General features: G+C 38.6%; 68 protein-coding genes and 1 pseudogene (1 of these 69 running past the window's edge). 16 read left to right on the top strand and 53 right to left on the bottom strand.

Annotated features, from left to right (window positions below):
• From HMPREF9009_RS25980 to HMPREF9009_RS12380, 16 genes and pseudogenes are all read right to left on the bottom strand, one after another.
• Positions 1-368 (bottom strand): annotated as a pseudogene (locus tag HMPREF9009_RS25980) (hypothetical protein); the annotation flags it as partial.
• A 4-nt stretch (positions 369-372) separates the two neighbouring features.
• The gene (locus tag HMPREF9009_RS12315; RefSeq protein WP_049702363.1) at positions 373-1,413 is read right to left on the bottom strand and encodes a hypothetical protein; all 1,041 of its coding nucleotides are present in this window, start codon (positions 1,411-1,413) and stop codon (positions 373-375) included.
• 498 nt (positions 1,414-1,911) lie between these two features.
• Positions 1,912-2,301 carry a hypothetical protein gene (locus tag HMPREF9009_RS25790; RefSeq protein ID WP_153882611.1) on the bottom strand — a complete coding sequence of 130 codons (390 nt, stop codon included), beginning with the start codon at positions 2,299-2,301 and terminating at the stop codon, positions 1,912-1,914.
• Positions 2,302-2,313: 12 nt separating this feature from the next.
• Positions 2,314-3,687: a hypothetical protein gene (locus HMPREF9009_RS12325; RefSeq protein WP_049702365.1), complete on the bottom strand. Its 1,374-nt coding sequence runs from the start codon at positions 3,685-3,687 to the stop codon at positions 2,314-2,316.
• Between the two features lies 1 nt (position 3,688).
• Entirely contained in the window at positions 3,689-4,822 is a 1,134-nt protein-coding gene (locus HMPREF9009_RS12330) for a hypothetical protein (protein WP_049702366.1), read from the bottom strand.
• Positions 4,823-5,085: 263 nt separating this feature from the next.
• Positions 5,086-7,248: a hypothetical protein gene (locus HMPREF9009_RS12335; RefSeq protein ID WP_049702367.1), complete on the bottom strand. Its 2,163-nt coding sequence runs from the start codon at positions 7,246-7,248 to the stop codon at positions 5,086-5,088.
• Between the two features lie 8 nt (positions 7,249-7,256).
• Complete coding sequence (locus HMPREF9009_RS12340; RefSeq protein ID WP_049702368.1) at positions 7,257-11,069, bottom strand: phage tail tape measure protein; 3,813 nt, start codon at positions 11,067-11,069, stop codon at positions 7,257-7,259.
• A gap of 6 nt (positions 11,070-11,075) precedes the next feature.
• Complete coding sequence (locus tag HMPREF9009_RS12345; RefSeq protein ID WP_049702369.1) at positions 11,076-11,684, bottom strand: hypothetical protein; 609 nt, start codon at positions 11,682-11,684, stop codon at positions 11,076-11,078.
• Entirely contained in the window at positions 11,684-12,154 is a 471-nt protein-coding gene (locus HMPREF9009_RS12350; protein ID WP_049702370.1) for a hypothetical protein, read from the bottom strand. Before HMPREF9009_RS12350 ends, HMPREF9009_RS12345 begins: the two co-directional genes overlap by 1 nt.
• A 207-nt stretch (positions 12,155-12,361) precedes the next feature.
• Positions 12,362-12,502 (bottom strand): hypothetical protein, encoded by a 141-nt coding sequence (locus tag HMPREF9009_RS25985; protein WP_182425263.1) that lies wholly within the window; start codon positions 12,500-12,502, stop codon positions 12,362-12,364.
• A gap of 4 nt (positions 12,503-12,506) precedes the next feature.
• Positions 12,507-12,746, bottom strand: a complete 240-nt coding sequence (locus HMPREF9009_RS12355; protein WP_049702371.1) for a hypothetical protein — start codon at positions 12,744-12,746, stop codon at positions 12,507-12,509.
• Positions 12,743-13,096 carry a hypothetical protein gene (locus HMPREF9009_RS12360; protein ID WP_049702372.1) on the bottom strand — a complete coding sequence of 118 codons (354 nt, stop codon included), beginning with the start codon at positions 13,094-13,096 and terminating at the stop codon, positions 12,743-12,745. Before HMPREF9009_RS12360 ends, HMPREF9009_RS12355 begins: the two co-directional genes overlap by 4 nt.
• Entirely contained in the window at positions 13,093-13,338 is a 246-nt protein-coding gene (locus tag HMPREF9009_RS12365; protein WP_049702373.1) for a hypothetical protein, read from the bottom strand. Before HMPREF9009_RS12365 ends, HMPREF9009_RS12360 begins: the two co-directional genes overlap by 4 nt.
• A gap of 350 nt (positions 13,339-13,688) precedes the next feature.
• On the bottom strand, positions 13,689-14,642 hold the full coding sequence (locus HMPREF9009_RS12370; RefSeq protein WP_049702374.1) for an exonuclease domain-containing protein: 954 nt from the start codon (positions 14,640-14,642) through the stop codon (positions 13,689-13,691).
• 15 nt (positions 14,643-14,657) lie between these two features.
• The gene (locus HMPREF9009_RS12375; protein WP_049702375.1) at positions 14,658-15,179 is read right to left on the bottom strand and encodes a hypothetical protein; all 522 of its coding nucleotides are present in this window, start codon (positions 15,177-15,179) and stop codon (positions 14,658-14,660) included.
• A 73-nt stretch (positions 15,180-15,252) separates the two neighbouring features.
• The gene (locus HMPREF9009_RS12380; RefSeq protein ID WP_049702376.1) at positions 15,253-16,659 is read right to left on the bottom strand and encodes a KAP family P-loop NTPase fold protein; all 1,407 of its coding nucleotides are present in this window, start codon (positions 16,657-16,659) and stop codon (positions 15,253-15,255) included.
• Positions 16,660-16,754: 95 nt separating this feature from the next.
• Here HMPREF9009_RS12380 and HMPREF9009_RS12385 point away from each other — a divergent pair, with 95 nt between their 5' ends.
• Positions 16,755-17,303, top strand: a complete 549-nt coding sequence (locus tag HMPREF9009_RS12385; protein ID WP_049702377.1) for a hypothetical protein — start codon at positions 16,755-16,757, stop codon at positions 17,301-17,303.
• A 357-nt stretch (positions 17,304-17,660) separates the two neighbouring features.
• Here HMPREF9009_RS12385 and HMPREF9009_RS12390 read toward each other — a convergent pair whose 3' ends face one another.
• The 11 genes from HMPREF9009_RS12390 to HMPREF9009_RS12435 form a co-directional block, all read right to left on the bottom strand.
• Positions 17,661-18,128 (bottom strand): hypothetical protein, encoded by a 468-nt coding sequence (locus tag HMPREF9009_RS12390; RefSeq protein ID WP_049702378.1) that lies wholly within the window; start codon positions 18,126-18,128, stop codon positions 17,661-17,663.
• Positions 18,129-18,209: 81 nt separating this feature from the next.
• Positions 18,210-18,545 (bottom strand): hypothetical protein, encoded by a 336-nt coding sequence (locus tag HMPREF9009_RS12395; RefSeq protein WP_049702379.1) that lies wholly within the window; start codon positions 18,543-18,545, stop codon positions 18,210-18,212.
• Positions 18,546-18,660: 115 nt separating this feature from the next.
• Complete coding sequence (locus HMPREF9009_RS12400; RefSeq protein WP_049702380.1) at positions 18,661-19,527, bottom strand: hypothetical protein; 867 nt, start codon at positions 19,525-19,527, stop codon at positions 18,661-18,663.
• A 4-nt stretch (positions 19,528-19,531) separates the two neighbouring features.
• Positions 19,532-20,455, bottom strand: coding sequence for a DUF6712 family protein (locus tag HMPREF9009_RS12405; protein WP_049702381.1), 924 nt, complete (start codon positions 20,453-20,455; stop codon positions 19,532-19,534).
• 1 nt (position 20,456) lies between these two features.
• Positions 20,457-21,878: a hypothetical protein gene (locus HMPREF9009_RS12410; RefSeq protein ID WP_049702382.1), complete on the bottom strand. Its 1,422-nt coding sequence runs from the start codon at positions 21,876-21,878 to the stop codon at positions 20,457-20,459.
• Positions 21,878-22,090: a hypothetical protein gene (locus HMPREF9009_RS12415; RefSeq protein ID WP_049702383.1), complete on the bottom strand. Its 213-nt coding sequence runs from the start codon at positions 22,088-22,090 to the stop codon at positions 21,878-21,880. The genes HMPREF9009_RS12410 and HMPREF9009_RS12415 overlap by 1 nt, the downstream gene beginning before the upstream one ends.
• A 13-nt stretch (positions 22,091-22,103) precedes the next feature.
• Positions 22,104-22,643, bottom strand: a complete 540-nt coding sequence (locus tag HMPREF9009_RS12420) for a hypothetical protein (RefSeq protein WP_049702384.1) — start codon at positions 22,641-22,643, stop codon at positions 22,104-22,106.
• Positions 22,640-22,987 (bottom strand): hypothetical protein, encoded by a 348-nt coding sequence (locus HMPREF9009_RS12425; protein ID WP_049702385.1) that lies wholly within the window; start codon positions 22,985-22,987, stop codon positions 22,640-22,642. Before HMPREF9009_RS12425 ends, HMPREF9009_RS12420 begins: the two co-directional genes overlap by 4 nt.
• A 315-nt stretch (positions 22,988-23,302) precedes the next feature.
• The gene (locus HMPREF9009_RS25800; RefSeq protein ID WP_118219903.1) at positions 23,303-23,491 is read right to left on the bottom strand and encodes a hypothetical protein; all 189 of its coding nucleotides are present in this window, start codon (positions 23,489-23,491) and stop codon (positions 23,303-23,305) included.
• Positions 23,492-23,515: 24 nt separating this feature from the next.
• Positions 23,516-23,803 (bottom strand): hypothetical protein, encoded by a 288-nt coding sequence (locus HMPREF9009_RS12430; protein ID WP_049702386.1) that lies wholly within the window; start codon positions 23,801-23,803, stop codon positions 23,516-23,518.
• On the bottom strand, positions 23,800-23,997 hold the full coding sequence (locus HMPREF9009_RS12435) for a hypothetical protein (protein ID WP_049702387.1): 198 nt from the start codon (positions 23,995-23,997) through the stop codon (positions 23,800-23,802). The genes HMPREF9009_RS12430 and HMPREF9009_RS12435 overlap by 4 nt, the downstream gene beginning before the upstream one ends.
• Before the next feature lie 610 nt (positions 23,998-24,607).
• On the opposite strand from HMPREF9009_RS12435, the gene HMPREF9009_RS12440 reads away from it, so the two are divergent.
• On the top strand, positions 24,608-24,901 hold the full coding sequence (locus HMPREF9009_RS12440) for a type II toxin-antitoxin system HigB family toxin (RefSeq protein ID WP_049703307.1): 294 nt from the start codon (positions 24,608-24,610) through the stop codon (positions 24,899-24,901).
• A gap of 50 nt (positions 24,902-24,951) precedes the next feature.
• On the top strand, positions 24,952-25,359 hold the full coding sequence (locus tag HMPREF9009_RS12445) for a helix-turn-helix domain-containing protein (RefSeq protein WP_049702388.1): 408 nt from the start codon (positions 24,952-24,954) through the stop codon (positions 25,357-25,359).
• Positions 25,360-25,406: 47 nt separating this feature from the next.
• Here the strand turns inward: HMPREF9009_RS12445 and HMPREF9009_RS12450 are convergent, their stop codons facing one another.
• The 20 genes from HMPREF9009_RS12450 to HMPREF9009_RS26195 all read right to left on the bottom strand — a co-directional run bounded on the left by HMPREF9009_RS12450 (position 25,407) and on the right by HMPREF9009_RS26195 (position 40,750).
• Entirely contained in the window at positions 25,407-27,128 is a 1,722-nt protein-coding gene (locus tag HMPREF9009_RS12450) for a hypothetical protein (RefSeq protein ID WP_049702389.1), read from the bottom strand.
• Positions 27,125-27,727 carry a hypothetical protein gene (locus HMPREF9009_RS12455; protein ID WP_049702390.1) on the bottom strand — a complete coding sequence of 201 codons (603 nt, stop codon included), beginning with the start codon at positions 27,725-27,727 and terminating at the stop codon, positions 27,125-27,127. The genes HMPREF9009_RS12450 and HMPREF9009_RS12455 overlap by 4 nt, the downstream gene beginning before the upstream one ends.
• On the bottom strand, positions 27,727-28,017 hold the full coding sequence (locus tag HMPREF9009_RS12460) for a hypothetical protein (RefSeq protein ID WP_225474027.1): 291 nt from the start codon (positions 28,015-28,017) through the stop codon (positions 27,727-27,729). Before HMPREF9009_RS12460 ends, HMPREF9009_RS12455 begins: the two co-directional genes overlap by 1 nt.
• Positions 28,014-28,505 (bottom strand): phospholipase D-like domain-containing protein, encoded by a 492-nt coding sequence (locus tag HMPREF9009_RS12465; RefSeq protein ID WP_225474029.1) that lies wholly within the window; start codon positions 28,503-28,505, stop codon positions 28,014-28,016. The genes HMPREF9009_RS12460 and HMPREF9009_RS12465 overlap by 4 nt, the downstream gene beginning before the upstream one ends.
• Entirely contained in the window at positions 28,486-29,439 is a 954-nt protein-coding gene (locus tag HMPREF9009_RS12470; RefSeq protein WP_049702392.1) for a hypothetical protein, read from the bottom strand. The genes HMPREF9009_RS12465 and HMPREF9009_RS12470 overlap by 20 nt, the downstream gene beginning before the upstream one ends.
• Before the next feature lie 2 nt (positions 29,440-29,441).
• A complete protein-coding gene (locus HMPREF9009_RS12475; RefSeq protein ID WP_049702393.1) occupies positions 29,442-30,143 on the bottom strand; it encodes a hypothetical protein in 702 nt (233 codons plus the stop codon).
• 66 nt (positions 30,144-30,209) lie between these two features.
• A complete protein-coding gene (locus HMPREF9009_RS12480; protein ID WP_049702394.1) occupies positions 30,210-31,478 on the bottom strand; it encodes a hypothetical protein in 1,269 nt (422 codons plus the stop codon).
• Positions 31,479-31,511: 33 nt separating this feature from the next.
• Positions 31,512-32,492, bottom strand: coding sequence for a hypothetical protein (locus HMPREF9009_RS12485; protein WP_049702395.1), 981 nt, complete (start codon positions 32,490-32,492; stop codon positions 31,512-31,514).
• Between the two features lie 54 nt (positions 32,493-32,546).
• A complete protein-coding gene (locus tag HMPREF9009_RS12490; protein WP_049702396.1) occupies positions 32,547-33,005 on the bottom strand; it encodes a hypothetical protein in 459 nt (152 codons plus the stop codon).
• 79 nt (positions 33,006-33,084) lie between these two features.
• Complete coding sequence (locus tag HMPREF9009_RS12495) at positions 33,085-33,564, bottom strand: hypothetical protein (RefSeq protein ID WP_049703309.1); 480 nt, start codon at positions 33,562-33,564, stop codon at positions 33,085-33,087.
• Between the two features lie 579 nt (positions 33,565-34,143).
• Entirely contained in the window at positions 34,144-34,476 is a 333-nt protein-coding gene (locus HMPREF9009_RS12500) for a hypothetical protein (RefSeq protein WP_049702397.1), read from the bottom strand.
• A 61-nt stretch (positions 34,477-34,537) separates the two neighbouring features.
• The gene (locus HMPREF9009_RS12505) at positions 34,538-34,867 is read right to left on the bottom strand and encodes a hypothetical protein (RefSeq protein WP_049702398.1); all 330 of its coding nucleotides are present in this window, start codon (positions 34,865-34,867) and stop codon (positions 34,538-34,540) included.
• A 12-nt stretch (positions 34,868-34,879) separates the two neighbouring features.
• Positions 34,880-35,158, bottom strand: a complete 279-nt coding sequence (locus HMPREF9009_RS12510) for a hypothetical protein (protein ID WP_049702399.1) — start codon at positions 35,156-35,158, stop codon at positions 34,880-34,882.
• A 21-nt stretch (positions 35,159-35,179) separates the two neighbouring features.
• Complete coding sequence (locus tag HMPREF9009_RS12515) at positions 35,180-35,701, bottom strand: DNA N-6-adenine-methyltransferase (protein ID WP_162487428.1); 522 nt, start codon at positions 35,699-35,701, stop codon at positions 35,180-35,182.
• A 249-nt stretch (positions 35,702-35,950) separates the two neighbouring features.
• Complete coding sequence (locus HMPREF9009_RS12525; RefSeq protein ID WP_049702401.1) at positions 35,951-39,013, bottom strand: CHC2 zinc finger domain-containing protein; 3,063 nt, start codon at positions 39,011-39,013, stop codon at positions 35,951-35,953.
• A gap of 2 nt (positions 39,014-39,015) precedes the next feature.
• Positions 39,016-39,207: a hypothetical protein gene (locus tag HMPREF9009_RS12530; RefSeq protein WP_049702402.1), complete on the bottom strand. Its 192-nt coding sequence runs from the start codon at positions 39,205-39,207 to the stop codon at positions 39,016-39,018.
• A gap of 4 nt (positions 39,208-39,211) precedes the next feature.
• Positions 39,212-39,475 (bottom strand): hypothetical protein, encoded by a 264-nt coding sequence (locus tag HMPREF9009_RS12535; RefSeq protein WP_049702403.1) that lies wholly within the window; start codon positions 39,473-39,475, stop codon positions 39,212-39,214.
• Positions 39,476-39,484: 9 nt separating this feature from the next.
• Entirely contained in the window at positions 39,485-39,808 is a 324-nt protein-coding gene (locus HMPREF9009_RS12540) for a hypothetical protein (RefSeq protein ID WP_049702404.1), read from the bottom strand.
• Between the two features lie 295 nt (positions 39,809-40,103).
• Entirely contained in the window at positions 40,104-40,490 is a 387-nt protein-coding gene (locus HMPREF9009_RS12545) for a helix-turn-helix transcriptional regulator (RefSeq protein WP_049702405.1), read from the bottom strand.
• A gap of 2 nt (positions 40,491-40,492) precedes the next feature.
• Positions 40,493-40,750, bottom strand: coding sequence for a hypothetical protein (locus HMPREF9009_RS26195; RefSeq protein ID WP_049702406.1), 258 nt, complete (start codon positions 40,748-40,750; stop codon positions 40,493-40,495).
• Between the two features lie 128 nt (positions 40,751-40,878).
• Here HMPREF9009_RS26195 and HMPREF9009_RS12555 point away from each other — a divergent pair, with 128 nt between their 5' ends.
• The 8 genes from HMPREF9009_RS12555 (at position 40,879) to HMPREF9009_RS12590 (ending at position 46,357) form a co-directional block, all read left to right on the top strand.
• On the top strand, positions 40,879-41,295 hold the full coding sequence (locus tag HMPREF9009_RS12555) for a hypothetical protein (RefSeq protein WP_049702407.1): 417 nt from the start codon (positions 40,879-40,881) through the stop codon (positions 41,293-41,295).
• Between the two features lie 312 nt (positions 41,296-41,607).
• The gene (locus tag HMPREF9009_RS12560) at positions 41,608-42,780 is read left to right on the top strand and encodes a site-specific integrase (RefSeq protein WP_049702408.1); all 1,173 of its coding nucleotides are present in this window, start codon (positions 41,608-41,610) and stop codon (positions 42,778-42,780) included.
• 261 nt (positions 42,781-43,041) lie between these two features.
• Positions 43,042-43,626 (top strand): Crp/Fnr family transcriptional regulator, encoded by a 585-nt coding sequence (locus HMPREF9009_RS12565; protein WP_049702409.1) that lies wholly within the window; start codon positions 43,042-43,044, stop codon positions 43,624-43,626.
• Positions 43,627-43,721: 95 nt separating this feature from the next.
• Complete coding sequence (locus tag HMPREF9009_RS12570) at positions 43,722-44,144, top strand: DUF4377 domain-containing protein (protein ID WP_049703311.1); 423 nt, start codon at positions 43,722-43,724, stop codon at positions 44,142-44,144.
• A 76-nt stretch (positions 44,145-44,220) separates the two neighbouring features.
• Complete coding sequence (locus HMPREF9009_RS12575) at positions 44,221-44,943, top strand: SDR family oxidoreductase (RefSeq protein ID WP_049702410.1); 723 nt, start codon at positions 44,221-44,223, stop codon at positions 44,941-44,943.
• Positions 44,944-45,287: 344 nt separating this feature from the next.
• Positions 45,288-45,527 carry a hypothetical protein gene (locus HMPREF9009_RS26200; protein WP_083444191.1) on the top strand — a complete coding sequence of 80 codons (240 nt, stop codon included), beginning with the start codon at positions 45,288-45,290 and terminating at the stop codon, positions 45,525-45,527.
• On the top strand, positions 45,481-45,900 hold the full coding sequence (locus HMPREF9009_RS12585; RefSeq protein WP_049702412.1) for an RteC domain-containing protein: 420 nt from the start codon (positions 45,481-45,483) through the stop codon (positions 45,898-45,900). The genes HMPREF9009_RS26200 and HMPREF9009_RS12585 overlap by 47 nt, the downstream gene beginning before the upstream one ends.
• A 130-nt stretch (positions 45,901-46,030) precedes the next feature.
• Positions 46,031-46,357: a helix-turn-helix domain-containing protein gene (locus HMPREF9009_RS12590; RefSeq protein WP_049702413.1), complete on the top strand. Its 327-nt coding sequence runs from the start codon at positions 46,031-46,033 to the stop codon at positions 46,355-46,357.
• A gap of 49 nt (positions 46,358-46,406) precedes the next feature.
• On the opposite strand, the gene HMPREF9009_RS12595 is transcribed toward HMPREF9009_RS12590, so the two are convergent.
• From HMPREF9009_RS12595 to HMPREF9009_RS12620, 6 genes are all read right to left on the bottom strand, one after another.
• Positions 46,407-47,132: a hypothetical protein gene (locus HMPREF9009_RS12595; RefSeq protein ID WP_049702414.1), complete on the bottom strand. Its 726-nt coding sequence runs from the start codon at positions 47,130-47,132 to the stop codon at positions 46,407-46,409.
• Between the two features lie 4 nt (positions 47,133-47,136).
• Entirely contained in the window at positions 47,137-48,057 is a 921-nt protein-coding gene (locus HMPREF9009_RS12600; RefSeq protein ID WP_049702415.1) for a relaxase/mobilization nuclease domain-containing protein, read from the bottom strand.
• Positions 48,023-48,406, bottom strand: coding sequence for a MobC family plasmid mobilization relaxosome protein (locus HMPREF9009_RS12605; RefSeq protein WP_049702416.1), 384 nt, complete (start codon positions 48,404-48,406; stop codon positions 48,023-48,025). Before HMPREF9009_RS12605 ends, HMPREF9009_RS12600 begins: the two co-directional genes overlap by 35 nt.
• 157 nt (positions 48,407-48,563) lie before the next feature.
• Entirely contained in the window at positions 48,564-49,604 is a 1,041-nt protein-coding gene (locus tag HMPREF9009_RS12610) for a toprim domain-containing protein (protein WP_049703312.1), read from the bottom strand.
• 133 nt (positions 49,605-49,737) lie between these two features.
• Positions 49,738-51,093: a DUF3987 domain-containing protein gene (locus HMPREF9009_RS12615; protein ID WP_049702417.1), complete on the bottom strand. Its 1,356-nt coding sequence runs from the start codon at positions 51,091-51,093 to the stop codon at positions 49,738-49,740.
• A 106-nt stretch (positions 51,094-51,199) separates the two neighbouring features.
• Positions 51,200-51,442, bottom strand: a complete 243-nt coding sequence (locus tag HMPREF9009_RS12620; RefSeq protein ID WP_049702418.1) for a hypothetical protein — start codon at positions 51,440-51,442, stop codon at positions 51,200-51,202.
• 139 nt (positions 51,443-51,581) lie between these two features.
• Here HMPREF9009_RS12620 and HMPREF9009_RS12625 point away from each other — a divergent pair, with 139 nt between their 5' ends.
• The 5 genes from HMPREF9009_RS12625 to HMPREF9009_RS12645 form a co-directional block, all read left to right on the top strand.
• A complete protein-coding gene (locus tag HMPREF9009_RS12625; RefSeq protein WP_049702419.1) occupies positions 51,582-52,244 on the top strand; it encodes a helix-turn-helix domain-containing protein in 663 nt (220 codons plus the stop codon).
• Between the two features lie 9 nt (positions 52,245-52,253).
• The gene (locus tag HMPREF9009_RS12630; protein WP_049702420.1) at positions 52,254-52,994 is read left to right on the top strand and encodes a Fic family protein; all 741 of its coding nucleotides are present in this window, start codon (positions 52,254-52,256) and stop codon (positions 52,992-52,994) included.
• A gap of 2 nt (positions 52,995-52,996) precedes the next feature.
• Complete coding sequence (locus tag HMPREF9009_RS12635) at positions 52,997-53,758, top strand: Fic family protein (protein WP_049702421.1); 762 nt, start codon at positions 52,997-52,999, stop codon at positions 53,756-53,758.
• 502 nt (positions 53,759-54,260) lie between these two features.
• A complete protein-coding gene (locus HMPREF9009_RS12640) occupies positions 54,261-54,734 on the top strand; it encodes a hypothetical protein (RefSeq protein WP_049702422.1) in 474 nt (157 codons plus the stop codon).
• A 157-nt stretch (positions 54,735-54,891) separates the two neighbouring features.
• On the top strand, positions 54,892-55,757 hold the 5' portion of the coding sequence (locus HMPREF9009_RS12645) for a DMT family transporter (RefSeq protein WP_049702423.1). The gene runs 31 nt beyond the window's last position; only the first 866 of its 897 coding nucleotides appear in the window; the start codon lies at positions 54,892-54,894; its stop codon lies beyond the right edge, outside the window.

Consider the following 55,757-nt stretch of genomic DNA (forward strand, 5'->3'; position numbering starts at 1 on the left):
TAGGTATTAGGGGTATCACTCATAGGATTGCCGTTCGCATTAGCGGAGTACTTCACATGAAAATACTGCGATGTACCGGGAATACCTTGCGAACCGGTCGGCCCCGTTTCGCCTTTGTCACCTTTAGCCCCAGTTGCCCCATCTATTGCACCAATGCGAACTGTAGTCCACGAAACGGGAGACGTAGCCGGAGGGATAACAATACCCGTGCGCATCCACAAATATTCGTTTGTACCACAGGCGGGCGGAGTTTTACTCCACCCACTTGTAGGCGCAACCGTGCCAGATGTAGACTTTGCGAACTCCTGCGCGGGATATTGCCCGTCCTTCGTTACGCTAATCGTTATTTGTCCTCTTGCTACTATCATACTATTATTTTAGTGATAATTCAACTACAAACGTCGCTTTTACATCGACTTCGGCAGCAGTGACGGTAATGGTTTTTCCAGTCTTTACACCGGAAGTTCCCCAAGCCGTATCTTGTGTACCATCCTTATTGTACTTCTTCCAAGAAAATACAAATTTGGTATCAGCAGCACTATCGGTGAATGCTTCCCCATTTTGCCATACCTTGGCATTGATAGTCGTACTTCCTTGGCCATTTACTAACTTATCCCCCGTTGTGGAAGATACTTCCACTATATACGGATCGGAAAGATCGGAGAACGAAATAATATCGCTCACTGTTGTGTTGTAGGTTCCGGATGCTGTATCGGTATCCTTGATTGCACATTTGAAAGATTCGAAATTAAGTACGGCACTGGCAGGAATAGATATTTCATTTGTCGTTGTCCCCGTGATGCCATAAGAATTTGAAGCCGCCAAAGATTCCCATGTGCCGTCCGATTTCAATTTGTGCCACTGATAAGCAACCTTATCGGCGTCAATACTACTACCACGCCACATATCACAATGGGCTGTCAATGATTCGGATTGACCATTCTTAAAAACATTTCCTTTAGGGGCATACGCTATAGCAATGATAAGTTGACCGGCATTTTCTGTTTTGGTATAGTTGATGACAGATTTTACAGGAGTTTCCAAACCTGTGCCTGGATCAACATAAATACCGGAACATTCAACCTTCATCTGCGATACAGATGTCATATTGTTCTTAAGCGTCAACGCATACGGCGCAGTAGCGGCAACAGTACCACCGAATGCAGTGATTGCACCTCCATTCACTGTATAGGTAGGAGCAGCTTTTAAACGACTGATTACGTTTGTTGTCGTTCCGGATACATACATTTCAGGGGTAATGACAAGGAAAGGAGAAGCCGTATAGTTCGGTACATAGGTGCTGTTTTCCTTGTTAAAGATTTGCGTCAAAGGCTGATTAGAGCCTAGATACATGTTCATTGACTTCGCATCGTTCAAGTCGACGATGGTAATTTGTCCTCTTGCAATTGGCATAATTCTAGTTAATTAAGTTGTTAATACTATTATCTAAATAAGAAACGCCTACAAAGGGTAGTTGAAAATTGTCACATTTAAAACTTTATTATTCAAGATGTAGAGCGTTCTATTATTATTACTACATTTGTTTCGTCACATTTAAAATTTCAATTATTATGTCAGCATTTTCTAATATTGCATCAAATATATTCATGCCCATCGATGATGCTTTCGGTATATACAATAGAGAAATCGTTCATGAACTATTAGTTAACATCCAGAATGACTTTGCATTGTCATTGGAGAAATCAGTAGATATGTCAACTCTATGTATGATAGAATATCGTCCAGGAGACCCTCAATGCAATAAAATTCCTAACGGACACTTGATATTTTTAAGTACGCAAGGCGATGAATGGTGGAGATGGGCATATCAATTCTCACATGAATATTGTCATAGCCTAATCAACGGAGCGTCTACAGGAGAAATATCAGGTTTAATCTGGTTTGAGGAAACTATGTGCCATCTAGCTTCGATTTACCAATTAAAAAACTTGATTGAATTTTGTAGTATGTCTCCCGACTATCTTCTAAACAGTTACAAGGAGGTTGCTTGTCACTGCCTAATGGCGAATTTCGGACAGCCTCAATATAACTGTCGGGAATATCTATTATCAGTGGCGGACCAACTTGCAGAACCCGACTACCATCGGGAAATTTACTCAAATCTATCTGCGACAATGTCATCTTTGTTTTTGGAGAACAAACATCTTTGGAAGATAATTCTTCATTTTGGTGATATGCGCAAGTGGAACTCTCTCCATGAACTGTTTGAGCATCTACAGTCAAAGGCGAGTCAGGATTACGCACACACTTTGCAAAAGCTATACAATCTTTTATTTTCATAATTTAGAAGTTTTACAAATTCACAATACAATTAAATGTAGCACGTCCCCAAACATCATCCGGGGTAAGTGTCAACACATGCCCGTGCCCGACATGCGCCTCATTAAATATCTTATCGGTATCATCGTTATTACTTTCTTTCTCCCACGAGAACCGGGAATCCGGAACACTATCTGTAATATCAGTATCTCCCTTTATCACATAAGCGGTTAATGTAGTAGACACAGAGCCGTTCTGAAAAATATTCCCATTGCTACTCATTATATTAACTACTACCGCATCTTTACCCGCCGCCGACTTTTCAAGCCAGTCTGTAGCACCTTCCTCCGGTTCTTGCGTTGTAGGCTTATCTGAAATACATAACCATGACGATCCGTTGTGAGTTACTTCGTCATAGTAATAATAAGCTCCGGCTTTCCACTCTCCCTTAAAACAGGGGACGCGGCTTTCTGTTACTCCATCATCGGAAATCTGTTTGATAACTCCGGTCATATATACATTACGGAGATAGGCTGAATGTCCGGTCATATCAATATCAAACAGTTTTAAGTTAGACAGGTCGCCCAACTGCATAGCGATCATTTCCTTAGTAATCTCCCAATTATTAACACCTGTCAGATAGCGGACATAGCTTTGCGTCGAATAACTCGATCTTTGTCGCTCTTCGTTCGTGAAGTTTCCATACGCGACGAAGTGCATGGTCTTTTGTGGTGGAAGTATAGTTCCGCTACGAAGTATGTATTTAAAAGTCTTTTCATCAATTTTTTCAGAAATTCGGAAATAAGAGGTATGAAAACCAGTGACCGAATCATTGAATATTCCTTTGCAGATGTCATCAATCTCTATTTCTGCAAGTTCTCCGGGCTCTAATTTCAAATAGATAATTCTCTCCAGTGGATCTACTTCCTCTATGATGCCCCCGCCAGGTGCATTCCAAGTTTCTCCACTAACTACCGAGATACGATTATATCTAAATTCATCTGATTCCAAGAATCCGCGTATGTGTACAGAGTTAAACTCTGCATCTCCGATAGCCGATATTAACCATCCCAACATTTTGCAGGCATAGTCTGAAGAAGAAATATCTCCTGAAGTAGAAATGTTTCCAGTGAAAGAGGCGGTATTGGCAAGAAGTTCATTTAGCACCTTTATATTATCAGCTTTTACTCCTTTCTCAACTTCAAGTCCTCCTAGCAACTGCAATAAGAAGAGGGTGCTGTCTGGTTGCTTACGACGCAAAAAAGTATCTCCTTCAGCAAAATCTTTCAGTTTTTCATTTAGGAAAGATAGTACTGTTGCGACATGTTGGTTGGAGACACTGTTCTTCAAAATAGCTTTGTCAATGTAGTCTATCAGTTGATCTATGAGATCCTGTTGTGTTGACATATCAATTGAATTGTTTAGTGAATTGTTCGGTATGTATTCGCGGTGATCCTAAATCATCATCAGTGAATGAACCGGTATAACGCTGTTCTGAATCCGCAAAACGTAGAGATAACTTTATACTCTCCGGAACGGTTGCACGGGATGCTCTGGTAAGATTTTCCGCTGTTATATTTACTCTGATATTTCGTCCATCCAGTCCAAGGAGTTTTATGTCGTCAGAAGATAACAGATCAATCAAATGTATCAGTTCGTCATTTGTGCGATATCCGGATTCTACAGTCATAGATTCGCGTCCGGATAACCTTTCCCAGGATTCAACATAATCATCTATGACTTCATCATACTTATTGAATGCATTTTCTTTTTCTGCTTCACGCTTAATACTTCCAATGCCGGTAATTTCGATCAGCTCATAAGAACCGTATGAATTAAGAAATTGTAAGAGATACCTTTCTCTACTTATTGTTCCGGGAGTAATTACGATCGTGCAGGATTTAGTTTCTCCTACATAGATATCAAATATGGAGGCAAGAATATGGTGAGTATCGAAAAGTTGCTTCCGAAGACGATATAAGTTGAGTGCAACCGGTTGTCCGGCTACTCCGACTAGGGCGGTCTCCATTCCGTTTGCAATTACTCTTAGTATACCACCATCAGGATAGATGAAGGAGAGCGGAAGTAGTTCCGTTTCCCGGATTGTAATAAGTCTTTCGGAAGTACGGGTTGTTTGGAAGAAATTACCGTCCGGATTCATCAATTTCCAGATAAACACATTCTTATTTTCATCATTGAGATGACGTAACATTCTTTTGCTTACTCCGCCAATAAATACTTTCAGTGAGATCGTTAGATTATTTTTTTCACTATTGGAAACATTGATAGTAACATTACGAGAACAACCTTCTGCCTGTAGCAGAACTTCTTCCGATTCATTATATAATTGGGCCGGTTGTACTATATCAGCAAGTATGTCCTGAATAAAAACAAAGAAGTTGCCTTCTCCGCTGCCGGTGAATATTGTTTGTTCTCCTACTAAAATGGTATAAGTTGCCAGAGAACTGCTGTTGATCGACAACTTGATTGGATTGCCGGTCAATGCCATATTGGCGGGCGATATGTTTGCAGTCAGACTCATTTTACTAGATAATTAGGTGAGATAATTTGTTCTTGTACCAGATAATTACAGGTACAATAGTCATGCAGGAATTCTTCTCTATCAGCGGTGGGGTGAGAGAGAAAAAGAAAGAGGTCATCAAACGTAATAGATGCATTTTTCATATATTTCTGATAAGTGATGAGCATCTTTTCAATATCATTTGATTGAATAGTTGATATTACTGTTTCTGATGTATTCATATTGCAAAATTGTATGTTATATTGCGGGATATAAAGGACATTTTATAATAACTCTGCACGCACTGATTGGTCATATTGCAGGTCATAATGTACTCCTCCTCTCGAATTACTAATCTCATAATGGAGGTGTCCATCAGGCGTTGTACCGAGGTAATACCTAATCCGGTAATATAGATCGAAACTATAATTGACTTTCCTTATAAAATACTCCTTTTTATTATTGTAATCTTCTTCAGTAGGTACTGAAAGAGGGACTTTAATATCCACTGTATCAGTAGAAACATTCTTATATTGTAGGTCATATAAGCTATTCCCATCTCTATTCGCTTCGTCTCTCCAGGCATCTTTTTGTGGTTTTACGGTAGCTTCTACGACTGAATTCTTGTTATCAAATAACGCCCACTTATATTTTTGATCGACGATGGGGACGGTTTGTTCTTCTTCCAGATTATATGGTTTGAGTAATTTGGTTGTACGCAATTTGACTGTTGCCGGGAATGAAGAACTTTTGGGTAACGTATAACGTATGGTATCAGGCAACATTCGTTGACCATCAAGTAAAATAGGAGAGGAGAAATCTGGATTCATACATTGTTGAGCCGATAGATGCATATCCGTTTCTATGAGATGATTGGCGTGGCGAAGAATAGCGTCATATTCCTTCCAGAAATGATTGAACAGTCCATATTTGCCAACAAATAAAAGAGAAATTTCGCAGGCTTTTCCATTTTGTTTGTTTAATACCGGTTCTCCGAAAATATCCAGACAAATTTGTGAACCATAAGTAACTCGATCTCTTGTATCGAAGAAAGAAAAGCAAAATGCCAAAGGGGTTTGGTAGTTTAAGTTTTCTGATAATTCAACATCGGAACTAGAAATTGTGGTGTATCGATGTACTTTACCGAAGAGATAGTAAGGAACTCGTATATATTTATATACGTCTCCTTTAAAACGTTCCGTTGCGGAAGGCAAAAATTCATCAATAGAGGTAATCTCTTTATATGCCATATCAGCTCCACGATCCCAGGGGAAGAAATCCGTTGACACTAATTCTGAACGTCCGGTTATGTTATCTGTTTTATAATATAATCCGCTCTCTGTAGAATAGGTTAGGTATCCATTTGCTTTAGTCGTGACAATATAGTGATATGGCTTTAAGAATTTATCCAGTGAATCAGCGGCAGGAGCTGCCGTCCATTTTGGATCTTCCCCCCGTACGTTTGTTGCAGCTGATAATTTTAATTGCTGTGGGGCTTCAAAATTGATAGTTGGTTTGGACGCTTTTTGTAGCGTCCAATCAGAAGTAGTTTTGGAATTAAGGATATCACGAATGAATTTAAGTCTGACCTTACGGGTATTTCCATCTACAAAGTAAAGTAATCCAAAACGGCACCATAAGGCTTGCATGAATTCATTGATTGTGCAGTCAGGCATGAGATCAGCATATTTTAGTTCTCCTTTTACACAGCAATCGGCTGCATTATTAAGAACAACCAATTGACCGAGCTGGTGGTGGTTAGTAAATGGGTTCTCCGTGACAGTATATCCGTAGGTTGAGAATATAGCTTCTAATATATAGCTGACTTTTATAAATGGAACTATTCCATATCCTTCAGGAAGCGATACTTCCACGGGTTCTCCATTGATGAAAAAAGTTTCCGTCCGTGCTTTCCACCAATATCCATCACGATAATTATTTATATATTCTGCATAATCCGTAACTGTATCATTATCTTTCTTACGATTGCAAGATACAGCCACAGGAAACAGACAGAAAGGAGAATCATTCTTTTGACTATTCTCTATAATATAAGGTATTAATTCTGATACTCCTCCAAGGCGAAGAACAGGAAGGTTGATGGACTGCAAAGAAACATCTTCCCATATACTATATAATTCAGATTCTCCAAAGCCTACATTAAAAGTTATTCCGTCATTCTCTGAAGCTTTTGTCGTATTCATTTTACCCACTCGATGGTAAACTCCGTCACTGATGGTCACGCGTTCATCAGCAATAGGGGCGCTGTCAATATCAGTTCTGTTAATGTAATTGTTGAGACGTAGATTATTTCTGGTACCAGGTATGGTAGCGGCAATAGATTGTGATCCCCGTTCGTTGTAGATAGGAGAGCTGTCTTCTATTTCTGTACTGAAGTCTTTCGGCAGATCAAAAGTACCGGATGTATTTGATATTCTTAGTGCCATAATAATTCTTATTTGGTTGATCGGGTAAATGGTTTCTTGGATTTTTCATCTAGTTCTTCAGCATTTCGTATATCTCGTAGGGATACGTATGCTTTTAGATTTTTGAGGGTATTAATCAGCATTCCGATTTCTTTTATGAGTTTATCTAGTTCGGTTGCTGATGTATCAGTTTCATGGATTTCCTGGTTATTTCGGACAGGAGTATCTATTGCTGCGTAATTACCCGAAGCTCGTTGGGGCACATGACCTTTACGGGCATCTTCAATCGCATTTAGTACCAAAGGATAATTTATATGTTTTTGTAACCGGGATAAGTCCTCGGCGTTAATGATTAATTCTGCACCATTCTCTGAAACTAGAGAAGTGTGTCGGACGATTCCGGTTTGTGCAGCCCCAATATAAGGTATGTCCTGATAGTTCTTGCCGTCATCTTTCCCGATGACATCATACCGGCCGGATGCCCATTGGGATACGCTGACGGTTGCTCGTTTGGGAGCGTCGGTCGAAGACGTGTCGGAGTCGGAAGATCCGGACGAGTGTTTGCCGCTAACCATTCCTTTCAGAGCACTTTTTGCAGTTGCAATTGCAGCCATTATGATTCCCCCAAGGATGGCTCCTGTTCCAATGCCTAAGAAACCTTTACTTCCTATTTCATTGGCTGTTGCTTTTGCAACATTTTCAGTTCCTACTGCTGTTAGTTCAATTATTTTTGCATTTATCATTTGGGCAAGAACATCGAATATAATATCGATCATGACATCTGCGAAACCTTGCATTGCATTTTCTTGTCCTGCGATGATGTTGCCTAACGCAGAGCCAAGTTCAGAACCATATTGTTGAAATGTGCGTAGTCGTTCCTTATATTGTTGTCGTTCTTTTTGGGTTTGTGCTGCCGTCTTTTTTTGTTCAGCATCTTTTGCTTTGGCATGGGCGGCCTGTTCTTCCTTCATGCATTTTATTTTGAAATCAAGAAGTTGTTTCTCAACTTGTTTTCGTTGTTCGGCGTTTAAACCGGCAATGGAAAGCATTCGTTCAAGATGCATGATGGTAAGTTGTTCCATAGCATCATTATAGGCTGTTTCGGAGCTTAGATTCTCATCTTTGCCGGAGGCATACAGTTCTTTTAAATCCTGTTGTTGCTTTTCATATTGAGTTGTCTCTTGATTAATTAATTCATTAATAAGCTCCTGATTGTGTTCTTTTTGTTGTTTAATTTTCAGGTCATTGATTTGATTTTGGATATTAATGCCTTCTTTTGACTTCTCACCGACAATTTTCAAAGAACGCTCCAAGTATTCCATTTGGAGACATTCCATTTCTTCGCTCAACTGCTTTTCTGTTTGGAGAGTGTCATCCCCCCCTTCCAGATACATTTCTTTCAGGAAGGCTTGTTTTTGGTTATATAGTTTTTTTTCTTTCTCAAGCCTCTTTTTTATTTTTTCTTCATCACTATCACCATTGCCATCACCATTACCATCATTATCATTGTTACTGTTTTGATATTTAGAATTCACTTTGGCAATTTCCTCTGTATATCCTCGCATCATATCCTCATACAGTTTGACATTCTCATCCAACTGGCTTTTCTTGGAAGCCCAAGCACGATATGCTGTGGGAGAAACTCCATTAGAGGCTGCTATTTCCTCCAAAGATTTGTTTGAATTTATGGGATCATTAATATCCCATTCAATACTCTTAAATTTCATGGCTTCTGAACTACTTTGCTTACTGAACCATTCTGTACGTTCGTTTAGAGCTTCTTGTAATTTAGCGTTTGCAGCTTGTTGTTTAGCTGTGATAAGTAATTTTTCTACATATCCATCCAGAGCACCGGTATTGTTATTGATTAACTCTCCTTCTTTAGTTAATGAGGCATGGTAATCGGGTACTATTTTTTGAATTTCTTCTAATGCCCATTGTCTTTCACCATAGCTTTTTTTTGAATCAAAAAGAATTTCCTTTAAAGATTTAAGATGATTTGTTTCTTCGGATGTGTTTTTAGATGCCTCTAGACTAATCTTATTAGCGGCTTCTTGTGCAGTGGAGAGGGTTTTACGGGCTGTAACGACATGGTATATCCCAACTGCCAAACCAGCTAATAAAGCTATAGTACCAGCTAGAGGATTTAATCCGATTGTTTTCCATAATGATTTCATCGCAGTATTCAAGGCTACGGTGTTACCAGTTAGGAGTGCTTTTACTGCTATTCCTGCTTTTTCTATTGCGATTGACGCTAATAAACGTGTTTCCCACAATTTATCAGCTAAAATGCTTGCAATTTTAGCATCTTTCAATTTTGTTTCCCATATGGTTATCGCTTTTATGGTTAACAGGTACGCTCCTATTGTTGTAGTTAGAGTGATAATGATACCCGAATGTTTGACCATGAACCCAATCAGGTCTATAATTTTTCTGGTCCAGTTTACTGTACCGTTTATTACGCTGATGATTGAAGGATTAAGTTTTTCCATCAGCTCCATTCCCATCTCATTCATTTTGTTTTTGGCTTGAGCGAGTTTGGCGGCTGCCGTATCTGATTTGGTGGCTGCTTGCTCTAGAGCGACATTAGTTCCAGTGACTGCTTCGGTGTAGTATTTCACTTTTTCTGCTTCGTTAGTTAAAACGGTAGCAACGCTAAAAGCTTCCTCTCCAAACATTTTGATTCGATCGTTAACACTAAGTTGTTTCTTTTGGAGATTTTCCAAAGCTGTTTCAAGACCGACTATTTTAGGATTAGTGTCATCTGCTCCTTTCTGTAAGCGATTGAAAAAGGTTTTTAGTCCGGTACCTGCAACTTCGTCTTTTATGCCTTTTTCGGCTAAGGTTTCGATAGTACCAACTAATTGTTCAATAGGAATACCTGCGTCATTGGCTGCCACTCCAGATTTTTTTACTGCGGTAGTTACTGATTCAACAGCAGCAGCTCCGTATTTAGAACCGGCTGCCATGACATTCGCATAACGGGCTGCCTGATCAGCACCATCTCCGTATTGATTGAGTGAAAGAGTTACAGCATCAACAGCATCTTTCAATGTCATTCCTGAAGCAGATGCTAAGATGAGTGTTTGTTCGGTTACTGCGGCCAGTGCTTCTTTGTTAGATAGTAACTCCGGTTTAGCAGAACCGACCAATTTATAAGCATCAAGAATTTCGGTTGCTGATTGTCGGATCCGGATACCGGAATCACTAATTGTAGTGGAAAGCCGGATTGCTTCTTGTTCCAGCCAATTAATGTCGTCTTTGGAAAGTCCTGTTAATGCTTCGACATCGGCTTTGGCATCTTCACGTTCATTGCGTTTTTCACGAAGTTGGTTCAGCTTTAGTGTTAAGCCTGTCACAGCTGCTATGACGGTGGTGACAACTGCAGCATATTTATTAAACAGTTCCACGGCTTTTCCTATTGGACTAGCTTGACAACCAACTTCTACACGCATATTTTTTTGTGCCCTGGCTACTGCTTCAGTGACGCGCCTATTTTGCTCCAGGGCTGCATTGTATTGTTCAGTACCGGGTATGGCTGCACGGAGTTCTTTACGGACTTTTTGGCTGACAGATAATAGTTCGTCATAGGTTGCTCCGGAGAGGTTTTTCAGGATTCGGTCGGTCTCGGCTACTTTTTGCTTATAAGTATTGAGAGTTTTATACTTATTCTCCAGTTCTTTTTGCAGAGTTTTGGATTTTCTGGCATATCCTGATTCTGATTTATCAAGAGAAGATATTTTATTCTCTAGCTGGGAGATGGCATCTTCTATCTTCTTGACGCCGGCTGATGCTTCAGTTCCATCAATAAATATTTTAATACTTCGGTTTAGGTCGTTCATATGGCTTTACTTTTCAATGTATATTTTGGTTGCGTCGATAAGCATAGTGTCGAAATAGCGCATACAGATATCGGCAAGTTCCGGAAGACGGTTTTTGATGACCGGATCGAACCAATGGTAAGCCTGCCGGTTACCTTCATTCTGTTTGCCAAGTGAAGCGGGATTAGTATGTCGGATGATACTCGTATTGATTTCCATTCCGTTGATTCTCTTCAGATAGCTCCATTTACTTCCGATAAGACCACCTTGCCCGCGTCCGGCACCTTTGTGGATATAGACACCATGACGAGGAAAAGAGAAACCAAGTCGGTTGATTAATCCGTATTTGTCAGTATAGGCTTTAGGTTGTAGTTCACGAGCAATACGTAAACTACGGGATGAAATGGTGGCTTTGAGTTGTTTACTGACAGCATCCTGCCATTGTTCTACCTCTTTGTTGAATGCGGTGAGTCGGTCGGCATCCTGGGCGATGTTATAGCGTTCTATTTCCGAGATGGTTTCCATTCGGATTAGCCGGGAAGTCGGAGTAGAAGATAACTTATCCGCTTTTCGTCGGGCTGCATTATAGCGTTTTATTTCCGACTGCTTGTCTGACATTCGTTTATAGAATCCCATTACAAAAAGTAGTTTGGATCGACGATGAATTCTTCCGGAACATTAACAAAGAAGGTAAGCACGGTGCCATAGAAGTTATCACCGATCGGGCCGATACCGTTAATTTGAGTATTGCGGTCTACATATTTAATGTCTTTCAGCAATTTATTCCGGATCTGTTTACATATACTCTTGCATTGTTTGGCTGTCTGATTAATTGTTTCCGGATTTCCGGAAATTGTGTTTCTGGCCACGATGAATGAGTAGACTTGTTTGTCATTGAGTGAATCAGCTTCGTTGTCTTCGGATTCGGACTCGCAACCATCAACGGCGATAAGGATGGTTCCATTGATGGAGGATAAATTGTCATCGAGGCTGATCAGGTCCTCCAGTCCGAATGCTGTGAAGAACCTTTTCTTTTGAGATGTGTGTGAAATGGCTTTGAGTGCCGAAGCTAAGGCTTCACCATAAGCGAAATGGTCATACTCCATAACTGTATAATGTTTAGGTTATGGAGACAAAAATAGCCCGCTGCGGGCGGGCTATAAAGGACAAAACGATAGGTTATAAGAACAGGAATAGTGCTAGCAAAGTAAGCATGAGCAGAAGCCAAAATACTTTTGCAAGGATTGAGCGTGAGGCTTTAAAGAATGCCAGGCACAGAAGTACTATTCCGGATATAGTTATTATCGTTAAGATCATTTTTGTTCTTCGTTTGATTCTGGAAGCAAGATACGAATTAATTCAGAAAGTTGTGCGGCTGCACGCTGCTTTTCGTCCATTGGTGTTTCCGGATCCAGTAATTTGTTTACTAACCGTAAGGCTTCATGTCTATTCATAATGTTATTTTTTAGGGTGTTGAATACTGCTTATTGATTGAATATGCTTTTTTATTATTCTGATTTCAGAAATAAGTGTTAGTCGATTAGTGGAATCGATGTCCGGAGAGTCTATATCAAGAGCCAGGTCAATAGCTTTTTCCAAAGTGGTTTCCATCCATGAATATTCTCCTTCCTGGATAGTTTTTATTGATTCAATGCAATCATCGGTGAGGATGATGCCATTGATTTCTGTTGGTATCATGGCTGGTCTCCTTTCTGCTCCAGTAGGTGAGATCCTTCTCCAAAAGAATAATGACCGCGTACTTTACTGTATGAGATATAACATACAGGATTGCTATCATCGTCTCCTAGTTTTATACTCCATTGTCCACCGGAGGAGTCTCCATTATGCCCATTGAATTTGAGTTTTTTTTGATTAGGGTATTTCTCATTCAATTCCTTGACAACTTCTTCGAATTCGCATTTTAGGGAATCCATAGCACATTCATCTTGTACTAGAATACCGTCGTATGCCTGGGCAAATTCACACATTTCCTGACCCTTACGATTTACGTTCTTATATGTTTGCACATGGTGAATAAAGAACATCATGATTCACCCCCTTTCTGACACTTCTTTGCTCGGTAGACACAGAGAACTGCGCCAATTACAGCAGGGGGAAAGATAAAGGTCAGGCAGAAGCAGGCTATTGCAGAGACGTAATAGGCGTCCGATGCAGAGTTGATAGCGCATTCTTTTTTCAATTCACGGAAGTAACGCTGTTGGAGCGTGTTTACGTCTGTTCCTGTGCGGAATGAGGGCACGTAGTTCGTGCCCTGGGTTACTTGTTTCATATACTACATTTGGTTTGGCTGTTATTGGCAAGTTTTCGTGTACCTAGACGGTACACGAACGGCTGCCAATTTCCCGTAGTCGCCAAACCAAATGTAGTATAACCCCGAAGAGCTGTAATACAACGAGAAGAAAGACAGCCGTATTCGTTTATAAATAAACTTCTACTATTTCGTATATGAATTTGCAAACAATATTAATATCGGAAGCAAACTGATGGACATAAAAAAGCCCAATTTCGTATTGAGCATCTAACCGTTGCTCATCGGGATAGATTATCTATCATTTGATTTGGCACTACAAATATGAGGATAATATCTGATAGTGCCAAATGAATAGGATTTTTTTTCTATTATATGGAGTGTAGAAAATCATCTTCTGACAAGATTTCAAGTTCAGCCCCTTTTTCTATCATTTTAATAGCCTTTTCTTGCTTGCTACTCATGCCATCTTCTCCAACAACTCGGAAATCTTGTTGTCCAACAATTAAAAAGTTAGTATCTCGATTCACACCACTTTGGTTTATACCTCCTATATCAGCAATTATTTGTTGGGCCTCGATTCTTTTCATTGAAGATAATGTTCCAGTAAATACTACATATTTTTGGTAGAAAATGGAGTCAGGATTGTTTTTTGTCTCATCTCCTTTGATTGCTCTTATTTGATTTGCTTTTTGTTTTTGTTTGCATGTACAAGGAATATAACCTTTCTCATTAAATATTCCAAGATGAACTTGGAATTTATTTTCTATATTGTTAAAGTCTTCTTCGGATTCAATTTGTTTACTTAAGTCTATTCCTTTTTCTTTAGCTGCTAACAGAGTAATTTCTGCACAGGCTCTGGAATCTTCTCCTGCATCATGTTTTCCCGGTTGGATATTAAAAGCTTGGCATAAAGAAGAAAGGCTATAAGACGGTTGTATCCAGGTTCTTCTGGCTATTGCTAGGCTACAAAGAAATATCCCCTTAGGAATGTTTATTTTGTATCGTTCCAGCATACATAGAAGAACGTTTATATCAAAGGTAGCATTATGAGCAACGATGATACTACCTTCTTCGTCATTTCCAAAATAAGGAGCAATTTCAGGCCATATGTCTTTAAATGTAGGTTGATCTTGTACCATTTCTTCTGTTATTCCGTGTATCATTGTATTGAAATAGTTGAATGATTGTACAGGATTGATTAACCATGATTTTACTTCATGTATCTGATTGTTTTTTACAGTAGTAATTCCTATTTGGCATGCGCTATCTCGTTGTTCATTAGCCGTTTCAAAATCAATAGCTATAAAATCATATGTTTCCATAGTATATTAAGATTTTTATTTAAATGCTTTATATATTTTGTTCTCATCCACATTTATGAATACGTCTTCATCGATAGCCTTAAGGTAATCACTGTATTTCTTATTTAAAGCGTCTATACATTCTTTATGGTAGTTTTCGTTTCCACCGGTTAATACCCGCTTAAACTCCTCTGATTCCATGATGCCACGATAAAGAATTTCTTTTGCTTTCCCTTTTTCTCCAGTAGCTACCATCACTGCAAAGTCTTTTTTCCAATTAGATTGAGAATTGTTTGTCCGGGTATTGATTGCGATTTCAACGAGAATAGCAAGCACAGACCATCCAATCAAGGTACCCATGACACAATAGATAAGGGCTGGGAATCCTAACCAATTGATTCCATCTGCTCCAACTATACCTCCGGAGTATCTGGAATATTCCCACGCAATACATGACGAGAAGAAGACTACGATTGAACCTATGATACCTAACACTAGCACTGTTTTTGACATAGCTGCTAGAGTGCTTTCGGCAGCTGTTAATTTTTTTGTTTCCATGTGTGGTTTTATTTGTTACAGCAACAAAGATATGGGATTTGTTTGTATGATATTCTTTTTTTTGAAATAACTATCAAATTTGAATATTATCCAATAGATTAATTTTAGTGGTAAAGTATTCTAAAAATCTGATACTTGGTTGAACATCGGCCCATTCTAAGGCTTCAATAAAAATTTTTTCATTCATGTTTTTGACTTTTAAGGTTGTGATTGGGAGGTTGCCGCTATAGTATACAATATTATTGTACCTTTCTTCCCCAAAAATAGTTGTATAGCTTTTTAAAAGGAGTGCTATTGTGTAGTAAAAACGTTCATTTCGATAACCTGCTGGCTCCAAATAGAATGTTTCTTTTGGAAAAATTTCTTCGATTTGATTAAGAAGCTCTTGTGGTGTATATTCTTCATGGATAATCTTTTCATAACAATCAGATTCGCAAATTCGAAGATAACATAGCAAGTATATCAAATCCGGATATATGTTATTTTCATTTATAAATATATTTAATGATAAACGGGCGTTGGTGAAAATTTTTTCAATTTGCCTTAATGTTAATTTTTTGTATTTGAAAATCGTTTTTGTTGTTGATAATAAATCGTCTCGGCTACCCAAACTATTCGGTGGTATTTGATCTTGGATGCGATAAAAAATAGTGTTGAAATCATAATAATCATATAGATATTTACTGAAACTGTCTACATTAGGATCGGGTAAAGTATATTCTATGTCGATAAATCTTTTCAAATATTCATCAGCATTTATTAGGTCACTCCCATAATATCCACGTACGGAGTTACTTAATTGTTCCTTATCTATGGATAAGACAAACACTATATTAGGTATGTTGAAAAGATGTTTGATCCGTTCTAAAGTTTTGACTGCATAATGTGGATTACATCGATCAAGTTCATCTATGATAAATATCAGTGGTTTCTTTTCACAGAATTCATTGACGTATTTTTCGAGTTCCTTCCGAAATTCTCCCAAACTACGTTTTTGGTTTTCGTAGTTTTCTATTTCTTTTTTCAACATTGAAGCTCCTTCTTCAATACCATCATAAATTATATCAACTACCTCTTCATCAGCATATCTTTTTATTATTCCTTTGAACATTGCAGGAGCCGCTTTCAGTACGATTTTTCCTGCAGTATTTATGACTGATTCTAATGCTTTTTCTGCTTTTTCTTGCGGATTCATTTTCTTTAGTTCCCCAAGTAATCCAATAAGAGGATCTGATATGAAATCATTTTCCCAGGCATTAAAATATAGTGTGCGGAGTCCGTCTAGTTCAAGATATGCTTTCCACATTTCTACAAATGTGGTTTTTCCTGTTCCCCATCTGCCATTTATGGCCAAAACGAAGCCTTTTTGATATGTAATAATGATTGTTTTAAGTATTTCTGCATACTTCTCCCGATCCAGTTTACAATTCTTGAAAGGTTGATCAGCTGGTATTTCTAATTTATCAAGTTTGCATTTCATAGATTATAGTTTTATTTGTTACAGCAACAAAGATAGTGGTAATATATTTGTAATGCCAATAGAAAAATGTATTTTAGCTCAAAATTTGATAGACAATGGAAAGACTCACAGTAGAACAATTAAAAGTAATCGATTTATCGCTTATCGAATGGTATTATGAACAAGCTATGGCTCGCCATAATGATCTTGTCCGTGTAGAATCTCTTATAACTGAAAGGGGATATACTTTGTTTGCTATCTACTTTGGCATTTTAACAGCTGCAATAGGATATATTCTTACGCATTTGAGTGCAAATGATGATGCAGCTTTGACTTCCGGATGTTTGTCTATTGTTGTTTTTACATCTATTTCTATTGGTTATATTTATCATGTCATTAAACCACATACTCTTCTTGCACCAGGAAAAGAACCTGATAAGTTTACTATACCGCAATATATAGCTTATTTTAAAGGGAAAGATAAAGATATTGATCAAAAGAAACAGGTAGTTAGTGATGAGCTAGTTGTACTTCAGCAAAAGATAACTGCACAGGAGGCAATGAATAAAAAAAGAGTCGAATATACTAAACGTTCTCTTGCATTTCTGATATTCGGCTCTTTTGTGGCTGTCACTTCCTTTTTAATAGCATTTGCTATTTATTGATCAGATCGCTAGTATCTAAACCATTTGTTTGAATAGGAGTATCACTTGTGATGTCAGGCAGTGAAACTGGGTCATCTGTAGAACCATCAGCATTGCAGCAGTAAGAATTTCGCGGACTATCCTTTAAAGATAGAACGGTGATATTATCAGTATATCTCATTGTTAAACGGGCGAATCCCTCACTACAGTGCGCCCACCGGTGTTATTTCCGGAACCAGCTGCCTGGTTACACTATGGTAAGGGATTCATGTTTTTATAACGATATTGGGCGACGGCTAAAGTACGATTTTTTCTATATATAGCAAAAGGAAAGCAGAGTTTTTTGCTCCGCTTTCCTTTTGCTATATATTTTTGTGATTAGAAATTGGCTACTTCATAATACTTAAAGAAGTAGTAGAGGGCTACCTTATGCCATTTAGTTAGCTCTTTATCACCGGATAGAAGAGAGGACACAGTGCATTTGTCGATGCCTGTATAGTTGCTTAGGTGTTTACTTTTTAATCCGAGCTTTTCCATACGCTTCTTAATCCAATCAACGGTAATGCTGTCGATATCCTTACGGTCAAAGTTAACAGCTGATACAGTCAGCTTCCATTCATCCGGGATTTCTCCCTTAAACATTTCCCGTACACGTTCAGTTAATTCCTTTTTGGTAAGGAACTTGTCATTCACTAAGTCTTTTTGTTCCGCACGGACGATTAGTCGGCCATCGGAGTAAGAGACTACTTCTATGGATATATGTCCATAACGTTGATACTGCTTTGCGAATTCGTCGATTCGCTTTTTACTCTCGGCAGAGAGAGGTAGTAAGTCTAAATTCTTCATAATTCATCAATTTACGATTTGATAATCGGGTATTTAATAATGCAATATACTTTGTAATGGAGGGGCTTTCGCCCCTCCGGATCACAATTTGATGAGTCTCATTTGCCCGATGTCGAAAATAGCAATCTGTTTGTTTTCACGCCCGAATTGCTTGGCTTCTTCAAGGTTGGTGAAAATCCTGATGGAGTCGAAATAAAACTGATTGTTTTCTTCGTTAAGCCATCCACCGACTTTCTTTTCGTGCATCAAAGCATGATTAAGAACTCTTTTCAATCCTTCTTCTCCGAAACTGTCTTGAGTCTCAAGATAGGCGACTGAAATACCTTTTGTGACCTTTTTTAAGGTTGTGAGGTCAACCGTGAATCCATCAGGATTCGCATTTGCTATCTTTAGGATAGCCTCGAACAATTGTTCCATAATATAAAAGAACTTATGCGGACGTCACCCGCGTTTGTTTGACACTGCAAATATATATAAAAAGTTTGTTACTAACAAACTTTTTATTGTTTGTTTGTTTGCTACTAACAAACTTTTATCTGTTTCTTAGACTTTCTTCGGTTTCCTCTTTACGTCTGATCGATTCGTCCATCGAATATAGGGCATCAAGTAAAAGACCTTTTCGGATTTCCGGCTTTTTAGTCATGTCGGACTGTGCCAGGGAATCAAGAAGGCGGAGCTGTGCGTCGAATACGCGACCGTAACTACCCTTTCCCTCTCCTGAAAAAATACGCGGATAGGAATTGGCCATACATGACAGACTTCCTAAAATATACCAATACATGAGTATTTTTCTGTCTTCAGGAAGATGGTGAAGAATGGCTGCATCTTTGTCTAATTGATTAATGTCGAATACCTTATTACGATGCCACAAGCAGGCTAGTAGGTGGTCAATCTTCGTTGGATCTGAACGCATTGCATCAAGATAGGTCTGTAGATACATGAATTGTTCAAAGGTAATATCAAGCAACTGATCTTCTGGGCCGATGAATTTCCAAAGTCGGCAATGGATGGTTGGATATGGGTTGCTTGTCAGATCCGGTGTCAGGTGATAGTATTTGCGCATGGGCAATGAACTATCTTCTTCCGAACAAATAAGGAAGTCAAACAAGTTGGCAAGCATTGATACTTCTTCCGGATGAAGAAGACAGCTATGGTGACGGACATAGAAGCGGACTGTTGGACTTTCTTGCCAAATTCTGATACGTACATACTCTTTAAATATTTTCTTATGCCGGCATACATGAGCTTTCAGGCAATAAAGCATCATGTATACCTTAACTTGTTCTACCGGTATATCTGACTTTGTGAGTTTGACTAGATAAAGAAGCTGTTTCGGGGTGAGTTCGTCCCAACTTCCTGGAAGTGTGTATGTATCATCATTAATTCGTATAGTATGCATAGTGTTACGATATTGAGGTGAATAGTTTCTTTTCTTTAGAATTGAAGTCAATAGCTTGTGACGTTGTTTCAACTCCCAGTTCTTCCGCATTTTCGGCCAGATAAGTGTGTATTTTCCCTGAATAATAAGTTGCCTGGTCTGCAAAAAAAATGCCGTTTGCGTCCGGGTCTTGATAGATTGGTCGAATAGTGGGAGTATATTCGATCGTTCTGCCGGCTACATGTTGTTCGGTTGTTTTCTGTGAGGTATATAATTCGGCAGTTTTATTGGCTAAGTAGCGGATGATATAGTCAATAAGTACTTGTTGTTTGGGCGTTTCGGTATTTTCTGAAAGAGCTTCTTTGAGTATGTCATAGACTTTATCCGTAATCATTTCTCGAATGTTGTGTTCCTGAAGTTGACGAATGGTAGGGAACATGATACGATAAGATAGGATAGAATAATCAATGTCTACCATACCGAGATCCTGGAATTCTGCTGCGTTACGAATGAAGCAAAACCGGGGTATATTATCGATAACATAATCAGGATAATCCTTTTTATTTTCCTCCAGGTATGATATTAGCCGGTCAAGTGCTTGCATTCCGCGAAAACAGAGATTCTTTTTTGCTGCTGCGATCTTTGTGTCACTGGCAGGAGAACGCTGTCCCTGCACGTTACTTACTGTGATACCGGCATCACCGAACATAACACCCAGTTCATCAGATGCGAGCATCAGGGTTAATGGGCCGAGGGCACGCAGTAGTTTGTTGTATAAGTCAGATCCTTTGTCTTCATGAGCTTTACTGATCGTTGCTTTACCGATATACGGTTTGATGTATATATCCAGTGCATCTTCGATGTATGGTTCGATTGATTCGTAAGGCAGTGAGGAGTTGATCTTTACTACCTTTTTGAGGGTGTCGATGTCGGGGATTAGTGCGTTCATTTTATTCTGTTTCTGGGGTTAAACCTGTATTCTTTGTCGCTCCGGTACCTTGGTCCAGCGTGGTAAGTTGACAATTAGTCACCGAGAAATAAATATCTTTAGGCCAGTTATTCATGGCTTTTGCAAAGTAGAGAGGTTCCAATGTTGTATCCTGATACATCTTCATGAGTGCCTGTTCTATGATAAATAACTCCCGTGCTTCGGTACCATTGATACTTTTTCCCTTACCTGGTGCGGATCCGATTATCGAAGGATGTACGCCCATACCGTAACACATCATATTGCTGACCTCTTCGCTGTCTTCAATATACTCACCACCTTTGAAGAAAGATTCGAGTGGAGTAATAATGATGTCTTTTTCTTCAAAGCCTTTTACACGATCGTAGCGAAAGTGAGAGACAAAGCCTTTGCCGGCATTTTCTTCACCGGCAAGAAAATCATTCATATCCTTCAGGAACTTTTCTTTGCGTGCTTTCTTCTCGTCATCTTTGACTATGCCTTCAGATGCAAATAACTTTTCCCAAAAAGGCTCTTGAATATACACAATGTACCGCAGTGCCATTTGATTTTTAATCAATGATTTTTTGAAAACAGGGATTGCACTGGAGAAGTCATACCAGCCGGATGCAAAAACACTCCACCAATATGGATGACTATAATAAAACCGTCCGGGTGTAGAGATGCGGAGGTTATGGATAAATCTCCGTTCTTTTCCTACAATTTTCTCTCCTTTGTCATTGGGAGCAAGTCCCATTCTCATTTTGAGGTCGAGTAGTGGAGTCTGCCGATCGAGCAGGGGAGTGGCAATCAAATCTGTTGGTGTACCGGTATGCCATTCTGCAGAATAACCGTGCCATTCGCTTTTACCAGTCTTTTCGTCAATTTCACTGATCCTGGAACAAGTGGACTCCTTAGCTTTGATTTGTACGAGTTTGGGGGATTTATTGTCATTGTTGAATATATACTCCAGGTAGCCGTCATAGAATATAACCAGATCGTTTGCCAGCTCCATACGGACAAAATTGAAGTTGTTGTTTTCAAGGAATTCAAAAATTTCCGGCTGCTCGTACGGAAGAACTTCCTCTTTGACTATTTTCCTCGTTTTAGGGTCCCGGTATTTCCGATAGACGAGTATGCTATCACCGAATACAACTTTATTCTTGAATTCGATATTGCTGCCTATGGTGACGTTGGTACCGATTTTTTTCATGATGTCATAAGGCATATGATTATTTCGTCCGCGTGGTATCCATTTGATTGGATTCTTTTCTCCTTTGGGAGCTACTTCGATAGGTGTAGGATTCTTATCAGTGGCGATATCACTGTTATCACTGAATTTGATAACATTCTTTCCACCTTTTAAGACGGCATAAGTATCATAGCCTTTCATTATAAGATTGATTGAGGGTTGTTGTTGCTTCATTAGAAATATACTTTGAGATTGTTGAATTTGGTGATAAGGCATCGGCGGATTTTTCTCGGAGTAGCTTCTCCGGCAGGTAATACGTTAATAGTGCTTCCACTACTATGGAATGAGGTCAATACTGCACGATCGTAGGTGACAAGTTCGCCTGTGCTCTTTTTACAGAATTCAATGGAGAATTCGATAGGCTTACCGTTTTGTCTACGCTCCATGAGTTTCCATATCTTACTTTGATGGATTCTTTTGTCTATACTTTGCATAAAAAGGTAGTATGAGAATGATTAGTAATATTGGGATACCAATGATTAAGCCATACTTGAATCCATCATCAATTCCGTCCGCGATAGAACCGCTGGCATTCTTTTGGGATTCGGATTGTTTGTTTTGCTGAAACGTGACGTCAGTCGTTGTTTCCTGTTTATCAGATATACGTGTAGTGTCATCTTTCTGAAGCAAAGTTTTGATCGTTGTCTTGCTCCCTTCAATCTCGATATTCGATATTGGGGGTAGTCCGGTAGATGGGTCTGCTGATTTCGTTGTGTCGAAGTTAACTTTAACTTTCCAGTCTTTACCCGTTTGTTCTTGGTTGAGGTTGAATCGTGAGTAGGTATCTTCGGTTCTAATTCGCAGTGCGGAATCTGTGATAGAAAGATTGCTTTGTTCTTGAGTACTACGATTGTTTTGAAGAGTACTACGGCAACTACACAGTAGCCAGGCAATAGCAAGGCAAGCAAGATAGATGAGAGTGTGTGCATGATGTTTCATTGTTTACGGTTGTTACACGTTAGGTTTACACATTTGAATCGTTTAAGATCAGCTATTTCTTTTTCGTTTTCTGCTATCTTTTTATCTTGGGATAGCTGGTTGCTTTCCAGCTTTTCTATACGGTAAGTCCATTTTGTTTCGCTTTCTATTTTCTCTTTTTTCATAGCCTCCTTGTCAGCTCGCAGGTCAGCGATTAGTTCCTGATATACATCTTGTACGGAACTAAGAGCTTTGGCTTCTGCTTGCTTCTTGGTGTATTTGAGCGTAATAACTCCAGTGATGGATGACAAGAGACCACCACCAAGCAAGAATGTGAGTAGGTTTTGTGTAATGACATCGTTCATGACCTTCTTTTTAAGCAAAGGTATCAGGTGTATGGCAGGCGATAAAGGACAGGGAGGAGAGCCGATTTTGGTAAAATAAATTTTCTTTACATTTTTTAAGGTGCAGCATATAAGGGAAATTGAAAAACTTTAGGTCGAAACTTTTTTTCAGGGCGGTGCGTGGTCTTGCGACAGATAAAGGGGAAATTTTTCCCCTTTATTCAACTGCTTCATTTGATAATCAGAATTTTCTGAATTTTGTTGTGGGAATTGCATGAGACAAGAAAAAAGCACAGGTATGTGATAACCTGTGCTTCTTAATGAAGAAACTAATGATTATTCCGGCAGTAGAATTTTAATTAGTTCTTGAAGTTGTGCTGCCGCCCGTTGTCTTTCGTCAGCGGGAGTATTTGGATTGAGCAGCTTAGTTACGAGTTTTAGAGCTTGTTCTCTGTTCATTGCTGTTGAATTTGAATTGATTGAATGCATAACGTACAGATAGCCATACAGCTTTCTTTTCTGCATTTTGAATATTGTGTTGATAAAGGCTCATCGTTGACTCACTTTTTTTATCTTATTGTTGAAATCAAATTTAATAATTTTACAAGAGAATTTTTTATCTTGATTAGCAATAATCTTTTTCTTGTAATTGGTTAGCGTTTCAATTACAGCATCTATGCAGTTTTCTCTGATAGAACCTATTGTTGATTCTGCTGTCCCTATGTAAACTCCGTTCATATCAAAAATGGCGGATTCTCCCTCTATATGAATGAAACCTGACTTATTGTCTATAATGCGGCATTGCGAAGGGATAATTCGTTCTACATATTCCTTCATAGCTCGCCTCCTTTTCCATTAAATGTAATATTGACTGTGCCTCCATTGGCGTGGATTACAATACCTCTGTGCGATTTATTCACTCGGAGACGTTCGTTACCTTCTGCTACTTCAAGGCAAATGTTGGAAAGGGCTTTCTGAAGTTTTTCTACGGATATATAGCGTCCGTTTGCGCTTTGGTTTTTCTTTTTCATTTTGGAAGACAATTTAAAATGAAACAATATGTTGATTAATTGAAGGAGAGGGAATAAAAAAGTTCCGCTCCCCGTTGTCTTCCACCTGATTCAGGCAGTGGGCGCATTAACGCTCCACACGGGACGGAACTATATTTTATACTATGGACATAAAAAATGCCCGCAGCAATTATGGCGAGCCTACTCGCCTGAACCAAATGGAAGACATTGCAAAGATGGTGATTCTTTTTGAATAGACAAAATGAATATGATTTTTTTTGAGTTTGAAATAATCTATGTGTTGATATGGTATGTAATTGAGATGGCTAAAGAATTACATGGTAATAGAAAAGCGATTCATTAAGAAATCTTGGTTCGTTCCATATCTGTTTCCCTTTCGTTCCACCTAGGTCGAACGAAAGGGAAACCATTGTTGACTTTAAGTTCCACTATAGTGGAACGAATTGGTTACTGTGAATGGGGATGGAAGTATTAGCTGGTGCAATGATTGTTTATTGTTATTTGGGGCTTATATAAGATCTACGATGTTGATTCATATTCTTTTTTTGAAAATTAATTTGCAATATTGCAAATTAATTTGTATATTTGCAACGATAAAATAAGATTTGAGATGATATTATCTAATAAATTGTTGTTAAGTGACTTTGTAAGGAAGCATTCGCAGGCGGTTAAACCGTTGAATGCTTGGGTTGAGAAGGTGGCGGAAGCTGTCTGGCAAAGTCATAATGATGTGAAAGCCACATTTCCTTCGGCAGACTACGTGAAGAATGGTAGATATGTGTTTAATATAGGAGGGAACAAATATAGGATTGTGGCTGTTGTATTATTCATCGGTGGAGTAATGGAACTAAGGTTTGTAGGTACTCACGAGGAATATGATAAAATAGATTGCTCGGAGATTTGACTCTCCGAGCAGTTAGTTGAATTGGACTAACCAACTTAATAAAAATAATTATGGCAGACAAAAACATCAACTGTATCACAACACGAGAACAGTATGATGAAATACGTTCTCGTATGGATGTATTAATTAAAGAAGCAACAAAAAAAGGATTGCTGGAGCCGGGAGAAGATAATGAATATGTTCGTGAAATATCCCGTCTTGCTAAACTAAGCGCAGAATATGAAGATAATTATTTGAATATTCTGCCTTTGAGAGTGAAAAATCCGCTTATTCAATGTATGGAAGACTATTTTTATAGTCGAAATTTAAAACGTAAGGATGCAGCGGAATTATTGGGGGTAAATGAGTCTGTATTTAGTCAAATAATGAATGGAAAAAGAAAAATTTCTGTGTCGTTGGCTAAAAAGTTATATACAGACCTTAATATTGATGCAAATTTGATTATTCAAAATTTGTAATAAATAAAATGATTCAATTAAAGGTAGGCTTATCAAGCCTACCTTTTTTATTTATTGTTTAAGAAGAATATACCACCAGTACTTGTTCCCGGTAGAGTGAAATAGAAGTTCATACCTAGCCATAACGTATCAAAGGCATCTGTAATGTGTGTTTTGTATTCGTCTGGATTGTCGGGAGTATCGGGTGTTCCTTCAGGCGTTTTATCTTTTTCAAATCCGTTCTTTCCTTGTTTAATTCCAGTCTGTTCCATTGCGATCTTCAAAAACTCATTTTGATACAGGTTTATTTGGATCCAAAGGAATTGCGGATCTCCTTTCAAGGTTAGGTCGATATTCAGATGTTTCCATTCATGTTTAGGAGCTTGGCCGACATATACCATTGTAACTTTATATCCGTTTTCTTTGAATACACGTTCGATGATATCTGCGTAAGTTTCGGTTGATGATCCGGATTCCCAAGTAAAAGTGTGGTCATAATAGACCACTACATCACGGTTTAGTTTTGGTCGGTAGTAATCGGCTATCATTTTGACTAGATCCTGTAGTTTGCTTGGTGTTTTGACATAAAAAGATTTGAGTACACGCATAGTATGATTATCCAACTGGCCGATAATAGCTGTCGATATGGAGGCATTGGAGTCGAATGCCAGATGCAGTTCTTTAGAGAAGTCAAGATCACCGTCGCCTAGACAGCCGCAAGCTGTTAATTTACTCCAGTTACTGCCAAGATCCCGGAGCCGTCCATTATCACCGGGTGTGTAGAAATGAATATTATCATCTAAAGCTGAATAGAACCCGTTTTGCACCCGGAATAAACGTTCATTCATAAATGCTGTACGCCAAATAAGAGGTGGAGAGTTGCGATACATTTGCCAGATGAAATCTTCTCCGAGTACTTCCAGGTTATCAAACACGTCATATTCACCATAGAAAACTGTATATTCTTTAGTCTTCCCCTGTTGTGGCTTAATAGGTGGTTGATATTTTCGTGCCAAGTCTAAATCATGCTGGTATTCTTTAATCATGCGCACCACATGGTCTGTCAGTGGCTTACGTTTATATTCCTGCACTTTTTTATATAGGTTTCGGATCAGGTTGATATGTGCCAGCGACATTTCATCTATCTTATCCAAGATCCATTTCCCCATTGAAGCGGTAGGCATATCTGTAGAGTAGCTGACGCTGTGATGGTGAGGACAGTCTCCAAAATATTGCCGGTTACCACGATTGGCGGGATCTACTTCGCTCTTTATTTTTTCGTAATTGAGGAACTTTGCTTCAGGGCCTATCACCCAATCAAGTGACATAGAATTTGCAGACATTCCCTGGTTAAAGGAAAGAATCACCATGACGGTACCATTCCAAAAATGGAAAGCATTATTCCAACCATCAGCTAATACTGGACGTACTGGTTTGCCGAATCCCATGCTTTCCGGAGCTTTGTGACCAACAACATAATGAATGCCTTGTATGTATCCCCATTCGGCAAGTGCTTTGCAAATGGCCGGCAGTGTATTTCCCCAAGCTTTTGCATAGCTGGGAGAGATAAGTCCACCCAAAGAACCTGGCATTTCCCACACATTCCGTAGGATGATGCGTGCATCAATTCCTTCCGATTTACCGGTACCACGTGATGCGACTATATATTCGTCATGTGCGTTGATGGCCATTGCCTGTCGTTGCATTCTATTAAAGAATTTGTCTACGACTTCATTCTGCTTTCTTCTTAGTTCATAGGCGGATAGAACAGGAGAGATTTGCGTGTTCATTCTTCTTCCTCCTCTTCAATGGGATGAGTGTCCACTGCTTTCTTGTTTAACATTCCTTTAAACATACTGCGCATTCTTATTCGTTCTTCTTCAAGATTCTCTATCGGTTCGAGCCCCTCCAGTAATGTGACATCATCTGAAGGTTCAAAGGATGGAGGTACCAGTTGCGAGTAATCGAATTTTTCATCTTCCTTGTCAGAACGTGTATATTTGCCTATTTTATCCAATGCAGCAGCAGCTCCCTTTGCATCTTCTTTGTCCATTGCCATATTAAAAGCCTTTTTTCCACCTTCGACAATCATATACCGGTACCAGGCTTTGGCTGCAAGTTGTATGTTTCCTACTAGGCGGTTAATCATGCCTATGTCACGGTAGGCTTGCGATTGGGAGACCGGTTCCGTATTTCCTCCACAGCCGTGTAGTAGAAAGTTAACCAGTTCTGTATCTGGAATTAGTGGCTCTTCCATTTTTTTGCTTACGCACAACATCATACGTTTCTTAATCTCCATTTCTCTGGGTGAAAGGAGAGTTGTTGCTTCATCTTTGTCTTTGAATAAAGCACGTTCAATTCGTTCGTATGTGGGATCTTTCTTTGGCATTATTCATTAATACTTTGTTCTTTCATGTATTTATCGGCCAGTGGTTCAGCTGCAGGACTGCCGGCGATAGCTAGTTTGATGACTGTTTTCCGGAGGTTGAGCTTGGTCTGAAGTCTTCCCTGGTGATAAGCAGTATAGATAGGCGAACTATGATGATTTTTGCAAATATCACAGAAGAAGTCCCGTTGGTCAACTGGGATATTCAATAAAATGGCAATTTCCCCCGGTGGTAAGAGGGCGGAAGACATTTCTTTTATCTGTTGCAGAACTTCTTCGGATAAGGTCATCATTCTAATATATCATAGCGAATGGCATTTTCATACGCTTGGTTAAACATTTGTGAGAAGTATTCGTAATGTTTTCCGGAGGTAAAATAGAAACCATTTTCCCATCGGTGGTTTTGATTAAGGTTTGCAGATCCGGCAATCCCGAATTTATGTTGCCTATTCTCGACTAATAATAGTTTGGCATGACATGAATCAATTCGGATGGACGGACTAATATTTGAGGCAAACAGTAATAGATCGAGTTTATGACGTTTTACTGTCATATCCAGTAGAAGTGTCAGGCTTTCTATTTTTCTTTCGTCAGCGAGAAAAAAAAGAGGGCGTAGGCTATCTTCAGAGATACTGAATGTCATGATCTTCACTTTTGCTGGGCCGATCGCAGATAAAAGAGAGGGCAATACTTCATGTATTGCCCAGTCTCCCTTGTGCATAAACGGTTCAATAGAATCTGGACACAATGCAAGTGGAAAGTTATCCTGAAATCTTTTCACCTTGTGTTAGTGCTATTTCAGCCTCCAATGTGGCAAGTTCTGTCTGATACTTCTCAATACGGTCTAAAGCATTTTGCATAACGGTTTGTTTTCCATCTTTTTGAGCACGGTCAGCAGCTGCTTTACTGTTGGATATGTTGTTCTTCAAACGTTTGATTTGACGGGCTATTTCAATACCACGCACAATGCTGTATTCACTGAATTCCGGTCTCTTTTCTTCTAATTGCAGATTTCCTTTTCCTTCAGCCCAGGAGTCAATCTGTTTCCATAATTTGCGTCGTTCGTCGTCGAGCTTGCATAGTTCTTCAGCTATCGGTTGTCGTTCTTCTACAGGAAGTTCCGGATTTGCGACATCATTATGCAGGCTTGCATATAATGGGGCGATCTCCTTGATACGATTGTAGGCCTTGCGAATGGATGGATTGAGTGACTCTTCGGTAATGATTTTAACGCCTGGTGTACTTAAGGCGTTGATCTCATTACGTAGTTCTGTGAGTTCAGACATTTTTTCTTCGAATTGTTCCTGAAGGGAGACTAATTCTTCCGCATGATTTTCATTGTCGCTTTCTAGTTCGTCAACGCGAGATTGGATATCAGTGATTATTGTCTCCAGATTGATCATTTCCAGTTTCTTGCTTTCGATCGCTTCTTTCCGTTCGTCATCACTCATCGTTTTTACTACGATTATTTCCTCCATTGCTGCCGGGTAGATAGCAGGAGAAAATTTGATTTCCTTGTCAATCTTCGTGAGACTATTGACGAGTTGTGTAAAATGTGGATCGAAGATATGTGGAGCTTCTGGAGCTTTTGCAAAATAAGCAGAGAACCTTTTCTTGGCTGGTTCCTTTGCGAGTGCCTCGAAAAGAACTATACCGTCAGCGTATTTGCGCTGACGGTCGCCTAACCATTGAGTCAATTGTTCTTGTCTGGTCATAATTATTCACTTGGAGATGGTGCGGGTTTTAATCCTGCTATGACTTCCATGTCAATTGGTGTTTGTAGGAAGATGGCTGAATAATTGGAGTCTACGGTAGCTGTGTAAGTGGTACCACGACGATCGGCTCTTGCTTTACCTCCGTTGAAAGATGGTCCGGTGGTTGCATACAAGCCGGGTTGCCCCAGGATCATTTGTTTGCCATCTGCATCTTCAAAGATATAATATCCTGGAGTGTTTTTGATTAGTGCATTGAATGCGTGCATTCCTGGAGTATTGCCAGGGAAAAAGAAACCGAGCGTACATTTATAGCTGATACCGTCGGCTTCTCCTTGCTGTTCTGCTTTATATTCAACGGTTGCTTCGGTACTGTATAGGTAAATAGGTTGTTTGTAAGTTCCTTCAGCTGGAAACGTAAATGATCCGGCTGCCGTTATTAATTCTTCGTTACTGGTTGCTTTTGATGGATCCGGTACGGTTGGCACTGTCTCAGGAGCATTAAAAGGAACAAAAAGCAACATTCCCTTATAACCTCCCATGTTGTTTTGACCAACTTCCCATTTTAATGGAGCGAATGCGGGACTGGCAGCCATCATGATTAAAGTATCTCCATTGAGATGGCACGTCTGCGAATGCAGTTCGGGGACTGTAATAACCAAAGCTACAAATAAAACGCAGAGAATCAAATAAATGTATTTTTTCATTTGTATAAAAGTTTAGAATAAATAAATAGGAGTGGCCAAACATGACCACTCTTTAGTTATTGAAGATTAAGAGTAGGTTCCGGTTGCGGTTACCACTTCTCCCGCTACTACTGTTACTTGTTTGTTAGCCGGTTTGTTTTTACCGTCCACAGCATTGAATTCAATAGTATAATTGCCAGGAGCCAGTCCCAAAATACATTGTCCATTAGTGCGGCTGGCTGCTTTCCCTTGAATGCTCCAAGTGCCGTTGTCGGCTCCGGTAATATCCACTTGAATAGCTCCGGTTTTACAATAATCACCGGCCAAATCAAGTGATTCATTCTTTTGCTCATTACAGCGGAAGGCCTTTTCATGCCAGTCACGAATACGAGTGTCATATCCGGTTTGTAACCAGAATTGCCATTCGTTCGGATCTTCGTAGATATCGCGGATTTGGCAGAATTTGGTTGCTGCCTGTGTGTTGAATGCGACGTCCATATTTCCTTTCTTTTGTAATACCAGACGTGAACCTTGTCCAAGTGCTTCATGAGATACGATTTCCAATGCTGGACACATTGCATCTTCACGGAGCAATTCAATCATGCGTTGCATGGATGGATATTCCTGCATACGTAGTTTGTTGCGCAAAGCTGCACGTGCTGCTTTCAATACTGTTTCCGCACATTGTAATTGAGGAATACCTGACTTGGATGAACGCAGGTATGTATTTGCTCCTCCAATCCATTCAACTAGATTTTCGTATGCTGCATAGTCTGTGTCAGATGTCGGGGTAACAAAAAGACCTGATTGGGCGAAGTTGCCGCGAGCTGCGTTAACATCACCACCGGTAATCAGCATATCGATCTTAGTGAAGAGACCGTCAAATGCTCCGGACGGTGAGGAAGAGTCTTCGTCACGTTCGGCATGATAGAGTACATATACGACATCTTCAATGTGTGATTTTACTAACGTGAAAGCAACACGCGTTTCCAGTGGATGTTTTTTGTTAATGTTGCTAACCGGTTCGCCTCCTACAATCAGTAGTTCACCGTCATCATACTTTTGAGAGTTTTCCTTAGTGATGCAGACTACATCTTTGGGTTCGATAACTGAAGGTTCATAGCCAAGCAGTTTGTCAGTAAGGCGGAAATCCTTTCCAATTTTGTAAGACTGGGTACCACCGGCACGACGACGTTCATTGATCAATGCGTGTTTGCCTTGCAGATCCATGACATTTAGTCCCAGTATAGCTGCTACTTCCTGCAAAGTTGCGAAAGGAAGAGCACGAAGACCCTTGTCATAAGTGACAAGAGCTTGGTTTAATTTAGATACGTCTATTAATTTGGGAGTAGACATGATTTTTAATAGTTAAGGGTGTGGTTACTAAAATTAAAGGAGACCGTCTTGCTTCAGACGTTCGGTGATGGCCTGATAATCTCCGGGATTTTTTTCGCAGAAGGTGGATAAATCATCCTTAGTCTCACTTGCTCCTGGTTCTGATTGCGGAGAGAGTCCGTTAGATCCGGGTGCAGGAACTTGCTTCAGGTTGTTTACCTGTTCTTTAAGTTGGGTGATTTCATCATCCTTCTGGGTACTTTCATTTTTGAGTTGCAAAATCTCCTGATCTTTGCTTTCTATGCTTGATTTCAGGGTTTTGATTTCTGTGACAGAAGATGCAAACTTTTCATCTACGTCTTTCTTTGCCTCTACCAGTGAAGTGTGTTCACTCTTCAAACGATTGAATTCACCATGTAATGAATCCAATCTTTCTGCTGATAACTCGGTATTTTCTGCATCTTCCTTATTGATTTTGAGAAAAGAGAGAAAAGCCGGCCATGTTGCTTTGAGATTCATTTTATTTTTAGATGTATGATTGGATAATTCTGGCACGATATGCGTGTCCATACCCGCTGCCAGGAGAACGGATGTGGAACGGTCATAAAGACGAACGGCATTGGAGTTGGCGGGAATATCTACAATCGATGCTTCTCTCAACTCGCATTCAGTGACAGTTTCTCTGGTTTGACCAGGTAACAGAACATCTTTGTTTGCTGATGTAGCTATGATTTTAATACCCACACTTGCGGCATTGAAAGTCCCTGCTTCGTATTTTGCGGCAATTTCTTTTGATAAATCATCAACTTTGTCAAAAATAGGAATGGCAGAAAGTTCGTCACCGTTAAGTTGTATATCCTCCCAATGGCCGATAGCTTTGTAGTCCCCCCAATAGGGTGAACCTTCATCGCGGAAATGCATATATAGCATGATAGGGTTCTTCTTAAATGCTTCGATTGACATTCCGGAAGTAAGAACCCGATAGCCGTAGCAGTTGAGTGATGAATCAGAAAGAATAATACGTTTTTGGCTCATTGCACTTATTTTGGTGCAATGATACATTTATTGAGAAGCCTATGGAAGGACGGATTACAGGCTGTAATACTGTAAAAGAGGATATTGTGAAGTCCCTGATAATTTGAGTTCATATCCTGTAAAATCAGTGACTTTTTTGCCGATAACCTTGGTTAGTTCTCCGAATAGTAAATATGTGCCGGTTCCGTATATATATTTGTCTCCGGCAGGATCCTGACAACGCAAAATGCACCCTTCTGTTATTCTGTTACGTAAATCATTTGCTGCTTCAGGAGCAAACAATGTTTGGGGAAGTTTAATTGCTGCTGAATGTTTATATGTAATTCCTGCCGCTGATTCGTTCGAGGTAACAGTAGGAGATTCAATGATACCCACTGTAGGGAGACGATGCCAGTCATGTCCCTTTATAATTTGGATACATGCTGTATTCTGATGAACAGCAAATAGGGATATTTCATTTTTGTATAGGATATCAGCGAATAATATGCCTCCCATATTGTTGATTTCTCTCATAATTTATTGATTTTCAATTAGTACACATTTTTAGAACACTTTTCGAACAAAAAAGGGACATTTAACTACACTTGCTAGGTTATTTTTTTAGGCGATTATAGCCCCTTTTTTTCTCTTTCCGACGAATATCAGCTCTCCATCGGTAGTAGTTCTTCTTGAACGCATCTTCCGTGATGGAGTCAATCCCATACATTGTCATGAAATTATGTATTCCATTAATGTATGTAATTCCGTAGCTGTGTTTCTGCTCGTCCAGGAAATCATGTACTTCTGCCCACAACATCCGGTCGATTTTTCTAACAAGAATAACTTGTGAGCGTTTTCCTAAATAGTTGTAGGTCTTGGGATTTTTGCCTGTACTGCGTTCTGGAAGATAAATCTCAAGATTACCCTGATCAATAGGCGGTATATTGATTGGGCGGCGTTCAAGCAGATCATAGATTATGTGATAGATATCAGTCTTGTCTGGGAAATGAATCGGAGAGTCCTGCATATTACAGAACTTTCCGATCAGATACTCCTTAAGATGTGGGGGAACTTCAATCTTAGTAGTAATCATATAAATCATAGTGGTTTAGGTGTGGAGCTAATATACAAAAAAAGAACTGAATAATACTTCTTTGGCAATAAAAAATGTGTTTAATTCAAATACCCCTTTGTGAATGCGTACTATTTTTTTGTGCAATAGTACATTACTTCCTTAAATATTCATATTATCCATTGAATATCAACTTGTTATTTCCGTACAAAATGCTGTACTTTTCAGTACGAAATTATAATGCTCCGTACAAAATAAGATTTTGTGCACTTTTGTACGGATTGTACGGTTTCGTACAAAAATCGTGCATCGTATAAATATTTGATTATTAATGTAATAAATAACGAAAATACAGGGCTTGCACGAAAGCACAAAATTTTCTACTATTTTTAGATAGGGTATTTTTAAGAAAGAAATAAAAAATAAAAATAATATATATATGCCCTTTTCAACGTTTCTCGCCTTCCCATGCACGTTTGTCCAAAACGTTTTTGATAGAATGAAGGGGAGGCGAGGGGAGCGAAAAAAGAAAACCCGGTACGCTGAAGCGCACCGGGAAATAATACTATCGCGTATATAACAGAAATGTCTCGACTTATGTTAACGCAAGTCATCAGGATAAAACACTTGAGAAATCAGTTCGTATTCACGAGGTAGAGATTTGACACCTACAACTACGCAAATCCCTTTTGCTGCAAGCTCATATAGTCTCTGTGTCGTGATGATAGAACCGCGAAAGTTGTAATTGCTGCATAATACGAAATATGCAGTTGATAGGTCAATGGAATAGATGTCCTTGCGTATGATCTTCTTTCCATCTGAAGGTACTTTTGCAAATCCTAAACGAACAGCCAGGCGCGACATGAGTTGTTCTCGGTCATCTGCAGTCGGTGCGATGATAACCATTATTTTATTCTCTTTTTTTATCGTCATAATGTTGCGTGTTAAAGCGGAATTTTGTATATTTACAGAGTAATAAATTGGGATAATCTACTCATCTGCGATTTGAGTAGAAGTGAGGCTTAGTTGTAGCCGGTACCATTTTCGGCACATGTCGAATTGCATTATAATCATCAGAAAACTCCAGAAAACCCTCTAAGCTGTTCTTTCGAATCATTTCTTCCATCATATACATAGTCGCTATTTTTATGAATAAATCGCGTGATGCCGGCTTGCAATGTTCGTCAATACGAATGCTATCACCTTCAGGAATAGCGGCCAGAATGTTATTGACTGCATGGTAAAATCGCATAAATCGATCCGGGTTCTTATGGAAGATAGGCATGACTTCATCTAATACATCTTTATAACTCTGCATTTTCATATCTGTATTGTTTTATGCAATTAATATTTCTCTCCATTCGATAGATAAGTAGCCGGGTTCTGGGGCTGGTCCGTACCATGCAAGATACCATTTGCCATATTTATTGGCTCGCCACATTTTACCCTCATACTTTCCGGTCGGTATGGTATAAGAATACTCCGGCAACCCTTTAAAAGTTTGTTCGCTCATGAGTGCATGAGTTTTATCCAACTCAATGTAACGTCTATGCGGTTGTTTCCAACTTTGCCCTGACGGGTCGGTGATTGGCGGTATTATTTGTTCTCCATTCATTTCTATTTTGTTTTACGCTAATTAATAATTCGATAATGAGATGTACTTACCTGGTAAATTGCAGTTTTGAAGAAGTTTATCACATTCTTTACCGTAAGCAATCAAGACGGAACCACATCCCGGACGATCCCCCTTTGTACCATCTGGACGAAAAAAGTAAATACGATCACAAAGAAATTTGATAGAGGCTGCTCGATTGAAGACGTCTTCAAAGAACATCTTATTATCACATCGAGCGTAAAGAAGAGCAATTCCGTTTCCATGATCGGCCAATCGACGAACAAAATGCTTAATGATAGGATTGGTATAAGGCGGATTAAGGAATACTCTACCTTCCCAAACCTTAGATAAACCGTCTATTTCTTTGGTAAAACATTTGTTAGCCGTATGCCATTCTATAAATGGTGCACATGGATCTAAATCAAACTTACCACCTAAAGCCTCTATAATATATTGGGGAGTATACCATTCTGTTGTAGCGGATTTGCCTCCCTTCTCCGCTGTTTGAAAACTGACATTCATTTCTATCTTTGTTTTATTCATAAGATATCTCTGTGAGAAGCATACATGTGTAGCCATTTCTCTGACCAGTCAATTGTGCTTATCATCCAACCATACGGGATTTCTATATGTGGATTATCAGGATAATAAGCGTACCAGTGTATACTTATCTCACTTTCATGTTGTACTACTTCAAAGTCTCTTATTTGGCACTTTAGCCGTTTTATGATTTCTTTTTTAAGTTTGTCTGATTTGAGGCAGACTTGCTGTATTGTTAACTTTTCCATATTCTCAAAAGTCTATTAATGTTTGTTCATTTGTAGAATCATCTTCTGGAATCCCATCTCCTGTATAGGATCCTGTTCCAACAGTAAAATATTCTATTCCTCCAGCTTTATCATCGATGATAGGACGACCATCTTTATCCAGTTGGAAAGGTTTGCCAGTTTTACTGTCGTATTTATGTGGGTTGAATATGTAGCCTTTCCAGTCACAATACATAATGAACTTCTTTTTGAATGCAGTCGGTGATATGAATTTCCTTTGAGCAGGATCATATGTACAAAAGGCATCATATAAGTCCTTCCGGACAAGACGCTGATTTAAATGTTCATTTGAGGAGAAATATTCGTCTGCCCAGGATATGAGGGTTTCGCCCATTTCTTGGCGAAGCTTCCGTTGTTCGAGTCGTTCTCCTGGAGCTTGCACGACTCCAAACTGAAGATAGAGCTGTATGCAGTTGGCCAATAAGTTCCAAGTGAGATTCCATTGGTCGAAATCCCATTCGGAGAAAAAGAGTGTACCAAAGTCATCAATAGGCTTACGTGAATCGTTGTAATAATCGGAGAAGGCAAGGAGCCACTGTCGATCAGTAAAGCTGGAGCCACTACCACGAATTGCATGGTTGGTGGCAATGTAGATTTTGGGAGATGCGGAAAAAGGTATAGTAATCCTTCTGCCTCCTTTATAGTTAACACTCCAATCTCCGGTAATATTGGGGAATAAAAATTCAAAATTGAAGTTCTGCAGTACGTCATCAATGAATACTAGCTTAGTATTTTCAAGTACATCATTCCAAACAAATTGATCATTGAAGAGGTCGCTTCTTTTTCCAGGTATGTAAGCTGTGGGAATAGCGCAGCGCATGAGTTCCCCAATTAAAGATTTACCACTTCGGCCATTGGAATCACCTACTTCGGATTGTTTTCCGTCCATTCCGACAACAGCTTTTGAAACGTTATTATCTTTAGCTTCCATTATCATATAACCTATGGCACATAACTTACTTAAAAGATGAATTCGATTCTCATTCTCTTCATCGGCATCTTTTTCTACTTCAGACTTCCGCCAGGAGAAATTGCTGGCATTTTTTAGAAAAAGGAGATAATGGCATTTTTCCCCATCTTTTGAGATAGAATAGGTATAATGATTTTCTTGATCTACCTTGAAAGTGATTAATGGGTAGCCCAAGTATTTGGAGGGAATCATTTTTCGTTGTTCTGCCCATATATGGTGGCTGATATTCTCGTATCCCATTTCTTGTACACTGTCTTTGGTTATGTACCAACATTTGGTATCGAAATAAAAATATTGGCTTTCTCTATTAGGCTTTATAAAATTCGGTTCAATGAAATTGAGAAGTGATAGTTTGTCCGGACCTACATATTGAGATACCCCTTTGATAAGCATCTCGTTTACTTCCTTTTTACAATAATGTTTTGCAAATTGAAATAAATAGTCTCGTGCATCCGATGCGTCGATTGCTTGGACGACCGGTGGATCAAGGTGAATAAACTGATAGGTTTTGTCAAGACGACGAAGACGACCAAAACCGCGATTTTGCAGAAAATTATGGGAATTGACATAGCAGAATTGATATTCAATACGCGGGTCTCCTCCCCGGTCTTTTTTCTCTACTTCTTCCCAAAATTTTTCATCATCATCGAAAGGTTGTGCTAGGACAACTTTGCCTGTGTCATCAAACTTCCATCGGTATCTTCCGAATACAAATTCAGGAAGGTTTTTGAGAATATCCTTATGACGTTCGGCAAAAGCTTCATGAGAATGCAGACACCATAACTCTTGTAATTTGTGATCGGTCCAAGTTGTAACCTTGAACATTTCAACATACTTTCCAAGACCTTTTTTTTGATTGCACGCAAATTCGATATCCTTTGCCAATTCATCTTCATGATCTTTAAGGGTATTTGAAAGCAGGTCGTCCAGACCTTTGTCTCCAGCTTCATTCTTCTGAATGTGGCCAACAAAAACTTCTACGTAGATATTTCGATTCTTAAGAGTACGCATATACTCTTTGAAGTTTTTGGCAGCGTAGAAAAAACAGTAAGGACGTTTTTCGACACGGTCATTAAGTCGGATATTAGTGCTGATATCATCCCAATCAGAGTCAAATATGAATGCAACTTCTTTAACACCACATGTTGTGATGATCTTTACTAGATCTTCCGGAAGAGAGCTGTTTTCTTTACTACCTAAATTTTGAATGCCAGAAACAGCAATTGAGGGAACTCCGTGTTTGCAAGCCTTCTCTGCTTTTTTTTCTCCTTCCTGGATATAGAGTCTGGGGATTTGCTCTTTCTCCTTATACATACGGCGCAGTTTTTCTGGAATATAGATAGGCGTACCACTTCCTGAAGGTGATTTATATTTGAATGGTTTCCCTTCTTTGTCTAAATGTGCATCTGGAAATTGCCATCGTACCCGAAAATATTCTTTCCGTTCACCTGTGTCTTTTTTTCGATGATCTTTCCTGGAATAGGTAACCGGCATGCCTTCGAGATCATAATATTCTATAATCACGTCATCTCCGGATGAATCAATCTCTCCGGATCCGTTTATGGTACCAGGATGAAATGTACGTGCCTCGAAAATTGATTTCGTATCACCGGTTTTATATATCTTGGCTGTGACATCTTCAAAAGTTAATCCAGAATCAGAAAGCATTTTAGAACAAAAGCTGCAGACATCATTGCCTTTAGCTTTTTTACTTCCTTTCTTCATTTTCTCGATCTGCTTTTTTTTCTGTTCCGGACGTTGATCAAGAATTACGTTGAATTTGTGTGCCAGATATTCGAGAGCATCTGGGAATTCTTTTTTTTCGACTCTCATTAAATAGTCAAGTGCACCAACTCCGTTGACTTGATGGCAAGAAAAGCATCCATAAATATCTTTGACCGGGTGTATGCTAAACTTCTTCGAAGCTTTGCATACAGGGCAGTCACATATGTAACTAGTCCCAGATTTACGAAGATTCTGGAAGTCTTGTACCACATCAATTAGGTGGCTGGCTGATGCGTCTTTGATGCGTTTTATATCATCATCAGTAAAATTCATAGCTATGGTTTTTTATTTGGTACGGAGAAAACAAGTTCTTTGAGTTGCAAATGAAGCTGTTTTCTAAGGACTTCAATAGGACTGGATAAAAGTTGCGCGTCTGCCTGCTGAATTATCTTTAAAAGATGTTGAGCGTCTTCTGGATGAATATCATTAATGGTGAGTAAACCACGATTGTCAATGTCTACATACATAGTATTATCTTTTTTTACGCCCTCCTACGGCTTTATGGTGATAATTTAACTTATACCGTTGCCGTAGTTTTTCCGCATATTCAGATGTTGCATCTTTGGGATCAACGAGAACTTGCGTCCGGGCGTCTATTCTTAACAATATCTTGTTTGATTCTAGCTGAACAGATTGCTGACAAAGAGCTGCAACTTCTTCCGGATCATCGTTCTCAAAAAGATTTATCTTTTCTCTTTTTTGAGTGGATGGGCTGGGGGAGTGAACAACTTTCATAGCTTACTATTATAATTCATTTAACAGCTCTTCAATAAATTCCTTTAAGTATTGAGGCATCTCCTTTGTTTCTATCTTCTCTTTTTCTTGGAATCTATAATAGTCACAGGCCGTTAAAATGATATTACGGGCAATAAATGAGTTTTGCATGATCTGTACTATAGCTGGTATGATATTGATAGGGGAACCGGTAATTACTGCCGGAGTGGCAACGAGAGAATCTTGCTCTTTATAAAAAAAACAAAGAGCACTCATATTATTTGATTTAATAATATTTGAAATTTCATTCATTGCGGAAGTTATACGTTTTTCTGTTTCTTCAAAGTTTTCCATGACGTTTACTTTTATGTTAATAATAGAAATAGTGGGTATTTGGGATTCGAACCCAGCCAACAGAGAAATGCTGAACACTCCGTTATGCTACCTTACACCATTACCCGTATGCCGGGAATTTCACCCGGCAAATCTTGTGTAACAAACCTAACCAGGGATTGGATACCCTACATGCCTCCTTAAGCACGTTTTTAATGATTAATAATGATAAACTTCTATTTCCTCATTTGAATATAGAAAATGTATAACTAAAATACCGGGTTTATCCCGGACGCATTCCTTGTGCGTAATTTGATTAAATAATATATGGTTGATTAATAGAAGTTTCCTGTCTTCTGACTCGATATTCAGTACGTGTTCTGCGAGAACGGCGTACTGTATATGTTGAGTCTGTAATGATCGTAATTTCTCCACCGATGAACAAGAAAAGTAGTATAACCGATACTTGTCTTCTAACAAAAGGGGATAAGTCAAAGCTTATATTGTGGTGCGTACAAAACCACCATGCTGAAATTTCGTTGATCTTATTTAGTCCTAATTTCTCTTTGACTTTACGAAGGGTGTTGTCTACGGTCCGTACGCTGATTTGTAGCAGTGAAGCTGTTTCTTTATATGAGCCTCCCCACGCAACACATTCGGCTATTTCGTTTTCCCGTTTTGCAAGTGTGACTTTTAAGTTCATAACTACATATCTTCAATGGTCCAACAGTCTGTTATATCATATTTTTTAAAGACTTCTGTAATTGCCGAGAATAGAGTTACAGAAATATCAATAATCCCGGCATTCAGTTTTTTTGAGAAGTACGATCGTGATGGGTTATTTAAAACCTGTGTCAAGTCTGATTTGAGCTTGTCTTTATCTTCTAAAGAGACTTGCAGATATCCTTTTTTAAACGAATAGCGTTTTTTCGCTATTGCGGATGTTCTAGTTTTGTTGTACATTTGTTGCAATAATTTTGAAATCACTGTGCAAATATAGAGAACTTTTCTCTATTTGCAAATGTTTTATGAGAACATTTCTAATAAAGTGGATATTTTATTGCGAATTGTTCTATAAATGAAAACAAATAATGGAGAATAGTTCTATTGCTAAAGAGACATTTATAGACCGACTTGAGTTTTTTATGAAAACTGAAGGATTGAATTCTAATAGCTTGACTGTCGCAGCAGGCCTTTCAAATGGTCTTATAGGTAAAGCTTTAAAGAATAGGTCATCTATGAATTCAGATAGTATAGAACGAATCTTGTGTGCTTACACAAACTTAAGTGCCGAATGGTTAATGACTGGTAAGGGTACTATGTATGTGAACGATCAGCCTGCGAAAGCATCCGATATTCCTAACAACTTGAATAGTGACAGTTTAGTCTTTTTTTTGCGTGATAAGAATAAGGAATTGGAATGTGAAAACAGGAGATTACTCGTAGAAAACGCATCTTTGAGAACAAGATTGGAATTACTGGATGATTCCAAAAATAAAACAGGATGACGATTATTAAAGGGGGAAAATTCCCTAAATAAATAGTGAGAAATAACAAGAGATAGAAACTTTAGAAACTAAGAAAATGTTTCGGTTCCGGTTACGTTTGTAGCCCGCTTACGAGGTAGATTTCTGATTATTAGTACTGAAAATAGTACGCCAGGAACCTCCAAAAGTAAGAAAGGATTAGAATGAAAATTTCTAATCCTTTTGTTTTTCAGCTACTTACGTCCTCTGTGGTGGAAGGATTGGAAGAAGAATTTTCATAATTTTCAGCTTTTGTTTTACAATTGTTTTACAGTAAAACGGAGAAAAATTGTAATGAAAGCTACGATTAAGATTGAGTTGCGCAAAGATTACGCAACCAAAGAAGGCAAACAAATGGTTTGTCTGCGTTACACTGCCTACCGCCGTTCTACTTTAATCAGTATGAACATAGCGGTATTACCTAAGCATTGGAATAAAGTATCGAATACGGTACGTGCTTCCGAACCTCGTTGTTACTACTACAACAAAGCCATCAGTGAAGTTTATCAGAAGGCAGACACGATTGTTATGGAGAATTTCTTTGCTCCGTTGCCTCTGCCCCAATTCTTAGAACGCCTTAAAGATAAGCATCACGGCAATACGGATTTCTATGTTTTCATAGAGAATGAGATAGAGCAGCTAAAGCAATCCCGGGCAGCCGGAACGATTTCTAACTATTACAAGTTAATCAATACCATGAAAGAATGGAAACCTACCCTTTCTTTTGGTGAGATTACTTTGGACTTTATCCAGCAGTTCCATAATCACGAACTGGAAGTTGGCAATATTCTTTCCACTGTTTATAAGAAGCACTCTAACTTGAAATTCCTGATTGGTATCGCTGTCGATAAGGAGAAGCTGGCAAAGAATCCCTATGAAAAATTTGAAATTAAAAAAAATATCAAGGCACAGAATAATGATGTACTGACAGAAGAAGAACTTAAAAGGCTACAAAGTGCATACGATAAGAAAGAATATAGTAAAGGAAAGCAAGAGGTATTAAGAGAGTTCTTGTTTAGCTGTTATACCAGCTTGTCATTTGCCGAGTTCTCCATCCTTACCTATTCGGACATCAAGCCGATTAAAGTTGATACTGGTGAAACTTACCTTATATTGTGTAATGAACGTACAAAGACCAGTGTAACCTACAAGATTCCTATTGTTTCGCCTGTAGTAGTAGCTTTGCTTGGGAATGGTGAACCATGCCAAAAGATTTTCCTACCTATATCCAATCAGCCGACAAACCGTTATTTGAAAGATATAATGGCTGATTTGAAAATAGACAAAACAATGACATTTCATCGGGCACGTCACTCTTTCCGGACGATTGCTGCCAAAAAAGGCATTCGTGACGGAATAGCAGAGCGAATTATGGGACATGCAGAAGGTAATGACATCAAGGATATTTACACACACTTGCATGATGAAGATATTGTGAAAGAAATGAGAGATAAGTGGATAATATAGGACTGGCGCATTTTCCGCACTTTCCGCATTTTTAGGATTAACAGTATGTAAATTAATGATTTGATAATGCGAGTAAAATGCGGATGAGATAAAGTTGACGAAGGAAGAAAATACCAATTACTTTTTTTCTTTTCGCCAGTATTTATCTCTCTGTCAATCTAAATAGGTTTAGTCCGTTTTGGATATAAAGATAAAAAATCATAGAACAAAGCTTATAAGCGATTGAAATTTTCTTAGTACTTTTGTAGAAAAGATTAGTTTATGAAAAACTTTAATCAAAAATATGCGGAACATCCAGAACTCTCTGTCTTTAAAGAGTTTTTTTTATCACATGGAAAGTATAAAGAGATAAAGAAGAAAGAATATTTGGTAGAACAAAGTTCTGTAGCTAAATATGTAGCATATGTCGTAGAGGGCTTTTTCAGATATACACGAATAGATAATAGGGGAAATGAGCATATTGTAGGTTATGTCTTTAAAGGTGAATATGTTGGTGACTATGCTTCTCTTATAAAGAAAGATATAACTTCTTTGGTTACAGTTCAGGCAGTAACTGATTGTAAAATATACTATGTACCATTAGAAGAAGTTAGAAAGTTTTTCAATACGAATGAAGATGCACAAATTGCAGGACGTGTTCTTGCGGAAGAGTTATTCATGGTGGCATACACACGTTTATTAGATTTTTATTGTAAAAACACAGAAGAACTATACATGGACTTAACTGAAAGATGCCCTGATTTTCAAGATTATATAACATTAAAAGAAATGGCTTCATTCCTACAGGTCACACCCGAAACAATTAGCCATATTCGAAATAGCATAAACAAGAAACATATCTGTTAAAAAAACTTAGTAACGTTTTCATATCATACGAGCCTTGAAATAATTCAAGGCTTTTTCATTTTATACTGCTTTTCTTTGCCGAAAATATTAAAAACATGAAAGCAAAGAACTCATTAAAAACACTTTTGTTCTTTATCTGTCTCGTCAGCTTTGTTAGCTGCGAAAAAAATGAAGATGAGAATGAGTCAAAAGAAACTGGCTATCAAGAGTATATTTTAACTGTTGCATCACAAAAGCTACAAGGTATTGTGGGTATTGGCGTCAATGTTTTAACAGATGTGTATGCTGTAAAAAAGGATAAATCACAAGAATGGAAGCAGTTTGCAGACATACAAGATTTTGATTATAAGAATGGTTATGAATATGTAATCAAGATAAGTGAAACAAACTATTTAGATTATAGGCGTGGCACTCCTGTATGGAGTGAATATAAGCTTATTGAAATTATTTCCAAGGAGAAAAAAGGCTCTCAAGGGCTTCCTGAAAATTTCATACCAAATTGGTGGCACACTAATTGAAAGTCTTGAATTGTTTCAGGGCTTTTTTGTTTGACACACATTCATAGATAAAGAAAAACTTATAAATATATAGATTATGGAAACTTATAAAGGAATAGCAATTATTACAGGAGCCAGTCAAGGAATAGGCGCTGTAGTTGCTAAAGGTTTAGCTAATGATGGTTATCAGGTTGTATTGATAGCTCGAAACGAAGAAAATTTAAACAAAGTATGTAATGAAATTATGCTATTGGGAAAGTGTATACAGTCCCCAATTATACTACCTTTAGATTTAACAGATAGTACAAAAGTAGATTGTGAACTTAGGAACATTCATCAAAAATATGGAGATATTGATATTCTTGTAAATGCTGCCGCTATGTTCATGGACGGTTCTTTAAATGAGTCCGTTGATGACTATAGGAAGATTATGGAAATTAACGTAATAGCCCAATATAGTGTTTTAAAAATTGTAACTGACATTATGAAGGCACAAGGGAAAGGCTATATTTTTAATATAGTATCTCGTGCTGCCAAATATGGGTTTCCTGACGGTGGTATTTATGGTTCTACTAAATTTGCCTTTTTGGGTTTAGCAGAGTCTTTATATCGTGAATTAGCTCCGTTAGGAATACATGTAACCTCTTTATGTCCCGGTTGGGTTAATACAGAAATGGCGAAGAAAGCCGGAACTCCTTTCAAAAATGATGAAATGGTACAGCCTGATGATATTTTAAACACCATTCGTTATTTACTAAACTTATCACCAAATGTATGTATTAAGGATATTGTTTTTGAAATGAAAAAGAGTATCATATAATTTTTCAAAAAATAGCATCTAAAAGATTAGAAAGCTTCAACAAAAAAATCAAGTCTGATTTATGTTGAAGCTTTTACTATAAAACATTCGATTTATGAAAGAAAAAACAAAGTTGAATATAGGCTTACTAAATGTATCATTAGGAAATCTTATAGTCGGATTATTCATTGCAGATACATTAATGCTAAAAAGCATTTCATTTGCTATTGCATCTATATGTATTGGACTAATTCCGTCCAATAAGATTTGGAACTATATCACTATTAGCCTTTTAGCAATAATAATACTCGCATTCTACATCACAAACAATAAATGAATATCAAATAAATCAACATTCAATTATTATGAGAACTATGTTAGAGCAAAGTTTCTTCCGATTACTATCGGAATGCTCCCAACGTAAAGTATCTGTAACAGAGTTTACAGAAGCTATTGAAGAATTAGCTAACTATTTAGCCGATTTCAGTACTAACGAACAGGATAACAGCGTTTTACTACGTTACCTTTCTTTCGGATTGCATAGACTTAAATCGTACCGTGTGCGGTTTGAGCAAGAAAAAAATGCCTTATTTGTATCTCATTGATGAAGTGATAGGATTACTGAACAATGAAATACACCTTGTTGAATGGCGTATCAAGTACCCGGAACAATTCAAACCACACTTTAACAAACAACCTTTTCCCCCTCTCTATTTGGCAGACAAAACAAATCTGATTGATATAATGGAAATCATCAGCGGTCTGTTCCTCTCCAAACGTATCGTCTATCAAAATGGCAAACCTGCTTTCCTCTCCGACTTGTCTAAAGCTTTTGAGTGGGTGTTTAACATTCAACTGAAAGACTATCATCAAAAGCATGAGGACGTAATAAAGCGAAAGCCGGGTAAGCTGACCGAATTTCTTAATGGACTGGCTGACCTTATCCGAAACGAACATAACAAAAAAGGATATAGATAATCAGTGACTTATGACTTATTTATAGGGGACTCCATGTGTTACCTCGTAAATTCTTTGCGCTGGTTTTCTGAACTTTGCTTCATCAATCGATTGACAACCACTAAAGTATAATCTGAAAAATGAAGCAAATATGTATATAGAAAACTATGATTTCAAGGAATGGATGCAAAAGCTATTTGATAAATTGGATGAGCTTTGCAAGGATGTACGGATACTGTGTAATGCTGATAAGGTGCTACCTGAAGATGATAACCTGCTGGATAATCAGGATTTATCTCTACTATTCAAAGTGAGTATCAGAACTTTGCAACGACTACGAAGCAAAAACAAACTTCCCTATATGTTGATTAGCGGAAAAGTCTATTACCGGGCTTCGGATGTCCGGGCATTCATTAAGGAACGGTTTAATGCGGTTATGCTCCGTAACTTTGAAAAACAGTTCGGGGAAAAGAAGTAAGACAAATAAGCCGGAGTAGTAGGTATCACTTGCTCCGGCTCTCTCTTTTCTATGGCTTCCTTAACTTATCCGCTTCCTTTTTTAACTGTTTGGCTTGCTCGTCCAACAGCCTTGCACGTTCCAACGCTTCCGCTTGCTTACGGCTACGGTATTCAAAATCTATAACCATATCTGTTATGCTTTGAATAAAAGCATTATCCCGTTTCCAGCTGAAATTCATTTCCAGCAAATCTAAACTGCTTCCGTCTGCCTTTCCTTTCATCAGGAGATAACGGTATTTTATATCATTATCTTGTAACTGCTGCATCCGTTCCGCAAAGCGGATATTCAGGACTAACGACACAAGGCAAATGAGTATTCCTGCTGAAAAAAGAAAGAACTTCGGTTTCAGGTAGAGAGTAACCCCATTTAGGAGTTTGTCGTACAAAGAACTGGATTCTGTCTTTTCCGGTAGGTGTGTGTCAGCCGGAAACAATATCTTTAGTTTCTCCTTGAAATACCTATGTGAAGCCACAATAAGCCCCTTTATATCTTCAAGGTCTTGTTTCTGATTCTCGGACTGCCCTTTCTTGATACTGGCGATTTGGCTTAGAATATTCCGCACCGTATTTTCAGGTATGCCGGATTTGTCCTGCACCTCTAAGATGCGTTGCTCGATAACCTCCAACCGATTAACCGTTTCTTCCCGGCTGGCTGGTATTACCTGTTGTTCCTGTTTCTCTTTCAGTTCAGTAACCATAGAGAGAAGCCCCTCTAAAATCAAATTTTCTTCCATACGCTTATAACTTAAATTGTCGTTTCTTCTTTTTCTTCTTCTTTCTCAAATCGGGGTTGTCGGGTGTTTCGTCAACCGGAGAGGATGAAACGGAAAACAGACCGCCTAAACCTGCCAGTAGCGAATTATCACTTTTGTTTATTACTCGCTCCTGTACTTGTGCGGTAATCATCTGTTTGTTGCTTCCGGCTACCGTTAGCCCTGCATCCCCAAAATATTTATCCAATTTTGAAAAACTGAAATTGCGGTCAATCTCCGAGCCTTTGAACGTGTATTCACCTTTGAAAAAGGAAACGCCCTGTATATCATCCGTCTGCCCCTTGTATTTGAACTGGATGCCGATACCCTTTTCCGCTAATTGCTTTTGTAGCTGCTGCCAGTTCCTTGATTTTCCGATTTCAGTCTTTATAGCCGTGTAAATCTCGTATTTCGTTTTGTCCGGCTCTCTTAGACGATACTGTTTCACATGCTCTTTTCCTTTGGCAAAATACAGTCCGTGTTTTTCTTTCAGCTTTTTGCAAACTTGCTCGTTCCGGTACATATCGTTACTGTCTGAAATGGTTTTACCGTTATTATCTATCCGGTTGAATACAATATGCACATGCGGATGCTCCCGGTCTTGATGCCGTACGATGATGTACTGCGTATCGGTGATTTTCATTTCACGCATGTACTCCTGCGCCAACTGTACCATTTTCTCGTCTGTCAGTTTGGGAGCATCCACTACCGAATAACTTAGCGCAATATGTCCGACTGGCTTTTTCAAACCGGGATTCATTTCTGTTTGCATACAGAAACTACGGATAATGTCCTGCTTGCTTTCGGCTAACACTCCCTCCGCATGAAGCAAAGCTGCCTGTTCCTTGCCAAGTACATAGTTCACACAGCCTTTAAATCCGCTTCCCTTTTTTATTTTTCCAATCATCCGATAACAGGTTTATGATTTCAATAATCCTATTTTTCAGTTTCACAAGCTCCACAGCCACGAGCGCAAAACCTCCTGCATTGGCACGATGTGCAAGCTGGTTGAGGTTGTTGGCTTCTCCGGCTAACTTGCGGATAGTGTCGGCATCCTGTTTATTTAGCCGGGGTATTACCTCTGCCGAAACAACCGCTTGCCGGACGTATTCGCTAATAGGCAGACCGGATTCTCCGGCTCGCTTCTTGATGGCGTAGTACTGTAACTCTGTCAGCTTCGTACTTACTACCCGTTTTTGCTTGTCTATCCGGTTCTTTGCCGGGCGACCTCCTGACTTGTTTCTTATCTCTGTCATACGTTTTTGCTTTTTAGGTGGTATCTTAGAAATTGCGACCAACGGGAGAAATTTCTCTTTGCGATGAGCAAAGCAAGGGGTTTCGGTCTACCGAAACATAACCTTGCTCTCCTAAATCACATTGTTTGTCGTTGGTATGCCTTACCTGTTCTCTTGACTACAGGCGTCTGCCCCTTTTTCTTTTTTCACCGGGAATCTGTCTGTTTTTCTCTTCTTGATTCAGCTGCTTGGTAGACTGTGTTTGCTTCTCTGGCTGTACTGGTTTGCTCCGCTGCTGCATCCTCTCCGTTGGCTGGCTGGACTTTTGACATAGGTAGTCGTTCAAGTCTTTGTGTCCGCTGTACAAGTGTGAAGCATCACGCACACGCCAGTCGTATTCCTTTTGTATGGCTTGGGTGGCTTTACGTCCGGCTTCGTCATTATCCAAAAGGCAGTGTATCCTTTCGTACTCGCCTAACGGGTATAATGCTTTATCCACATTGGCGGTCGAGTTCAGGATAATATAATCCTGCCAGTCGATACAGGGATAAGTCGGGCTATTCTTATGGCGGATAGTCAGGAAAGAAAGATAGTCCATAAATCCCTCGAACACGAAACAGGCATTGTTCCTTTTTCCTGCAAACTGTATGCGTGTAATGTCTTTGGGAGAGGTGCAGCCCTTGTAGCCGGGATTGCGTAGTTCGTACCCTCCTGCATCGTTCTTGAAAGCGAGCGCAAAAAGCGGTTTTCCGTTTACACAGTAATACATTTCCTGCACATAGTCTGACACTACTTCGGGCGCAATGTTCCGGCTTTTCAGATAGTTAATGAGTGCCGGATTCTGTAACGGCTGGATTTTACGGATTTCTATCGGGCTGGCAAGCTGTTTCTTTTCTTCCTTTGCCGCATTCCTTTCTGAAATACTTTTCCCTTGAAAAGAAAAAGTATTGGCAGAGTAATAACCCTGTTCCAGTCGGCTGATAGCCCCGTAAGCGTTGCATTCGTACAGTTTCATCACAAGGTCGATAAGTGAGCCGCCTTCGCCCGTTCCAAAGTCACACCAAAGGTTTACACCGTAATCCACCTTGAAACTGGGTGTATCATCCTGCCGTAACGGGCTGTGGTACATACCGTAATAAAGTTTATCCACTACGGGCAAGATGCCCAATGATTCTAAATAGTCCTTGATACTTATGTTGTTAGCTTCCTGATAAGTCATAATCTTTATCTTCGCCTTTATTTTAACAGTGGCATAAAGTGTGGCGATTTCTACTTTTATGCGCACATATACATTATTGATAATCAATTGACAATAAGTCAAAATGTGGAAAGTGTGAGAAATGCGGACTTTATTAAATCAGCTTCTTATATCTTCCATGCTTGACATTTTCAAATAGTTTTCCTTTTTTGTCTGCTAAAAAGCGTTTGAATGAATCTACCGAGATATTTTGCTTTTGAGCAACTGTAATGCCTTCGCTTGTAGTGAACTCCACAGGTAAAGCATTATATAACGAAAGTTTATCTGTCGGTAACTGTTCTAACATAGCGGATGAGTTTGTTATACCTTGTACCCTTTTGGCTGTAATGCGGAAATATTCAACGATTGATATTGCACCTTCAACACTTGTACTGTCTATTTCCTTTTTATCGCTTTCATCACAAGCCCATCGTGAGAGCTGTAATATCAAACTAAAGCGGATAACATATATATCCAGCTTGCTATATACGCCAACTAACACTTCATTCATTTCGCTATTGCATAAATCTGTATTCTTATGCTGCCAATGATAAAGCAGTGTACGGGCTTCCGTATTAAAAGGAAGTTGGGTCGGTACAAGTTCTCCGTCTTCATCAGTCACACATTGGATGTCTGTCAATTTCTTTACAATGGAGTTCCAAAGAGGGACTATGTGTGTGGATAATTCAAGCTCGTTCCAGTACTCTTTTTTCAGATTGGGTGGGAAAACAAACAGAATACGGTCGATAAAACCGTTCTCGCTTCTTTCCCCTTTCGCCAGTTCTTTGAGTAGTCCTTTTTGTATCGTGCCAATTACAGATATAAAAGAATGTTTGATGAATGCGGAGTTCTTATTTCCCTGTCTGTCAAGTATGATAGGTTTTCCACTGAATACGGATAGCCAAAATTGCTCTTCCGAACCGCTATTATAGCGATTGAAATTTTTTAGCCATGACATCAGTTCGTCCACATACAGGCAGATTCCTCTTTTGTTATCCTGATGGATGGTGATAAGCCGTTCAGGAGTAATATCCGATACTATAAACTTTTTCAATATCGGTTCTGCTGTTTGCTCCTTATCTTCTTTCTCTTTTTTACAAGCAAGAATGTATTTTTCATATTCTCTTCGCTCTTTCTGATATTTTACGGATGATTTAATATCCAGTTCAAATAATGGCTGCATGGCAAAACTAAGCGGATGGCTCTTGTTTACTCCTGAACGTCCGATGATTGCCATGTACAAGATGGCACGTTCATTCCAACCTTCCTTTACCTTCGCTACAAAATTGTTGCCGATACCTACGGATAAGGTAAAGCATATAGCGGAAGCAATAAAGTCTATAGGATAGTTCAGAGTGGATTTCGTTTCGTTTATAATTTCCCTTATCAATTTAGGAAATACAGAAACAGGAAAGCTATCTTCCTCTTTTAGCTCTGATATGCAGATATTTGTTTCTTTGGGTATTGTCATGTTAGTTCCTTGTTGGGTAGCGTCCCTTTGCAGAAACGCTACCTTGCTCTTTCAAGTGGTGGATGAAAAAGAATCTTTAATTCAACTTTTAGTTTAGTAAATGGCTTTACTTGTTATTGTACTCTTTAATAGAACTCTCAAAAATACGGTTATCAACAGTAGTCTTTAGCACGCCTGATGCCACAAGGTCTGAAATTTTCTTGTGTGAGCGTCCCATCATTCTGGCTACTTGATTAATACTATAAGTCTTCTCTACATCCGATTCAGGAGGCTTTGGCAACTTCTTATCCAATACTCTTTCCATTATCTTTTCGATAGCGGATTCTGTAGTTACAATTACTGTTTCCATACTTCTACTTTTTTAGTTAGAAAATCTGTTTATTATTTGAACACTAAATTTTATTTCTTATCTTTGATGCTGCAAATATAGAAATAATATATTTAAGGCTAAACTAATAGTTTAGTATTTAACTTTTAAATACACTTATATGGTTCATCTTGAAAGAATAAAGGAGTTGTGCGAAAAGAAAAACGTAACAATGAAACAGGCTGCCATCGAATTAGGTATGACGGAGCAGAGTTTGCATAAAATTATCAAGGCTAACTCTACTAAAATAGATACATTATTAAGTATGGCTCAATATTTTAATGTAGAACCAGCCTATTTTTTCGATAACTATTCTGCCGGTGCATCAGATGGGGTTTGTATCAGTAAGGAAGAACTGGAAGGACTTATTAAGAAGGTGATAGCTTACTCAATTCACGGTTTTGGAATGGTGAAACTTGAATGGGATGCTAAAGAACAAAAGTTTAATTCTTATTTTGATGTACTAAAAAAACAGTATAGTCCTGATGCTTCGGATTTAAAGTACATTTCCTCTTTACTGGAAACAGATGTTCATATCACCGACAAGACAACTCCTAAAGATGTGGCACGGGTATTGATGACCAAAGATGAATTTGATTTCACTTCTACCTATTATTACGGCATCCGAAAAATGGAAGTACAGGAAGAACTTCAAAAGCTCACAGCCTTTTTGGATAAGCATAATATTCCTATCTCTGATTCCATTAAGAAAGATATTGATGAACTTAAAGGCAGGATTAAGTATTATGAAAGCAAGAGTATTATAGGAAATAACAAGATTTGACCATAAACTATGGAACAGATATTTAATAAAGAGCAGCAGGAAAAGGCGCAATTCATTTTGAATCATCCTTTGGCAAAGCTATCGGATTTGCGCTCAAATGAAATAAAGGATTTGGCTGTGGTATGGTGCTACTATTCCGGTAAGATAGAAGGTAATACCTATACTTATGTGGAAACAGAAGCATTGCTCAAAGATGGCATTACTTCCGAAAAGAAGTATGAGGATGCCAAGATGTTGAAGAATTTATATAATACTTTCATCTCTGAACTGGAGTATATCAATAAAGGGAAAAATCAGGAAGTGATAGATGAGCGCACTTTGTTCAGGGTGCATCAATCTATATCTACCGGGTTGGTTTCTGATGAAGAATCAGGCTTTTTAAGAACAAGGGCTGTCCGTATTAGCGGCACGGAATATATACCGCCAAAGGATTTGCATGATATTCGGGCAAAGTTGAATGAAATACTTTATCAACAAGAACAATATACAAATCCATTGGAGCGAGCCGTTTATATTCATTGCAACATTGCCAAACTACAACCTTTTATAGACGGGAACAAACGTACCTCCCGAATGATGGAAAGTATTGCATTGATGAACGCTGATATTATCCCAGTTTATTCTTCAAGGGATGCCGATATACTGAACTACAGGAAAGGGCTGATTGGCTTTTATGAAACAGGAAATTATTCTCCGTATGCCGATTACTTCCTGAATAAACAAGTGGAACGAATTAAAGAAATAGAGTAACCATGAATGAAAATATGAATGTTATGCTGAAAAAGGTAGATGTTCTTAAAGAACAGCTATCGGCTTTGCGTCCATTGCCCGAAGAAGCTTTGAAAAAGATTCAGGATGCTTTGGATATTGAATACACCTACGAAAGTAATCGTATAGAAGGCAATACACTCACTTTGCAGGAAACAGCCCTTGTAGTAAACGAAGGCGTTACCATTTCCGGAAAATCCATGCGTGAACATTTGGAAGCAATCAATCATACGGAAGCTATCAGCTATATTAAAGATATAGCCAAACAAGATATAGAGATAAGCGAACGTACCATCAAAGAAATACACGCCCTTATTCTCCATGGAATAGACCGGGGAAATGCCGGGAGATACCGCACCGTTCCTGTTATGATTTCAGGTAGTACACATATGCCACCACAACCGTATCTGATAGAGAAGCAAATGGAAGATTTTATTCTCCGTTTCAAGCAAATGGAAAAAGAAAAGGTACATCCTGTTCTTATTGCTGCCTACCTGCATGACGAACTGGTGCGGATTCATCCGTTTATAGATGGCAATGGGCGTACTTCTCGTTTGTTGATGAACTTATACCTTCTTCGTAATGGTTACGTTATTATTACTTTGAAAGGTAGTAATGATGCAAAGGTAAGCTATTACATGGCATTAGAGAAATCGCATACAGAACATTTGCCGGAAGACTTTCAAAAGTTGGTTGTTGAAGCGGAGATAGCTGCTTTGCAAAAATACTTGTCTATCATGGCTTAATGAAGAAATGGAGTAAATCTTTCCATTTTTTCTTTGCAAATCAAAATTATCAGTTTATCTTTGTGATTGTTAATAAACGATTTAAACAGAATATTTGTTTTACAATTGTTTTACAGTAGCGAAGCTAAAGATATTCTAATCAACTGGAAATAAAAGGATTATCTTGGCAGTTTAAAATCCGCCAGGAACCTCAACTATCACTTTAAAGCCCTTGAGAGTCAAGCACTTTCAAGGGCTTATTTTTTACGGAGACCGTTTCGGGGGACCACTTGAAAATTTGAGAATATTCGGCTCAGTCTGAATACCTGCTTTATTCTTTATTTAGAAGAGAAATCTATTGTTCCTGCTGAGTGCTCTCGTCAATTCCCGCATTATGGTATGGTACAATAGGTACTGTGTTTAATTCTTTATTTTAGGCTTTTCCCTATCGACAATTATAGTATTCACTAGTTTTTTATGATTTTCCTGCGTTACTTTTGTTATAAACCAAAAGAAAAACGCCATGAAAAAGATTTTATTTATCCTATTTGCTACCCAATTTATTTTGGCTCCTTATATAATAAAGAGCTATGGTGCAAATCTTATTGAAGACAATTATGAGTATTCTGGAGTTAATCAAGAGAGAAAGACTGTCGAAAAGGATATCTTTGGAAATATCATCATTCGTGATGATAAAGGCAATAGAAAGACCATTGAAAAAGATATTTTTGGGAATATCACCATTCGTGATGATAAAGGCAATAGAAAGACTATTGAAGAGGATATTTTTGGAAATACCATCATTCGTGATGATAAAGGTAATAGAAAGACGATTAAAAAAGATATCTTTGGGAATACTATTATCGAAGATGGCAAAGGCAATAGAACAACCATTAAAAAAGATATTTTTGGGAACGAAATAATTGAAAGTAGTGATGGTCATAGAAAAATTATCAAAAAGGGTATTTTTGGAAATACAGTTATTGAGGATTATTAAAAGGTTATATTTATAAGGAGGAAATGTATCAGACTTATCTTCTTGTACTGATTTAGGGGGTAGATCGATTAACTGATAATGTGAAATTAATGGTGATATTAAAGAAATATTTATGATCTTTGTACCCATGAATATCGGAAATTAGTTGAATAGATTGATGAATCGTATAAAAGGTATACTTTATGCAGCGGTGTCTTCCTCTACTTTTGGACTGGCTCCGTTCTTTTCCCTCACTTTATTGTTGGCAGGTTTTTCAGCTTTCGAAGTGCTTTCCTATCGTTGGGGAGTGGCGACAATTGCGTTGACTCTGTTCGGATGGTGTTCGGGATGTAGTTTTCGATTGGAAAAGAAAGATTTTTTAGTTGTTCTTTTATTAAGTTTGTTGAGGGCAGTTACTTCATTCAGTTTGCTTATAGCATATCAGAATATAGCTACCGGGGTGGCGTCAACCATTCATTTTATGTATCCGTTGGCGGTATCTCTAGTTATGATGTACTTCTTTCAGGAAAAGAAATCCCTTTGGGTGATGTTTGCGGTCTCCATGTCCTTGTTAGGAGCGGCCTTGCTTTCATCGGGGGAACTGGAGGCGAAAAATGGTGATACGATAGTCGGACTGGTAGCAGCTTGTGTTTCTGTGTTTTCCTATGCGGGGTATATTGTTGGCGTACGAATGACACGCGCTGTTCGAATCAATTCCACTGTACTGACTTGTTATGTTATGGGGTTAGGAACCGTTCTTTATTTTATAGGTGCTTTGACTACTTCCGGGCTTCAGCTGGTAGCTGACGGTTATACCTGGTTGATTATTTTGGGACTTGCATTACCGGCTACAGCCATTTCTAATATAACATTGGTACGGGCTATTAAATATGCAGGGCCTACGTTGACATCTATTTTAGGTGCGATGGAACCATTGACAGCTGTGGTGATCGGAGTTTTTGTGTTTAAAGAATTATTTACTCTGAATAGCGCTATTGGGATTATTTTAATTCTGTTGGCTGTGAGTGTGGTAATATTGGCTCA

The organism is Bacteroides sp. 3_1_13 (assembly GCF_001185845.1).
Classification (GTDB): Bacteria; Bacteroidota; Bacteroidia; order Bacteroidales; family Bacteroidaceae; genus Bacteroides; species Bacteroides xylanisolvens.

Coding starts and splice junctions, on each gene's coding strand:
- HMPREF9009_RS12315 (WP_049702363.1), bottom strand. CDS start 1,413: ATGCCAATTGCAAGAGGACAAATTACCATCGTCGACTTGAACGATGCG.
- HMPREF9009_RS25790 (WP_153882611.1), bottom strand. CDS start 2,301: ATGAAAATAAAAGATTGTATAGCTTTTGCAAAGTGTGTGCGTAATCCT.
- HMPREF9009_RS12325 (WP_049702365.1), bottom strand. CDS start 3,687: ATGTCAACACAACAGGATCTCATAGATCAACTGATAGACTACATTGAC.
- HMPREF9009_RS12330 (WP_049702366.1), bottom strand. CDS start 4,822: ATGAGTCTGACTGCAAACATATCGCCCGCCAATATGGCATTGACCGGC.
- HMPREF9009_RS12335 (WP_049702367.1), bottom strand. CDS start 7,248: ATGGCACTAAGAATATCAAATACATCCGGTACTTTTGATCTGCCGAAA.
- HMPREF9009_RS12340 (WP_049702368.1), bottom strand. CDS start 11,069: ATGAACGACCTAAACCGAAGTATTAAAATATTTATTGATGGAACTGAA.
- HMPREF9009_RS12345 (WP_049702369.1), bottom strand. CDS start 11,684: ATGGGATTCTATAAACGAATGTCAGACAAGCAGTCGGAAATAAAACGC.
- HMPREF9009_RS12350 (WP_049702370.1), bottom strand. CDS start 12,154: ATGGAGTATGACCATTTCGCTTATGGTGAAGCCTTAGCTTCGGCACTC.
- HMPREF9009_RS25985 (WP_182425263.1), bottom strand. CDS start 12,502: ATGAATAGACATGAAGCCTTACGGTTAGTAAACAAATTACTGGATCCG.
- HMPREF9009_RS12355 (WP_049702371.1), bottom strand. CDS start 12,746: ATGATACCAACAGAAATCAATGGCATCATCCTCACCGATGATTGCATT.
- HMPREF9009_RS12360 (WP_049702372.1), bottom strand. CDS start 13,096: ATGATGTTCTTTATTCACCATGTGCAAACATATAAGAACGTAAATCGT.
- HMPREF9009_RS12365 (WP_049702373.1), bottom strand. CDS start 13,338: ATGAAACAAGTAACCCAGGGCACGAACTACGTGCCCTCATTCCGCACA.
- HMPREF9009_RS12370 (WP_049702374.1), bottom strand. CDS start 14,642: ATGGAAACATATGATTTTATAGCTATTGATTTTGAAACGGCTAATGAA.
- HMPREF9009_RS12375 (WP_049702375.1), bottom strand. CDS start 15,179: ATGGAAACAAAAAAATTAACAGCTGCCGAAAGCACTCTAGCAGCTATG.
- HMPREF9009_RS12380 (WP_049702376.1), bottom strand. CDS start 16,659: ATGAAATGCAAACTTGATAAATTAGAAATACCAGCTGATCAACCTTTC.
- HMPREF9009_RS12385 (WP_049702377.1), top strand. CDS start 16,755: ATGGAAAGACTCACAGTAGAACAATTAAAAGTAATCGATTTATCGCTT.
- HMPREF9009_RS12390 (WP_049702378.1), bottom strand. CDS start 18,128: ATGAAGAATTTAGACTTACTACCTCTCTCTGCCGAGAGTAAAAAGCGA.
- HMPREF9009_RS12395 (WP_049702379.1), bottom strand. CDS start 18,545: ATGGAACAATTGTTCGAGGCTATCCTAAAGATAGCAAATGCGAATCCT.
- HMPREF9009_RS12400 (WP_049702380.1), bottom strand. CDS start 19,527: ATGCATACTATACGAATTAATGATGATACATACACACTTCCAGGAAGT.
- HMPREF9009_RS12405 (WP_049702381.1), bottom strand. CDS start 20,455: ATGAACGCACTAATCCCCGACATCGACACCCTCAAAAAGGTAGTAAAG.
- HMPREF9009_RS12410 (WP_049702382.1), bottom strand. CDS start 21,878: ATGAAGCAACAACAACCCTCAATCAATCTTATAATGAAAGGCTATGAT.
- HMPREF9009_RS12415 (WP_049702383.1), bottom strand. CDS start 22,090: ATGGAGCGTAGACAAAACGGTAAGCCTATCGAATTCTCCATTGAATTC.
- HMPREF9009_RS12420 (WP_049702384.1), bottom strand. CDS start 22,643: ATGAAACATCATGCACACACTCTCATCTATCTTGCTTGCCTTGCTATT.
- HMPREF9009_RS12425 (WP_049702385.1), bottom strand. CDS start 22,987: ATGAACGATGTCATTACACAAAACCTACTCACATTCTTGCTTGGTGGT.
- HMPREF9009_RS25800 (WP_118219903.1), bottom strand. CDS start 23,491: ATGCAGAAAAGAAAGCTGTATGGCTATCTGTACGTTATGCATTCAATC.
- HMPREF9009_RS12430 (WP_049702386.1), bottom strand. CDS start 23,803: ATGAAGGAATATGTAGAACGAATTATCCCTTCGCAATGCCGCATTATA.
- HMPREF9009_RS12435 (WP_049702387.1), bottom strand. CDS start 23,997: ATGAAAAAGAAAAACCAAAGCGCAAACGGACGCTATATATCCGTAGAA.
- HMPREF9009_RS12440 (WP_049703307.1), top strand. CDS start 24,608: ATGATATTATCTAATAAATTGTTGTTAAGTGACTTTGTAAGGAAGCAT.
- HMPREF9009_RS12445 (WP_049702388.1), top strand. CDS start 24,952: ATGGCAGACAAAAACATCAACTGTATCACAACACGAGAACAGTATGAT.
- HMPREF9009_RS12450 (WP_049702389.1), bottom strand. CDS start 27,128: ATGAACACGCAAATCTCTCCTGTTCTATCCGCCTATGAACTAAGAAGA.
- HMPREF9009_RS12455 (WP_049702390.1), bottom strand. CDS start 27,727: ATGCCAAAGAAAGATCCCACATACGAACGAATTGAACGTGCTTTATTC.
- HMPREF9009_RS12460 (WP_225474027.1), bottom strand. CDS start 28,017: ATGATGACCTTATCCGAAGAAGTTCTGCAACAGATAAAAGAAATGTCT.
- HMPREF9009_RS12470 (WP_049702392.1), bottom strand. CDS start 29,439: ATGACCAGACAAGAACAATTGACTCAATGGTTAGGCGACCGTCAGCGC.
- HMPREF9009_RS12475 (WP_049702393.1), bottom strand. CDS start 30,143: ATGAAAAAATACATTTATTTGATTCTCTGCGTTTTATTTGTAGCTTTG.
- HMPREF9009_RS12480 (WP_049702394.1), bottom strand. CDS start 31,478: ATGTCTACTCCCAAATTAATAGACGTATCTAAATTAAACCAAGCTCTT.
- HMPREF9009_RS12485 (WP_049702395.1), bottom strand. CDS start 32,492: ATGAGCCAAAAACGTATTATTCTTTCTGATTCATCACTCAACTGCTAC.
- HMPREF9009_RS12490 (WP_049702396.1), bottom strand. CDS start 33,005: ATGAGAGAAATCAACAATATGGGAGGCATATTATTCGCTGATATCCTA.
- HMPREF9009_RS12495 (WP_049703309.1), bottom strand. CDS start 33,564: ATGATTACTACTAAGATTGAAGTTCCCCCACATCTTAAGGAGTATCTG.
- HMPREF9009_RS12500 (WP_049702397.1), bottom strand. CDS start 34,476: ATGACGATAAAAAAAGAGAATAAAATAATGGTTATCATCGCACCGACT.
- HMPREF9009_RS12505 (WP_049702398.1), bottom strand. CDS start 34,867: ATGAAAATGCAGAGTTATAAAGATGTATTAGATGAAGTCATGCCTATC.
- HMPREF9009_RS12510 (WP_049702399.1), bottom strand. CDS start 35,158: ATGAATGGAGAACAAATAATACCGCCAATCACCGACCCGTCAGGGCAA.
- HMPREF9009_RS12515 (WP_162487428.1), bottom strand. CDS start 35,701: ATGAATAAAACAAAGATAGAAATGAATGTCAGTTTTCAAACAGCGGAG.
- HMPREF9009_RS12525 (WP_049702401.1), bottom strand. CDS start 39,013: ATGAATTTTACTGATGATGATATAAAACGCATCAAAGACGCATCAGCC.
- HMPREF9009_RS12530 (WP_049702402.1), bottom strand. CDS start 39,207: ATGTATGTAGACATTGACAATCGTGGTTTACTCACCATTAATGATATT.
- HMPREF9009_RS12535 (WP_049702403.1), bottom strand. CDS start 39,475: ATGAAAGTTGTTCACTCCCCCAGCCCATCCACTCAAAAAAGAGAAAAG.
- HMPREF9009_RS12540 (WP_049702404.1), bottom strand. CDS start 39,808: ATGGAAAACTTTGAAGAAACAGAAAAACGTATAACTTCCGCAATGAAT.
- HMPREF9009_RS12545 (WP_049702405.1), bottom strand. CDS start 40,490: ATGAACTTAAAAGTCACACTTGCAAAACGGGAAAACGAAATAGCCGAA.
- HMPREF9009_RS26195 (WP_049702406.1), bottom strand. CDS start 40,750: ATGTACAACAAAACTAGAACATCCGCAATAGCGAAAAAACGCTATTCG.
- HMPREF9009_RS12555 (WP_049702407.1), top strand. CDS start 40,879: ATGGAGAATAGTTCTATTGCTAAAGAGACATTTATAGACCGACTTGAG.
- HMPREF9009_RS12560 (WP_049702408.1), top strand. CDS start 41,608: ATGAAAGCTACGATTAAGATTGAGTTGCGCAAAGATTACGCAACCAAA.
- HMPREF9009_RS12565 (WP_049702409.1), top strand. CDS start 43,042: ATGAAAAACTTTAATCAAAAATATGCGGAACATCCAGAACTCTCTGTC.
- HMPREF9009_RS12570 (WP_049703311.1), top strand. CDS start 43,722: ATGAAAGCAAAGAACTCATTAAAAACACTTTTGTTCTTTATCTGTCTC.
- HMPREF9009_RS12575 (WP_049702410.1), top strand. CDS start 44,221: ATGGAAACTTATAAAGGAATAGCAATTATTACAGGAGCCAGTCAAGGA.
- HMPREF9009_RS26200 (WP_083444191.1), top strand. CDS start 45,288: ATGAGAACTATGTTAGAGCAAAGTTTCTTCCGATTACTATCGGAATGC.
- HMPREF9009_RS12590 (WP_049702413.1), top strand. CDS start 46,031: ATGTATATAGAAAACTATGATTTCAAGGAATGGATGCAAAAGCTATTT.
- HMPREF9009_RS12595 (WP_049702414.1), bottom strand. CDS start 47,132: ATGGAAGAAAATTTGATTTTAGAGGGGCTTCTCTCTATGGTTACTGAA.
- HMPREF9009_RS12600 (WP_049702415.1), bottom strand. CDS start 48,057: ATGATTGGAAAAATAAAAAAGGGAAGCGGATTTAAAGGCTGTGTGAAC.
- HMPREF9009_RS12605 (WP_049702416.1), bottom strand. CDS start 48,406: ATGACAGAGATAAGAAACAAGTCAGGAGGTCGCCCGGCAAAGAACCGG.
- HMPREF9009_RS12610 (WP_049703312.1), bottom strand. CDS start 49,604: ATGACTTATCAGGAAGCTAACAACATAAGTATCAAGGACTATTTAGAA.
- HMPREF9009_RS12615 (WP_049702417.1), bottom strand. CDS start 51,093: ATGACAATACCCAAAGAAACAAATATCTGCATATCAGAGCTAAAAGAG.
- HMPREF9009_RS12620 (WP_049702418.1), bottom strand. CDS start 51,442: ATGGAAACAGTAATTGTAACTACAGAATCCGCTATCGAAAAGATAATG.
- HMPREF9009_RS12625 (WP_049702419.1), top strand. CDS start 51,582: ATGGTTCATCTTGAAAGAATAAAGGAGTTGTGCGAAAAGAAAAACGTA.
- HMPREF9009_RS12630 (WP_049702420.1), top strand. CDS start 52,254: ATGGAACAGATATTTAATAAAGAGCAGCAGGAAAAGGCGCAATTCATT.
- HMPREF9009_RS12635 (WP_049702421.1), top strand. CDS start 52,997: ATGAATGAAAATATGAATGTTATGCTGAAAAAGGTAGATGTTCTTAAA.
- HMPREF9009_RS12640 (WP_049702422.1), top strand. CDS start 54,261: ATGAAAAAGATTTTATTTATCCTATTTGCTACCCAATTTATTTTGGCT.